The following is a 55,267-nucleotide window of genomic DNA, read 5'->3' as shown; positions in this document are numbered from 1 at the left end:
AGCGGCCGTTGCGGTCGAACTCGTCCTTGATCACGTCAAGCAGGCGGCGGTGCAGCCGCTCTACAAGCTGCAGCGATTCCATGTACAGCGAGCGGATAGCCTCGCGGCGGTCGTCGGATACGTTGGCGGTCTTCGCCGCCGGACGCGAATTGATCATTGTCTTTGCCTCTCGTTTGTCGCCCTGGTGATTTTTTGTTTTTCACCTTGATCGCGACACTATCGAATACTCATAAAATTCGACTTAAACGCTAGGGCTAACAAGAGCTTACCGGTAAGAGGTTTCGAAAGAGGCTTAACGAACGGTCTCCCGAGCAAGGATAATTAACCTAAAGATTTAGCCAACAATTGCGGGGCTGAATTGAGGCAGCCGCCAGGGCGCCAATGGGCTCAAGGGGTTAGTGCCGCACCGGTCGTTTCTGCAGCCAGATGATCACGCGAAAAGCGATATAAAGCAGCGCCACGACCGCATGCGAGACGACGATGAGCATGCGGTGGCCGAAAAGCTCGGGAAATCCGGCATACATGACAGTCTCGGTCACCGCGCAGATGAACCAGATCACCGGCCCCCAGGACGCCAGCATCCACAGGCCGGCGGCGGCGAAGGGGAAAAACACGGCGAGCACCACCGCCGCCACCTGCCAGTGCACCGGCATCAGGTCGAAGCGCCACAACGAGCCCGGATAGAAGCCGATCAGCTTGATCCAGTAGAGAATGCCGAACAGCAGGCAGTAGCCGGCGACGACGCGCTGGAACCAAGCGAAGATCAGCTCCACACCCGAGGGCTGCAGCACGACGCGTCTGGAGGTCACCTCGCTCACAGGTCGAGCTCCCGGTCGCCGAGCGAGGTGAAATAGGCGTCGACATCCGCCTCGCTGACCGCACCAAGGTTCGCCGGCCGCCATTGCGGCTTCGAGCCCTTGTCGATGATGGCGGCGCGGATCCCTTCGTAGAAATCGTGGCCGGCCAGCATCCGGTTGAGGATGCGGAACTCCATCTTCATGCAGGCGTCCATGGACATGGTCAGCCCGGCGCTGATCTGGCGCCAGGCGACGCGCAGGCTGGTCGGAGAACGCGTCCGGATCGTCGCCAGCGTCTTGGCCGCGAATTCGTCGTCGTCTGCCGCCCGTTCCAGGCTGTCGATGACAGCCTTGAGGGATGGTTGCGAAAAATGACGTACGATCGCCTCCAGCGTCGGCCTGTCGGTTTCACGTTTTGCCTGGACGAAGAAACCGCGCAACACCGATTCCGGATCGCCGGTCAGCGTCAGCCGGTCAAGGAAGCCGCCCTGGTCGGCGGCCTTGATGGTGTGGGTGGCGAGCCCTGACCACAGCGCGTCACCATAGCGGATGCGATTGCCGGTCAGCGCCAGATACATGCCGAAGGAGCCGCCGAGATCGGGCAGCAGATGGCTGGCGCCGACATCCGGGAAAAATCCGATGCCGACTTCCGGCATGGCGAACTGGGCATTTTCGGTCATCACCCGGTGCGAGCCGTGGAAGGAGATGCCGACGCCGCCGCCCATGACGATGCCGTCGATCAGCGCGACGTAAGGTTTCTTGAAGCTGTTGATGCGGGCGTTGAGCCGGTATTCGTCGGCGAAGAACTCGACCGGCGGCTTTCCGGCCCGGCCAGCCTCGTAGATATGCAGGATGTCGCCGCCCGCCGAAAACGCCCTGCCCTCGGCCTTGACGATAACGACATCGACGCCCTGGTCGGTCTCCCAGGCGCAAAGAGCAGCGTCGAGCGCCCGGATCATGCGGTGCGTGACGGCATTGAGCGCCTGCGGTCGCGTCAACGTGACGACGCCGGCCCGGCCCAGATGTTCGAAGCGGATCTCGTCGCCTCCGCCAAAATCCATCGTGAAAGAATCCCTCCCCCGCGCCGCCGGGATTGAAGTGCTAAAGCGTGGTGCATGGGTGCGTCAATGCCAAGCCCGGTCGATGTCGGGTCAGTTTGCATTTCAAGAGAGGCAAGGCGCCATCCTTTGCGTCGCGGCCAAATGGGTGCAACCATCCGTCTGTGAGCCTATTGGGAGATTATTTGGCGATGCCGCGAGAGTTCGACCCGGACGATGTTCTCAGTCGCCCGCTGATGGCGAATTTGGCGACCGTCAGCGCGGACGGCGCGCCGCGCAACGCGCCAGTGTGGTTCATCTGGGAGGACGGTGCGATCTGGCTTCTCGGGTCATCGGATGGAAGTGCGGTAAGGCATCTTGAAAGAGACCCGCGCTGCGCGGTGGAAATTGTTCACTTCGACAACAATGGCGGCATCTTACTGCACCTCGGACTGCGCGGCACCGCAACCATCGAACCGATGTCGCCAGACCGCTTCAAACGGCTCCTTCACAAATATCTCGGCCCCGAAGCAAGCTGGAACGAGTGGTTCATCGACAACGTGGCCCAGATCGAACATCCAGACGGGCGCATGATCAGGCTTGCCCCAGCCAGCATTTTCACCAACAACGTATCGTTCTTCAGAACCGGCCCTGACCTTGCATGGCCGCCATATATCGACGACGGGTCTAGAAGCGAACGGTGAGCCATGCCGCAGTTTTTGCGCCTCGCACTTGTTCTGGGTGGCCTGCTGACCTTCTGGGCCATCAATGGCCTGGCCAGGGCGGCCGATCTCAAGGATCTCTATCAGTCGCAGACCATCGTCAACGGTAAGTATGAAAAGCATCGCGAGGTCGGCTTCAAGTTCTGCCTCGACGCGGTGCTGGTCCGGGTTTCCGGCGATCAGCGCCTGCCGGCGAAACCGGAGATGACGGCAGTGCGCGACAAGGCCGGCAGCTTCGTCGCCAGCTTCCGCTACCGCGACCGCATGGAAGGCATCCCCAACCATGACGATCAGGGCACGTATGACCGGCCTCACAATCTCTATTGCCAGTACAGGCCGGAGGTGATCGATCCGGTGCTGGCCTCGCTCGGCAGCAGGCCGTGGCTGACCGAGCGGCCACGGCTGGCGGTGTTTTTGGCGGCCGAGCGCGACATCAGGCATTTCGCGCTCGATGCCGATGACGAGCGAGGCGTGCTGATGCGCGAATCGTTCAGCAATGCCGCTGCGCCGCTCGCCATGCGGGTGACTTTTCCCACGGCAGCGCTGCTGTCGCAGGCTGGACTGGACGACAGGACACTGCGCGACGCGGACATGGCAATGCTGGACATGGTTGCGAAAAAGGCCGGCGCCGATCAAGCACTTTCCGGCAGCATCGTGTGGAGCGACAAGGAGTTCGGCTGGATTGCCGACTGGCGGCTGGCCATGGCCGGCAAGACCTACACTTGGCAGGTGCGCGGCGTTTCCTTCGACGAAGCTTTCCGCGTTGCAATGAAGGGCGCGGCGCAGATCCTGTCGGGCAATGGGCAACCGGAATAGACCTCGACCTGATCGCTGGCACAAACGTGTCGCATTGGTCAGCGGCAAGGGCTCGTGGTAAAAGCCCCCGAACGAGAGTTTTGGCGATGAACAAATTCACCCCGACGCCGATGAACAAATTCACACCGGCAAAGCCAGCCGGCGCGCGTAGCGTCGACGACATCACCGGCAGCCGCCGCTTGCGCCGTATGCGCAAGGCCGACTGGTCGCGCCGCCTCGTGCAGGAGAACCGGCTCACGGTCGACGACCTGATCTGGCCGATCTTCGTCGTCGACGGCAGACAAGTGCGCGAGCCGATCGCCGCCATGCCGGGCGTCTTCCGCCTGTCGATCGATCTCGCCGTCAAGGAGGCCGAACGCGCGGCAAAGCTCGGCATTCCCGCACTCGCCACCTTCCCCAATGTCGATATCTCCCTGCGCGACCAGACCGGCTCGCACATTCTCGACCCCGACAACGTGATCAACCGCGCCACCCGGGCGATAAAGGACGCGGTGCCTGAGATCGGCATCATAACCGATGCCGCGCTCGATCCGTTCACCAGCCATGGCCATGACGGCATCCTGCGCGACGGCATCGTCGTCAACGACGAGACGGTGGAACAGGTCACCGCCGCGGCCGTCATCCAGGCGGCAGCCGGCGCCGACATCATCGCGCCGTCCGACATGATGGACGGCCGCATCGGCGCCATCCGCGACGCACTCGACGCCAACGGTTTCCAGGACGTGGCGATCATGTCCTATGCGACCAAGTTCGCCTCGGCCTTCTATGGTCCCTATCGTGAGGCGGTCGGCACCGCCGGCCTGCTCAAGGGCGACAAGAAGACCTATTATATCGACCACGCCAATTCCGACGAGGCGGTGCGCGAGGCCGAACAGGACATCGCCGAGGGCGCCGACATGCTGATGGTCAAGCCCGGCCTGCCCTATCTCGACATCATCCGGCGGCTGAAGGATGAATTTCAGATGCCGACCTTCGCCTACCAGGTGTCAGGCGAATATTCTATGATCAAGGCCGCCGGCGCCAATGGCTGGATCGATGGCGAGAAGGCGATGCTGGAATCCCTGTTGGCCTTCAAGCGCGCCGGCTGCGACGGCATTTTGACCTATTTCGCGCCCGAAGTGGCAACGATGCTGAAGGGATAGTTTTCTCTTCCCACCGATGGCCGGTCGCGGCAATGCCCGGCGGCCTCTCGATATCAATGACAATTTCCAGCTTCCGGTCGGGAGCCCCAGCGAAGGTCGTTGGACCAATCGCCGGGGTTTGCTGCATCCATATAAACCGCTTGCATTTCGCAACCAGTTTGCTACTCCTTTGCACGACTGGTTATGGAGGAGGCTTTCATGTCCAAACTTCGCGTCAATGCTTTCACACTGTCGCTCGACGGCTACGGCGCCGGTCCGGATCAGGATCTGCAAAATCCGCTCGGTGTCGGCGGGGGAGCCCTGCACAAATGGGCCTGGAGCACCCGCACCTTCCGCACGATGTTCGGCGAAGAGGGTGGCGCGACCGGCACTGACGAGGACTTTGCAGCGCGCAGCTTCGAGAATGTCGGCGCCTGGATCCTCGGCCGCAATATGTTCGGACCGATCCGGGGCGAATGGCCTGACGATAGCTGGAAGGGCTGGTGGGGTGATAACCCACCCTACCATGTGCCGGTTTTCGTGCTGACCCACCACAAGCGGGCATCCCTGCCCATGGAAGGCGGCACGACATTCCATTTCGTCACAGACGGCATCCATTCGGCGCTTGAACAGGCGAAAGCGGCGGCGGATGGCAAGGACGTGCGGGTTGGCGGTGGCGTCGCCACCATCTGGCAATATCTGCAGGAGAAACTGATCGACGAGATGCATCTGGCGATCTCGCCGCTGCTGCTTGGTGCGGGCGAGAATCTCTTTGCCGGCCTGGACATGCCCAAGCTTGGCTATCAGTGCAGCGAGCAGGTGGCGACAGCGCTCGCCACGCATGTGATCGTCAAGCGGGCTTAGGTTTCAGACGCGTAGCCTACGCCGCGATCCTTCGCGTGCCCCTCGTCCTGCCGGACATCTCCCCCACGAGAGGGGGGAGATTTAGCAACCCCAGACAGTCAATACTTCTCAGGCACGTAGAGTTCGCGCGGCAGCGTCTGGCGTTCGTATTCAGGATTGAAGACGCGCTCGGGCAGCGTGATCTCCTCGTGCGGCACCTCTTCATACGGCAACTGCTTGAGCAGATGGTCGATGCAGTTCAGCCGCGCCCGCTTCTTGTCGTTGCCCTCGACGATGAACCAGGGCGCCTCGGGAATGTTGGTGCGGGCGAAGGTCTCTTCCTTGGCCTTGGTGTACTGCTCCCAGCGCACGCGCGACTGCAGGTCCATCGGCGACAGCTTCCACTGCTTCATTGGATCGTGGATGCGCATCAGGAACCGCATCTGCTGCTCCTCGTCTGTGATCGAAAACCAGTATTTGACCACGGTGACGCCCGAGCGGACCAGCATGCGCTCGAACTCCGGCACGTCGCGGAAGAATTCTTCGACCTGATCGGGCTCTGCAAAACCCATCACCCGTTCGACACCGGAGCGGTTGTACCAGGAGCGGTCGAACAGCACGATTTCGCCGCCGGCCGGCAGATGCGGCACATAACGCTGGAAATACCATTGCGACTTCTCGCGCTCGGTCGGTGCCGGGAGTGCGACGACGCGGCAGATGCGCGGATTGAGCCGCTGCGTGATGCGCTTGATGACGCCACCCTTGCCGGCGGAGTCGCGGCCCTCGAAGATCACCACCAGCTTCTTCTTGTGATAGGCGACCCAGGACTGCAGTTTGATCAGCTCGGATTGCAAGGTGATCAGGTCGCGAAAATACTGCATGCGATCGATTGATGGCGGATGCGAGTTCTTGTAGATCTTGGCGATCTCCATCGACAGCGCCGGCTCCGACATTTCGAGCTCATAGTCCTCGTCGAGCGTGTCGGCGAGCTCGGCCTCAAGCCAGTCCCTGGCAGGAGAATTCTGTTTTAGCTCGGTCATATCAGCTGCTCCGCTTGCAAGCCCTGTCGATCCACGTCCGGCGCCCCAACCCCTGGCCTGCGTCCCGGAGTGGCAACACCTGAGCCGACTTCAATATAGGCCGGCAATGACGGTTTTATTGCAGCCTGGGGCGAGACTACCACCACTGCAAATTCCGCGAGGCATGATCGATCCATCGTCGTGGCATGGCGACAAGCGGCTCGAATTGTCCTACAAATGTGGCAGGCCCGCCCGGGCACTGCCTTTCAACAACAAATCGCGAGGACTGACATGGAATACCGCACCCTCGGCCGTTCCGGCTTGAAAGTTTCGACCCTGACCATGGGCACCATGACCTTCGGCGGTGCCGGCGCATTTTCGGCAGTCGGCAAGACCGACCTCGACGAGGCGCGCCGGATGATCGATCTCTGCATCGATGCAGGCATCAATGTCATCGACACCGCCAATGTCTATTCGAACGGCATCTCGGAAGAGATCATCGGCGAGGCGCTCGGCGGCAAGCGCAAGGGCGACGTGCTGATCGCCTCCAAGGCGCGGATGCGGATCGGCAGCGGTCCCAACGATGAAGGCCTGTCGCGCTATCACCTGATCCGCGAATGCGAGAAGAGCCTGAAGCGGTTGAAGACCGATGTCATCGACATCTACTTCCTGCACGAATGGGACGGTACGACACCGGTCGAGGAAACCATCGCCGCGCTCGATACGCTGGTTGCCCAGGGCAAGGTCCGCTACGTCGGCTGCTCCAACTATTCCGGTTGGCAGGTGATGAAGGCGCTCGGCATCAGCGACAGCCATCACCAGCCGCGTTTCGTCACCCAGCAGATCCACTACACGCTGGAAGCGCGCGAGGCGGAATATGAATTGCTGCCAATTTCGGTCGACCAGGGGCTGGGTGTGCTGGTCTGGAGCCCGCTTGCCGGCGGATTGCTGTCCGGCAAATACCGCCGCGACAGCCCGACCGCCCGCCAGCTCGCCGGCTGGTCGGAACCGCCGATCCGCGACGAGGACCGGCTCTGGCGGATCGTCGATGTCCTTGTCGAGATCGGCACGCAGCGCGGCGTGTCGGCGGCGCAGGTGGCGCTGGCCTGGCTGCTCGGCCGGCCGGCGGTCAGTTCGTTGGTGATCGGCGGCAGGACCGAAACGCAGTTCCGCGACAACATCGCCGCGGCAAGCCTGGTGCTGACCGGCGAAGAGCGTGACCGCCTAGACACGGTCAGCCGGCCACCCGTGCTCTATCCCTACTGGCACCAGCAACTGACGGCAAAGGACCGTTTTGGTCCCGCCGATCTGGTGATTGACCGCAGCGGCGTGTGACCACGCGAGGTTTGCGGCGGGGCTCGGCGGACGAAGCCCGCCCTTAACCCGTGATATAGCGCCAGACCTCGGCATCAGGCTCGATCTGGCCGCTGAGCACAAAGTATTTGTAGAGCACGAGCAGGGAGATCGCCTGCTCGGCCTTCTCGTTTGCGAATGTGCGGCAATAGGCATTCGCCGCGGCAATGATGCGTTCGGCTGCAGCCGGGTGCTGCTCGAAATAGCGAACCTTTTCGGCAAGATCGGCGAAATCCGGATCGAGCGGTGCGTAGTGGACGTTGGCCTCGAGTTGCCTCTCCGCGAACCATGTCTCGTATGTCGGCGGCGGCATCAGGCAGAGCGAATTCGAATTCATGATCCATTTGAGGTTGGTCGCCACGTCATTGCCTTCGAGTGAGACGATGTAGCGACAACGCTGCTGCTGGCTGATGCTGAGAAATGGCCTGCTGTACTCGGCCGGCGCGTACCACTTGTGTGAGCCGGCGTCGCAGAACGGCAGACCGCGCACGGTATCCAGAAATCTTGTCCGCAGCGGATTGTTGAGGTCGCCGCGCCAGACCACGGCCGGAAGCTTATCGGTGAACGAGGTTGCGTCGGCAGGCATGTAGAAGTGCCGGAACTTGTTGAATTTCAGAATGATCGCATTGCTGTTGTCGGCATGGATCAGCCGATTCTTGACCAGCGACGGCACCTGCGGCACGTCGATAACATCGCCGAATTCCAGATCGATGAGCAATTTGGGGTCGAAATACCGGGCAATCTCCTTGAGATCGTAATAGTACATGCTCGGTATCAGCGGCAGATTGTCGATATGCACCGCAGCCGGGCTGGGCGAAAATGCGTCCTGCAGCTTGTTGTAGTAATTCAGCCGCCGGCGAACCGAACCGTCAGCAAGCCGGGCTTTTTCGAGGCGACCCACAAGCCGCCGGCGGAAAAGCGTCTGCGGCGCGATATCGCGCACGACGTTTCGCGCATAATAAAAAACCCTTGCCGTCGTTCGTTGTATGGTCGCCATGGTTTCACTTGATCAAAACGAACGCGCGGATCGCGATGCGTTGGCGCCCCGGCCCCCTACACCATTGTCCCGTGCATCTTGCAAGCCCGGGCCATCATCGACGCGAACGGCCGGGCACGATCGCTTCAGCTGTTGTGTTTGACGGCTAATGCTCCTAGGCAGGGTCAGAGCCGCAAGGCAGTGAAAAAGGAGCCGATATGGCGCGACCACCAAACTACGATCAGGAACGCAAGGAACGCGACCGCCAGAAGGCGGCCAAGAAGGCTGAAAAGCTGGCGGCCAAGGTTGCCGCGCGCGAGCGTTCGAAGCCCGAAGACGAGACTGAAACCGAAACCGAAACGGCAAAGTGACGGCAAAAGGCCCGCGCATGCGGGCCGTGCCTCATTCCAGATTGTCGCCTTGGATCAGGCCGGCGCCTTGTCGCTAACGAAGACGTCCACTTCGCGCGCCGCCGCAATGAAGGCGCGCCTGGCGTTCATCGCCGGCTTGTCGCCGGCCAGCGCATCGTGACAGGCCTGCAGGGCCGCGCGATGCTTGGGGCTGCGCTTGCCGGGCCAGCTGTTGAGCAGGTAATCGGAAGCCTCACGAGCCGTACGCAAGAGCTGAGTGCTCCCCGCCGTGACTGACTTGACGGTCACGGGTGTTTCAAATCGGTTGTTTTCCATCGCCGCTCTTACGCCATCGGTGTCCGCGAAGCGAGGCCGAAAGTGCAGGGCGCGCCGAGACGCCGCCTTTTGCGCAGCGCGTACCGCATGCCTTAGGCGGCGATGACAGCAAAACCCCTGGCGCGAAGACCGCGCCGGTCGTTGGCGAGCGACGTCACCAGGCGGTCGCGGCTGCCGACGATGTGGGCCGAAAGCAGGCGCGCGGCTTCATCGGCGTCGCCGAGGCGCGCCGCCGCCAGAATGGCGCGATGTTCGGCCCAGGCGCGAGCAAGGGCAGCCTCGTCGCGAACCTCCAGCCAGCGGGCCCGCGACAGGCGCGTCATGGCATCGCGGACCGCCCGGAACAGGAATTCGTTTCCTGACAGGCGCGCCAGCTCGATGTGAAAATCCATGCCGATACGATGCCATTCCTCGCGTGGCGTGTCGGTGTCGCAGGAGTCGAGCATCGCCTCGATCACATCGACTGCGCTGCGGTCCGTCAGCGCACATGTCAGGCGAAGGGCTGCAACCTCAACCGCCTCCCGGTAGACGGCAATCTGCTCGAGCTCAGCCAGGTTGATCGGCGACACCGTCCAGCCACGGCCGTCCCTGCCGACCAGGCCCTCGGTCTCGAGCCGCAGCAGCGCGGCCCTGACCGGAGTTCGCGACGCGCCGAAGCGGCTTTCGATCCAGCGCTCGGTCAGCTTCTCGCCGGGACCGATCTCGAGGCCCAGGATCATCTGGCGAAGCTGTTTTTCGACGCTCTGCATCTGCGACATTGTCGTTCCCGTTTCTGACCGTTGGCTGGCTATCGGTTTGCTGGCCGCGTTTCCCGATCACGTTTGAGAGCGTCGCATTGACAGCACCCACGCTTGCGTTCATGACGGATACCATCTTGGTATCCCAAAATGGTATCCGCAGCAACCACCAACACGGCATTGCTCGGACAGGACGCATGACATGCAGAACACGCCCCCGACGACCGACAGCACCTACAACATCCACTGGCGGCGCAATCTGTTCGTTTGCTTTGCCGGTTCGTTCTCGACGCTTGTCGCCATGACGCTGCTTTTACCGTTCCTGCCGCTCTATATCGAGCAGCTCGGCGCTGAAGGCCACGCGGCGATCGTGCAATGGTCGGGGATCGCCTATGGCGCGACCTTTTTCGCGGCGGCACTTGTGGCGCCGCTGTGGGGACGTCTCGGCGACCGCTACGGCCGCAAGGTGATGCTGGTTCGCGCCAGCTTTGGCATGGCCATATGCATGTCGCTGACCGGCATGGTCCAGACCGTCTGGCAGTTGGTGCTGCTGCGGCTGCTGATCGGCTTTGCCGGCGGCTATTCCTCGGGATCGACCATCCTGGTTGCCATGCAGACGCCCAAGGAGCGTTCCGGCTGGGCATTGGGCCTGCTGTCGGCCGGTATCACCGGTGGGGCACTGGTCGGCCCGCTGGTTGGTGGCGCCTTGCCGCCGCTGATCGGCATCCGAGCCACCTTCCTGCTGTCCGGCGGCGTCATCTTCCTGGCATTCCTGGCGACCACGTTTCTGATCAAGGAGACCCCCCGGCCGAAAGCGACGGCCGGCGCATCGAAGGGCAAGCCGAAAGGCGGCTGGGCACAAATCCCCGACAAACGGCCTATCATCGCCATGCTGGCGACCGGCATGCTTTTGAGTTTCGCCACCATGTCGATCGAGCCGATCATCACCGTCTATGTGCAGCAATTGATCGAAGACCAGAGCCGCGTCACGCTGATCTCTGGCGTCGTCATGTCGGCGGCGGCGCTTGGCGCCATCCTGTCGGCTTCACGCCTCGGCAAGCTCGCCGACCGCATCGGCCATTGGAACGTCATCATCGGCGCGCTTGCCGTCTCGGCGCTGCTGCTGATTCCGCAGGCCTTCGTCACGCAGAGCTGGCAACTCATCGGCCTGCGCTTCCTGATGGGCCTGGCGCTGGGCGGGCTCCTGCCCTGCATCACCAGCGTCATCCGCCACAATGTTCCCGATGGCGTCGGCGGCAATGTGCTGGGGCTCTCGATCTCCGCCCAGTATGTCGGACAGGTCGCCGGCCCCTTGCTTGGCGGATTTGCCGGCGGCCATTTCGGCATGCGCTCGGTGTTTCTGGGCACATCCATCTTGATGGCCGGCGGCGCGGTCTATAACTGGCTGGCGCAATCGCGCCGCGAGCAGGACATGCTCGCCAATGCCGGCAAGCCCTGACTAGTTGGGTCGTATGCCTTGAACGTCACGGAGCCCCAGACATGAGCACGGCCGAGCAATCTTCCGTCAACAGCGGCCGGATCCTCGTCCTGGCCGGCGGCCTCTGTGGCGCCGCCGGCGTGGCGCTGTCGGCTGCTGCGGCGCATCTGGGCGGTGCCTTTGTCGGCACTGCCGCATCCTTCCTGCTCATGCACGCGCCGGTCTTCCTCGCGACCGGACTGCTTGGCGCGAACCGGACGCTGCGCATCGGCAGCCTGATCCTGCTGGTTGGGCTGCTGTTGTTCTGCGGCGACCTGCTGGCCCGCGATTTCCTCGGTTCGCGGCTGTTCCCGCTGTCGGCGCCGATCGGCGGCACCTTGCTCATCGCCGGCTGGCTGGTGATCGCTGGCTCGGCGCTGGTGCGCACACGTTCCTGACCAGGCTGGACCGGTAGCCTTTATCGATGTCTCTGGGGGTCGATGTCCCCGGGCGCACTGCCCGGGACGGTTCCATTCGCGAAAACCGACGCGATCCTGTCACACGGCGTTTGTCGATCGATCAATCCTGCCGGCGCTCGGGCTTATCGAGCACTTCGCGACCGTGCCGCCGCAGCTTCGCCAGTAGATGCGTCTCCGGCCGTTTGGACGCCGGCACGATGCCCCAGTAGTTGCGGTAGATGTCTTCGAACAGATAGCTCACGGGATGCATGATGCACTCCTTTCAAGATTTGAATCGATCCAATCGGCACGCACAAAAAAGCTATCCCGATCAGCTCCGTCTGCGCTCCACGAAGAACCGTAGTTCGCGTACCCATGGGCTGGCACTCTCGTGGCGCCTCTGTTTCGTGGCGGTCGAACCGATGCTCCAGTCGTTGCGGTAGATGTCTTGGAAGAGATAGTTGACGGAATGCATGACACATCTCCCTTTGCTGATATTGAATCGATCCAATCATATGAACCTTTGTTCTTTTGGATCGATTCAAAGATACACCTCGCCGGGTCGTTGTTCAAGGCAGAATTTGAACCGATCCAACGAAAGTGTTAGATGGGATGAATTCAGGAGACGAAGATGGCCCCATTGAGCTCTGGAAAGACAAGACCGGTCCGGCTGGCAGACATTGCCAAAGCGGCCGGCGTGTCGCACGGCACCGCGTCCAACGTGTTCGCCCGCCCGGAGATCGTGCGCGAGGAGGTCCGCGAACGGGTCAAGGCGGCAGCCGAGGCAATGGGATATGGCGGACCCGACCCCAAGGGTCGGCTGCTGCGCGCCGGCAAGGTCAATGCCATCGGTGTCGCGACCGCGGAACCGTTGTCCTATTTCTTCAACGACCCTTTCGCCCGGGTCATGATGGCAAGCATCTCGCAGGCTTGCGACGCGACTGGTGCGGGGATCTCGCTGGTCTCCGCCGCCAACAACGAACAGCTCGCCTGGAACATCCAGAGCGCGCTGGTCGACGGCTTCATCGTCTTCTGCATCGAAGGCGGCTCAAGGCTGGTCGAACTGGCGCGCGAACGCAAACTCCCGTTTGTCGCACTCGATCTTGATTCGGACGACGACGGGGCGGTCGCGGCGATCGGTGTCGACAACATCGCCGGCGCCGGTCTCGCGGCGCGCCATCTGACCGAGCTCGGGCATCGTCGCTTTGCCGTGCTTGCCCTGCCCTGTGCCGACGCCGGCTTCGGCCCAACCACGCAGGCGCAGGTGGAGAAGGCCCTCTATTCCGGGACGCGCGACCGCCTGCGCGGCTACTTCGCCGAACTCTCCCGCGTCGACATCGACGTCTCGAAGGTGCCGATCTACGAAACCGTCAATGACGAGGAGAGCGTCTGGGCGGGCCTCGATCATATTTTCGCCGGCGCCGAGACACCGACCGCCATCCTGGCAATGTCGGACAGGATCGCCTTGCATGCGCTGGACTGGCTGCGCCAGCACGACATCACTATTCCGGGCGACGTTTCGATCGTCGGTTTCGACGGCGTCCCGGAAGGAGCGGTTTCCAAGCCGCCGCTGACCACGATCGTTCAGCCGATCGCCGAGATGGGCCGCCTTGCCGTCAAGGCGATCCTCGAAAACGACGGCACGTTCAGTCGGCAATCGCTGCCGGTCGACCTCGTGGTGCGGGCCTCATCCGGCCCCTCGTCCGCCTGACGCCTCAACGCCCCATTCTTGTTGCCATCGACGACATGACGAAGGACGCCTGGACCGGCAGTGCGGCGTTTTGAGCCGGTCTGCTTTTCCCGGACCTGCCAAGGCTCGAAAGCCATTCGAGATAGTAGGCAAGCGCAAACTGCATGGCGATGCCGGCGGCAATCAACAGGCTGTCGTAGACCAGCCCGCCCGGGTTGATCAGCTTCAGCACCTGCGCCGTCAGGGCGAGCACCGTGCCGGCAATGAAAACCGGCAGCGATCGCTTGCCCAATATGGCTAACGGATGATCGCGCCCGGTGCGGAACAGGTTCGAGACGGCGGGGAATGCCACGATCAGGTAGCTCACCGCCAGGATATGCAGAAGCCTCGGCAGTGCCAGGAACGTCTTGTCGAAGCCGGTCAGCACCGGAGGCAGGCCCAACCAGGAGATCTGCCCCCAGAGCGGGCTATGCACCCAGACCAGCGCCGTGGCGGTGTAGGCCAAAGCCAGGCCAACCAGCCAGCGATTGACCGGGATGGTGCCACCGCGACGCACATACAGCGTGCCTGCCAGGCCGATGTTGAACAGGAACTGCCACGACAGCGGGTTGAGAAACCAGAAGCCAGGCTCGGGATAGTTCGGCGGCGCGATCTGGTAGATCCCGGCGACCAGCCACAGCGCGCCGGATGCGACCAGCGCCGGCAATGGCCGGTAGCTGACGAAGAGCAGGAAGACCGGCGCCAGCAAGAGCAGCACTGCATAGACTGGCAGGATGTTGTTGTAGCCGAGCTGGTGGCCGAGGGTCACGATGCCGATCAGCACTTGTGGCGTATTCTTGATCAACGGCTCGATGTTGATCATCGTCAACAGCTCCGGTCGCCCGGCGAACACCGCCGCCGCGCAGAAGATCGCCATTACCACCATGGTGGTCACGATGTGGGCGGCATAGAGCACGCCAGCGCGGCGCCACATCTTCAACGTTGCCAGCAGCCGATTTCCAGGCTGGAATTTCTTGCCATAGGCGAGCGCGACCGCGATTCCGGAGATCAGCACGAAGACTTCTGCCGCGTCTGAAAAGCCGAAATTCTTGTAGGTCAGATACTCGAAGGCGGTACCCGGCACGTGGTCGACAAAGATGGTCAGCAAGGCGAGAGCGCGAAGCACGTCTATGCGCGTGTCACGCTCCGAGATGCGCGTGTCACGCTCCGACACGTGCGTATCGCGATCCGGGACACGCGCATCGCGGTCTGGGACACGCGTGCCGCGGTCCGGGGAAAGTTGGGTGGTCATCGACAAAAGGCCTCAAAGCTGGTTGTTCATGCCGGCAATGCGACCCCCGGCGCACCGCTTCGATTCCTCCCGCAGGAATATATCGGCGAAGAAACGGACAGTAATGCGCCCGGTTCAATCAACTTTCGCGGAGCTTGAAAATATTGCGTTTTGAAGCCGGCAAACTGACCGGAATCGTCATGAAATCAAAAGGATGAGGCCATGACCGAAGAGACCTCACAAGATGGTGCGTTTCGGCGTGATCTCGCTTTCTGCTACCGCCTCTACAGGCCGGTGGTTTCAACTGGCGAATGCTTCTTCCTGCTGCATGGGTCGGGTGTCGACGAGACGACATTGGTGCCGCTGGCGCGAGAGATCGCGCCGCACGCCACGCTGATCGCCGTGCGCGGCCGCATCGTCCAGGAGGATGGTTTCCGCTGGTTCGCGCGCATCACGCCGACGCGCTTCGAACAGCACAGCATCCGCACCGAAACCAACGCTTTTGCAGGCTTCGTCACCGATGCAGCCACACGCCACGATCTCGACCTCTCCCGCACGATCTTTCTCGGCTATTCGAACGGTGCCAATCTGGTTTCGAGCCTAATGCTGCTGCATCCGGGCCTTGTCGAACGCGCCGCGCTGCTGCGGCCGATGCCGGTGCTCGACGACGTGCCGGCGACGGATCTGGCAAGCGTGGGGGTGCTGATCGTCGCCGGCGCTGCCGATCTTACCTATGCGCCTTTCGCGCCGGCTCTGGTGACATTGCTCAGCCAACATGGCGCCGACCTCGACGCCCGGATTGTTCCATCGGGTCATGAATTCGGCAGCGCAGACGCGGCAATCGTAATGCAATGGCTGAACGCGCCCGTCGCCGAATAAACTTGTCACCGCGTCGATTGCCAACCAATCTTGTCATCGATCCGACGGTCGACAGGATGCTGGAGGCACTGACCAGCCCGAAGCTGCAGGAGTTGGCCTGGTCGAAGCACGGTTTTCGCGGCCCGCTCGGCACCGTCACCGGCGGCGCCGATGCCGCGATCGCCGGGGTTCGGCCAGCCGAAATCGAAGCCGTGCTGCCGATGCCTTCCGCCGATGTGATGCTGGCGCTGCTCGCCCAGATGGAAGGCTGACGCAATTCCAGGAAAAGTGTGAAGTTCCCGGGAAAAGCGCGTAGCGCTTTCCCTAAGGGAATTGCGTCGAAACAAACAACCCGCCTACCCTCGCCCCATCCGGTTCCAGGCATCCAGCCCGGCGATCTTGTAAGCTTCGGCGAGCGTCGGATAGTTGAAGGTGTTGTTGACGAAGAAGTCGACGGTGCCGCCGAGATTGATCACCGCCTGGCCAATGTGAATGAGTTCGGTGGCGCCCTCGCCGACGATATGCGCGCCGAGCAGCCGACGCGTCTCGATCGAGAACAACAGCTTCAGGAAACCGGAGTTGACGCCCATGATGTGGCCGCGCGAGGTCTCGCGAAAACGCGCCACGCCGACCTCATAGGCGGCCCCACTTTCACGCACCTGTTCCTCCGACTGGCCGACCGTCGAGATTTCCGGCACTGCATAGATGCCATAGGGAAAGGTTTCGGGAGGCGGCGGCAAGGGCACGCCGAAAGCATGACAGGCCGCTACTCTGCCCTGCTCCATCGAGGTCGAGGCCAGGCTCGGAAAGCCGATGACGTCGCCGGCGGCGTAGATGTTGGGCGCGCTGGTCTGGAAGGTCTGCGGATCGACCTTGATCCGCCCCCTTGAGTCGGCTTCGATGCCGACGATATCCAACCCCAGGCTGCCGACATTGCCGGTGCGGCCGGCTGCGTACAGCACCACCTCGGAGCGAATGGTGCGGCCGTCGGCCAGCTCAACCTCGGCGGTTTCAGGCTTGGACCGGATTTCCTTCACCGCGCTGCCCAGCCGGATCGTCATGCCGCGATCGCGCATCTGGTGGATGAAATCGTCGACGATCTCGCGGTCGACGAAATCGAGGATGGAGTTGCGCGGCTCGACCAATGTCACCGGCACGTCGAGCGCAGAAAAGATCGTCGCATATTCGACCCCGATGACGCCGGCGCCGATCACGGTCAGCGTGCGCGGCAAACGGTCGAGCTCCAGCATCTCGTCGCTGTCGAAGATTCGGGTCTTGTCGAAAGGCACGTCGCGCGGCCGGTGCGGCCTTGTGCCGACCGCGATCAGCGCATTGGCAAAACCAACCTCGCTGTAGTCGCCGGTGTCGGTGGTCAGGCTGACCTTGTTGGGGTCAAGAAACTTCACCTCCGCGCGAGCGCTCTTGACCGTGTTGCGCATGAACTGGTGCTGCAGCACCTCGACCTCATGGTCGAGCGTCTTGTGCAGGCGCTCGACCAGATCGCCGACCGAGATGTCCTGCTTGACCCGGTAGCCGCGGCCGTAAAAGCCGCGCTCGCGCCAACCCGAGAGGTTGAGCACGGTTTCGCGCAGCGTTTTCGACGGAATGGTGCCTGTATGCACCGAGACACCGCCCAGACGCCGGCCTCGATCGACCACCAACACCGATTTGCCGAGCTTGGCCGACTGCACCGCGGCGCGGCGGCCGGAGGGGCCACTGCCGATCACCAGCATGTCGTAGTCCATATTGCCCCGTCCCTTGCCCTGACGCTTTGTTGCGCCGCAGCAAGCTAATGCCATTCGCGCCGCAAATTCAACCGATTCAGATTGCGCCTCACGCCGCTCGCGCCCTGCGCGCCACAAAACGCCCGATCTTGATTCCGCCGCAGGTCCACACCATTTCACTTCTGAGCGGTCCGCACCCTATGTCGGGCCCTGTTACGAGGAAATGACATGAACGCGCGCGTTCTCGACGGCGAAATCATCACGACCCATGTCAGGGCCTATGACGGCGTGCGCACAAGGCGCATCCTGGCCGTCGTGATCGACTATTTCATCGTCGCGCTGCTCACCATTCCTTTCGCCATACTGGTGTTCTTTCTCGGCCTTTTGACCCTCGGCCTTGGCTGGATGCTGTTCGGCGTGCTGGTGCCGGCCGTCGCCATCCTCTACATCTGGAACACGCTGGGCAGCGCCGACCAGGCCACCACGGGCATGAAGATGATGGGCATCCGGCTCGACCGGCTCGACGGCAGCCCGATCGACGGCCTCACCGCGGTCGTCCATTCGGTGCTGTTCTGGGCCGGCAACGTCATCCTGTCGCCACTGGTCCTGCTGGTAACGCTGTTTTCCGACCGCAAGCGCACGCTGCACGACCTTTTGCTCGGCACCGTGGTCAGCCGCACCGACCGCTGAAACGGTGCTCTCAAGGGCAGTCATGGGCGATTGAGTGTAAATGTGAAGGCGTCTAGTCAACCACGCCCTCACAATCCTGTTGAATTTTTCGCCGTCCGCGCCAAAGGTAGAGCGATTCGAAGGAGTGTTTCCAAGGCTCGATGACGCAGCATCCGACCCAGTCGCCGCAGTTCTTCCTGACCGCGCCGTCGCCGTGCCCGTATCTCGACGGCCAGTTCGAGCGCAAGGTGTTCACGCATCTGGTAGGCGATAAGGCGGCGGAGATGAACGACCTGTTGACGCAAGGCGGCTTCCGGCGCTCGCAGAACATCGCCTACAGGCCGGCATGCGAGACCTGCCGCGCCTGCGTTTCGGTGCGCATCCTCGCCCAGGAATTTAGCGCCAGCCGCAATATGAAGCGGGTGCTACAGCACAATTCCGACCTCGTCGGCCACATGCACAATGCCGAGCCCTCGACCGAACAATATTCGCTGTTTCGCAGCTACCTCGACGCCCGCCACCGCCGTGGCGGCATGTCCGACATGACAGTGCTCGACTACGCCATGATGGTCGAGGATACCCATGTCGACACCAAGGTGATCGAGTACCGGCGGCGCGGGCCCGACACCTTCATCACCGGCAAGGGGCAGGGCGAACTGATCGCGGTGGCGCTCACCGACAAGATGGCCGACGGCCTGTCGATGGTCTATTCCTATTTCAATCCCGATTTCGAGGAGCGTTCGCTCGGCACGTTCATGATCCTCGATCACATCGCCCGCGCCCGGGCGATGGGCCTGCCCCATGTCTACCTCGGCTACTGGGTCAACGGCTCGCGCAAGATGAATTATAAGATGCGCTTCATGCCGCAGGAGCATCTCGGCCCGAAAGGCTGGGAGCGCTACACCAACGAAGCGGTTTCACGCTGAGTTTTTCCACGATCCACCCTTAAACTGTTTCAAGGCAGGGGATGCTGGTCTTTCAGCCGCTTGGCTGGAGAGTGCGCCATTGCGCCTGGCCACCTGCATTTCATTGCGAAAGTTGCTGCATGTCCACTCACCACGACCACCAGAAGGGCCTTCTGATAACCGCGATCGGCGGCCTGACGCTGACCGTCGACATTCCGCTGATCCGGCTCGCCGACGGCGGCGCTTGGACGATCCTGTTGCTGCGCACCGGCACCACCTTTGTCGCGGCCATGATCATCTGGTCGATCTGGCGCGCGCTCAGCCGGAACGCCCCGCAACTCATCCCCGGCTGGTCCGGCCTTGTCGTGGCGATTTGCTACGGGCTGACCTCGATCACCTTCGTCACCGCCGTCTTCCACACCTCGACCGCCGACCTGGTGTTCATCCTGGCCTTCAACCCCGTTTTCGCCGCGTTGCTGTCCTGGATATTCCTGAAGGAGAAGCCACGGCTGGTGACGATCGTGGCGATGCTGGTGATGATCCTCGGCGTGCTGGTCATCGTCGGCGGCTCGGTCGGCACCGGGCACCTGTTCGGCGATTTCATGGCGCTGTGCTCGGCATTCTTCATCGCGGTCGCCATCACCATCTCGCACGCCAGCGGCAAGGATATGGGATTCACGGCCCTTGTCGGCGTCCTTCTGCCACTGGCGCTGGCGGCTTTCATGGTCACTGGCGAAGGTTTTCAGGTCAATGCGCCATGGTGGATCATCTTCAACGGCGCCGTGATCATGCCGATCTCGTTCTTTTGCCTTGCCAACGGTCCGAAATACATTTCAGGTCCCGAAGTGGCGATGTTCTACCTGCTCGAAACCGTGCTGGCGCCGGTCTGGGTGTGGATGATCTTTGCCGAGACACCAACCCGCAACAGCCTGATCGGCGGCGTGATCCTGATCGTCACGCTGATCGCCCATTCGCTGTGGCAGTTGCACGACGGACGCAAGCGCCGTGGCGACCTTGCGGTGCATCACCCGGCCTAACCGAACCGGATCGCAGAATTAGGCGCTGGCTTTCTTCACCACGCTGGGTACAGGCAGAACCTCGATCTGTGGGCCAACTTCGAGTTCAGCCGGCGAACCCGGCATGATTTCGTCGGTCAGTTCCACCTCGCGCAGCCACTCGCGCCAGATCGCGACCAGCAAGGCCATCAGCACCGGGCCGATGAACAGGCCGAGGAACCCCATGGTCTTGACGCCACCGATCAGGCCGAAAAAAGTCGGCAGGAAAGGCAGTTTTATCGGTCCGCCGACGAGCTTGGGGCGCAGCGTCTTGTCGACGATGAACAACTCGACCGCACCCCAGAGGAATAGCGCCAATCCGGCCATCGGCGACCCGCTGGCGGCGAGGTAGATCGAGACCAGGGTGAAGGACAATGGTGCGCCGCCGGGGATCAGCGCCATGACGCCGGTCAGGGCGCCGAGCGTCACCGGCGACGGCACACCGGCCAGCCAGTAGGCAATGCCCAGCACCAGTCCCTCGCCGATGGCGATGACGGTCATGCCGGTCACGGTCGAAGAGATCGTGGCCGGCACGACGCGCGAGATCCGCTCCCATCGCGCCGGCAGGATGCGCTCGCCGAGACGGTCGACCTGGCCGGCGAAGTGCTCGCCGTCGCGATAGGCGAAGAACAGCGCGATCATCATGAACAGCAGCGTCAGGAGCAGGCCGAAGGCGCTGCCGCCGGCCGCCAGCACGCCGCGATAGATGCTGCCGATGTTGGCACCGCTGACCAACTGGATCAGTTCGCCAATGCCGCCAGGATGGCCAAAATTGGTCGTCCATTGCTCGTTTAGCCACTCGCCCACGACAGGCATGGTGGCGATCCAGTGCGGCGTCACGGCGCCGTGCCGGTTGGTCTCGATCGCCCAGCCGACCCACTCGCGCACCTCGTTGATGGCGTAGGTGCCGGCAAGCGCGATCGGCACCACCAGGAAGGCGAGGATGAACAGGATGGCAAAGGTCGCGGCGATGGTGCGGTTGCCGCCAACCGCGACAAGCAGGCGCCGGTAGAGCGGCCAGCTGGCAAAAGCGATGACCAGCGCCGCCAGCACCGGAAACAGGAAGCCATGGAAGAAATAGACACCGGCGGCGACGATCAGCACCAGCAGCCAGCGCGCCGCCGACAGCGGCGGAATGACGGCCGATCGCAGCGGCGTCGACAGGCCGAACAGGCGCTGCTGCCGTTCCGGTTTCTGGATTTTTGCTTCCTTCAAACGCCGCTTCTCCCGAACACCTTCCCTGCTTATGCACTGGTATAGTGCAGCAATCGTGACGATAGTCCAAATGATGATGAAGCTGCTGATCTCCCCCTTGTGGGGGAGATGGCCGGCAGGCCAGAGGAGGGCGCGAAGGAATTCCGTCCTTGGGGCGTTGACTGTGACCAGCCGAGGACTGAGACGAATACTTAGTTGTGATTGATTGAGGGACAGCACCCCCCCTCTGCCCTGCCCGGCATCTCCCCCACAAGGGGGGAGATCCGCAGCTTCACCCAAACTTCCCCGTCCTCGGGAAGCCCTTCGGCACCATGCGGCCGGCCGAGGCACGGGCGCCGATCCATTCGGCCAGTTCCTCACGCGACCGGATAAAGGTGCGGTCAGCCGAATCCTGCCAGGACAGGCCGCTCTCCAGCGTGAACGGCTTGAGATCCAGAAGACCGCCGTCCTTGTATTTCTGCAGGCGAACGCCCTTGCCGCGGCCCATCTCCGGGATGTCGGAGAGTGCGAACACCAGCATCTTGCGATTCTCGCCGACGATGGCGAGATGGTCGCCAGTGAGCGGGATGCAGCGCTTGGCCTCGTCGGGCGCCTTGACGTTCATCACCTGCTTGCCCTTGCGGGTGTTGGCGACGACTTCCTCCTCCGGCACGATGAAGCCATTGGCGTCGTACGAAGCCAGCAAAAGCTTGCGCTTCGGATCGTGGACGAAGGCGGTGACGATGTCCTGGTCATTGTCCATGTCGACGATGATGCGGATCGGCTCGCCATGGCCGCGGCCACCGGGCAACCGGTCGGCGCCGACGGTGTAGAACTTGCCGCCCGTGGTGAAGACCAGCACCTTGTCGGTGGTCTGGGCATGGAAGGCCAGCTTGAGGCTGTCACCCTCCTTGAAGGTCAGGGTCGAAAGATCGGCCAGATGCCCCTTCATCGCCCGCAGCCAACCCTTTTCCGAGACGACCACGGTGACCGGCTCGCGCTCAATCATGGCGTGCGCGATGTCGGTCAGGTCATGCTCGGGCGCATCGGCGAACTGGGTGCGGCGCTTGCCGAGCTCGGTCTCCGGGCCGAACTTGTCGCGGATATTGGTGACTTCCCACTTGATCGTCGCCCATTGCTTTTCGTTTGAAGCAAGCAGCGCTTCGATCTGCTTCTTCTCGGCGCTCAGACCGTCGAATTCCTTTCGGATTTCGAATTCTTCCAGCTTGCGCAGAGCGCGCAGCCGCATGTTGAGGATGGCTTCCGCCTGGGTGTCGGTGAGCGACCAGCGGGCCATCATCACCTGCTTGGGCTCATCCTCCTCGCGAATGATCCTGATCACCTCGTCGATGTTCAGATAGGCGATCAGGTAGCCGGCGAGGATCTCCAGCCGCCTTTCGATCTCGCCAAGGCGATGTTTCGAGCGGCGAACAAGCACGTCACGGCGGTGTTCGAGCCATTCCTGCAGCACGCCTTTCAGCGACAGGACGTTGGGCACCTTGCCGCGCGACAGGACGTTCATGTTGAGCGGGAAGCGGCTTTCGAGCTCGGTCAGCTTGAAAAGCGATTCCATCAGGATGCCCGGGTCGACCGAGCGGCTCTTCGGCACCAGCACGACGCGGATGTCTTCGGCACTTTCGTCGCGGATATCCTCGAGCAGCGGCAGCTTTCGCGCCATCAAGAGCTCGGCGATCTTCTCGATCAGCCGCGCCTTCTGCACGCCGTACGGGATTTCGGTGACGACGATGCTCCAGGTGCCCCTGCCCTGATCCTCCTGGATCCACTTCGACCGGACGCGAAAGCCGCCGCGCCCGGTTTCATAGGCTTCGAGGATGGCGGCGCGGCTGTCGACGATGATGCCACCGGTCGGGAAGTCCGGACCCTGGACAAAGTCCATCAGCTTCGCCACCGGCGCATCGCGATGTTCGATCAGGTGAAGTGCCGCATCGCAAAGCTCGGCCGCATTGTGAGGCGGGATCGATGTTGCCATGCCCACGGCAATGCCAGACGAGCCGTTGGCGAGCAGGTTCGGAAAGGCGCCGGGCAAAACCACCGGCTCCTCGTCCTCTTCATTGTAGGTCGGCCGGTAGTCGACGGCATCCTCGGTGATGCCGGACAACAGCTCGGTCGCCACATCGGTCATGCGCGCTTCGGTGTAGCGCATGGCAGCGGCGTTATCGCCGTCGATGTTGCCGAAATTGCCCTGCCCGTCGACCAGGGGGTAGCGCATCGAAAAATCCTGCGCCAGCCGCACCAGCGCGTCATAGATCGATTGATCGCCATGCGGGTGGAACTTGCCCATCACCTCGCCGACGATGCGGGCGCATTTGGCAAAGCCCTGGTCGGGGTTCAGCCGCAGCAGACGCATGGCGTGCATGATGCGGCGATGGACCGGTTTCAGTCCGTCGCGCACGTCCGGCAGCGCCCGGTGCATGATGGTCGACAGCGCATAGGCCAGATAACGCTCTTCCAGCGCCTTCTTCAGATCGACCGGTTCGACATGATCGCCACCGCCATTTTCAGGCGGCAAAAGCCTTTTTCCCATGGGCTGGACCTAGCCGAGCGGGTGATTCGCGGCAAGGGGCCGACAGATGTACCGGCGCTTCTGCAACATGAAACCGCAGGCCAACGGATGTCGACCAACATCAGCCTGTTACATCAGGCCAAGCGTGATGATATCAGGCAACCGGCTCTTCATTACAAATTCACCGGTTTGCGCAAAGACGGTGGGATCGAGTTTGCCTTTCACCGTGATTTTCGACCATTGTGCCGGGACACGCCTTTTTCCCGTCCAGTTCGTCACGGAATGGTGATGGCGCAAAGAATTGAAAAATAATTTCAGGACACTCTCAGGGACCTTGCGATGACAATCAACCGCTCAACTCTCCAGAAGTTCGCCTTTTCGACCTTTTTGCTCACGCTGCCGCTGAACGCGGCCCTCGCCCAGGACGCAGCGGTCGCCGACCGGCTGAAGGCGGCACTTTCCGCCCAGGGCGTCGACATCTCCTGGACCGGCGTGACCGGCGACAACACCAGCATGGTGCTGCAGGGCGTTGCCATCAAGCCGGCGGCGGAAAAGGAAGCGCTCCCCATCGGCGACGTCAAGCTCGAGGGCGTGACCGAGGCAAACGGCGGCTATGATATCGCCACCGTGTCGACATCGGCGTTCGAACACTCAAAGGACGGCGTAACGCTCAACCTCAGCCCCTTCGTCATCCACGACATGACGGTTCCGGCCGACGGCTCCACCGGTCCACTGGGCTCACTGATGATGTACAAGTCGGCCGAACTCTCAAACATGACCGTCAAAGTCGCCGACAAGACCGCCTTCTCGATGGACGGGCTTGCCGTCGAGATCACGCCGCCGGCGGACGGTAAGGCGATGGAATTCACCGCAACCACGGAAAAGTTCAATGCCGACCTGACGCTGGTCGACGACCCCAAGTCCAAGGAAGTCATCGACGCGCTCGGCTACCAGAGCATCGCGGGCAATCTCGAGATGGCCGGCACCTGGCAGCCCACGGACGGCAAGATGGAACTGTCGAAATACGACATTTCCGTCGAGAACGCCGGCACGCTCGGCATGACCTTCGACCTCGGCGGCTACACGATGGACTTCATCAAGTCGCTGCAGGAAATGCAGAAGAAGATGGCGGCACAGCCCGAAGGTGCCGACAATTCGGCGCAAGGCATGGCCATGCTCGGCCTGTTGCAGCAGCTTTCGTTCAACAGCGCCTCGATCCGTTTCGACGACGATTCGCTGACCAACAAGGTGCTGGAATATGTCGGCAAGCAGCAAGGCATGTCGGCCAAGGACATCGCCAACCAGGCCAAGGCGATCGTGCCGTTCGGCATGGCGCAGCTCAACAATCCGGAACTGACGGCGCAGGTGACCGCCGCCGTCGGCAAGTATCTCGACGATCCGAAGAGCCTCGAAATCTCGGCCGAACCGCCGGCATCTGTGCCGTTCGCCCTGATCATGGCGGGCGCCATGTCCAACCCGCTCGAATTGCCGAAGACGCTCGGCGTCGCCGTCAAGGCGAACGAAGACTGATCGAGGCGACCTCAATGCGCGAAAAAGCCCGGCAGCGATGCCGGGCTTTTTTGTGGGATTAGCGAATCGAAAGAATCGGTTCGGGCGGTTCTTTAAAGCATCACCCGAAGCGCGATCAGGCGTCCTTCTTGGGTGCGGCGACGCGCAGCGCCAGTTCGCGAAGCTGCTGCGGGCTTGCTTCCGAAGGCGCGTTCATCAACAAATCGTACGCCTGCTGGTTCATCGGGAACATGGTGATCTCACGCAGGTTCTTCGCGCCGACCAGCAGCATGACAACGCGGTCGACGCCGGCGGCCATGCCGCCATGCGGCGGCGCGCCGTACTGGAAGGCGCGGTAGAGGCCGCCGAAGCGCTCCTCGACCGTGGCGCGATCCAGCCCGACCGTCTCGAACGCCTTGACCATGGTCTCGGGCAAATGGTTGCGGATACCGCCAGAGGCGATTTCGAAGCCATTGCAGACCATGTCGTACTGGAACGCCTTGATGCCGAGCAGATCCTCGCCATTCAGCGCATCAATGCCGCCCTGCGGCATCGAGAAGGGGTTGTGAGCGAAGTCGATCTTCTTCTCTTCCTCGTTCCATTCGAAGAACGGGAAGTCGACGATCCAGCACAGTTCGAAACGCTCGCGGTCGACAAGGTTCAGTTCCTCGCCGGCGCGGGTGCGCGCGGCACCGGCGAAAGACACGAACTTCTTCGGGTCGCCGGCGACAAAGAAAGCGGCGTCGCCGTCGGCAAGGCCGAGCTGTTGGCGGATCGCTTCGGTGCGCTCCTCGCCGATGTTCTTGGCGAGCGGACCGGCGCCTTCGATCTTGTCGCCCTCCTTGCGCCAGAAGATGTAGCCCAGCCCGGGCTGGCCCTCGCCTTGCGCCCAGGAGTTCATGCGGTCGCAGAAGGCACGGCTGCCGCCGGTCTTGGCCGGAATGCCCCACACCTCGGCCTTCGGGTCGTTGGCCAGGATGTTGGCGAACACCTTGAAGCCGGAATCGCGGAAGTGATCGGAGACGGCCTGCATCTCGATCGGGTTGCGCAGGTCAGGCTTGTCGGAACCGTATTTGCGCATGGCGACATCATAGGGGATGCGCTGGAATTTCTGCGTCACCGGCTTGCCGTTGGCGAAGGTCTCGAAGACCCCGCGCATGACCGGTTCCATGGTCGACAGCACGTCGTCCTGCTCGACGAAGCTCATTTCGAGGTCGAGCTGGTAGAACTCGCCCGGCAGCCGGTCGGCGCGCGGGTCCTCGTCGCGGAAGCATGGCGCGATCTGGAAGTAACGGTCGAAGCCCGACACCATGATCAGCTGCTTATACTGTTGCGGCGCCTGCGGCAGCGCATAGAAGGTGCCGGGATGGATGCGCGACGGCACCAGGAAGTCGCGCGCGCCTTCCGGCGACGAAGCGGTCAGGATCGGCGTCGAGAATTCGGTGAAGCCGACCTCGCCCATACGCCTGCGCATTTCGGCGATGATTTTTGTCCGCGCGATGATGTTCCTGTGCAGCGTCTCACGGCGCAGGTCGAGGAAGCGATATTTCAGCCTTATATCCTCGGGATAGTCAGGCTCGCCGAACACCGGCAGCGGCAATTCCTTGGCCGCCGACAGCACCTCGATCTCGCGCGCGAAAATCTCGATCTCGCCGGTCGGCAGGTTGGCGTTCGTGGTCTCGGGCAAGCGCGCCTTGACCTCGCCGTCGACGCGGATGACCCACTCGCCACGCACGGTCTCGGCGACCTTGAAGGCCGGAGAATCCGGATCGGCGACGATCTGGGTCAGGCCATAATTGTCGCGCAGGTCAATGAACAGTAGGCCGCCATGATCGCGCACACGATGCACCCAGCCAGACAAGCGAACGGTCGAGCCGACGTCGCTCTTCCTCAACTGGGCACAGGTATGGCTGCGGTAACGGTGCATTGTCATTGGTAAGGTCCGGGGTGCTGCGTTGCCGGCCGAAGCATCACAGCCCGGCCTCAAAATTTTCGCGAAAAGCGCATGGGAGGCCGGATTTGTCAAGGCAAGCGGCGCCGGGCGCCGCCCGACAGGCGCAGCAAGCCCCTTGGCTAGCGACAGCGCAACGGATTCAGGCGGCGTCCCCACGGCAAGCCGCATCGTAATCGGCCAGCACCTGGCCGATCGCTGCATGAAGAATGGCCTCGGGATTCCCTGCAGGCCCGAGTTCGGCCGGCACCATCGGCAGGAATTGCCGCATCAGCGTTTCGGGAATAGCGACGCCGTTGAGCACCTCGCGCAGGCGGCCAACGGCAACGCCGGCAGTGGGGTTGCTCCAGTAGTAGCGGATGCGGTCACTGTAGCTGTAGTGCCGCTGCAAATAGAGGCTCGCGTCACTGCCGTGATAGTGACTGTGCCAATGGCCCGGTGCTGCGAGCATCACGCGCTCCATCGTGCGGGCAAGCGATCTATTGCCGTAATCCGCGACCATTTCGGACGCGATCAGGTCAAGCCCGTAAAGCGCTTCGCGCAAGGCAAATGTCAGGCCCGGGCCGACCTTGAGGATGGGAAAGCCGTTGCCGACAAGTGCGGTCAGCGCCGCGCCGCTCTGATAGTCGGTGGAATGCGCCTCGTAAACGAGCGACAGTTCCTCATCAAGCAGTCCGGTCAGCGCATTCGACGCCTCCGGCCTGTAGGCGACGACGTTCTGGCTGCCGAATTCAACGCCCGGCTGCACGACCACGGCGATGACGCGGCCAAACGCTTCGGCCAGGCCTTCCCGGGCAAAGATCTCGCGATGCACGTCGATCGTGCGGCGCGCCGCTGCCGCTTCGGTGGGCCTCAGGTCGCTGATCGTGTGATCGACGCCGCCCGGGGCGGGAACCTCGGTGCCGATGATGTAGACCGGCAATGCACCACCACTGGCGTGGGCCGCCTTTTCAGCCGCCCTGGCCAGCCGCACCGCTCGCATGGCGATCGTCTCGTCGTCCAGGGCAGCCGGCTCGCCGGCGCATCCCATCGACGCGTCGAGGTGGATCTTGCTGAAGCCGGCCCAGACATAGGCGATGACCATGGCTTCGGCTTTGCTCATCGCTTGCGCGGCCGGCTCCGCGCGCCACGGGTTCGGTCCAAGATGGTCGCCGCCGAAGATGATGCGTGAGGCCTCCAGACCTTCCCTGCTGGTGATCTCCTGCACGAAGGCGATGAACAGGTCAGGGGTCATCCCGGTGTAGCCGCCGAATTGGTTGACCTGGTTGCAGGTCGCCTCGATCAGCAGCGTGGTTTCCTTGTCCTGGACGGCGCGCCTTATGGCCGTCTGGATCACCAGCGGATGGGCCGAGCAGATCGAGGTGATGCCGTAAGGCGATCCGTTTCTGCGGGCGGCGGCGAGGCCTGCAAGGGGGTTGGCCATCATGTCGCCCTCTGTGTCCCGGCGATGAAACCGTCAAGCACATCGAAGCCGGTGACCCCCTCCATGGGTCCGCGTCGCGTGACGTTGCGGGCGCCGGCGGCATTGGCATAGAACAGCGCCTTGCCGGGCTCCATCCCCTGTCGCCGGCAAGTCAGGTAGGTTGCGCCGAAACAGTCGCCAGCTCCGGTCGGGTCCACTTCCTCCACCAGGAAGCCGGCGCAGTCGATCCTGCTGCCATCGGCGGCGAACCGGGACGACCCGGCCGCCCCTCGCTTCAGCACGATTTCGCCGACGCCCCTGGCGATCAACGCCTTCACCGCCTGGCATTCATCGTCGACCCCTGCCGCGGTGAGCAACTCTTCGCCGGAGGGAAGCAGCAGATCGGCATCGTCGACCAGGGCTGAAAATTGCCTGCCGTCGGCGCCGTCGATCAGCTCCTTGCGCACATTCGGATCGAAGGAGGTCGAGCCGCCGCGGGCGCGCACCGCCTTCGTGGCATAGCCAACGATGTCCCTCAGCCCGGCTACGGACAAAGTGGATCCCATGACATGCAGGTGGCCGGCCCTGTCCGCCAGTTGACTCGCCTCTGGCGTGAGGCGGATTTGGCCGGCGGCGGATTCGGCGATGTTGTAGACGAAGTCGCGACCGCCGTCGGGCCTGTAGCGAACGAAGGCGCTTCCCGTCGGGTAGCGGTCGCTGACCGCGACGGCGGACACGTCGACACCGTCGCGCTGGAGCCTTTCCAAATTGATCGTGCCAAAATCGTCGCGGCCGACGCAGCCGACGAGCCCGGCGCCACCGCCCAGCCTTGCGACCTGATCGATGAAGATGGCAGGAGCACCGCTCGGGTAAGGGCCGACCAGCGTCAGCGGTTCGAGGAACCCCAGACCCCGGTCCGTCGCCATGATCTCAACCAAGATTTCGCCGGCGGCAATCGTCGGACCCACGGATTCGGACGCGATCTCCCTTCGGCGGGAAAGGCTCATTCCTGTAATTCCTTCTCTCCCCAGCCGGAGCGGACGCGGATCGCGTCGGCGTGCGGATTGCACGAACGCTCCTGACTGTAGCCGAGGTAATTCGCATCGAGAGCGAAGTCAACACAAACTGCACGTACGTTCACTTTATTTGCTACGCACGCGCCTTTCCTGATGAGCCAAACGGCAGGATGCGATGCGTCGGGCTCGGTCCAGTCGGCAAATATCAGGTTCTATGCAGCTTGACTTGAGTGTTCTCAAGCGCAATAAAATATACACGCATGTTCACTTACACATGCGCATTCGTAAAGGAGGAGACGAAATGCCAATTGGTAAGCGTATTGGAATTCTCGCCGCGTCGGTCGCCGCTTCCGCACTGATGGCGACTGCCGCGCTGGCCGCGGAAATCACGGTCGCGACGGTCAACAATGGCGACATGATCATCATGCAAAAGCTGTCGCCGGAATGGGAGAAGGCGACGGGAAACAAGGTCAACTGGGTGGTGCTGGAGGAGAACGTCCTGCGCGAACGGGTCACCACCGACATCGCCACCAAGGGTGGCCAGTTCGACGTGTTGACGATCGGCGGCTATGAAACGCCGATCTGGGGCAAGAGCGGCTGGCTGACATCGCTCAACGATCTTGGCGACGATTATGACTATGACGATCTCATCGCGCCGGTGCGCAGCGGCCTGACGGTCGACGGCAAGCTGTATGCCGTGCCCTTCTACGCCGAAAGCTCATTCACGCTCTACCGCAAGGATCTGTTCGACGCCGCCGGCCTGAAGATGCCGGAGCAGCCCACCTATGACCAGATCACCGAATTCGCCGACAAACTCACCGACAAATCGAAGGAGCAATACGGCCTGTGCCTGCGCGGCAAGCCGGGCTGGGGCGAAAACATGGCCTTTGTCGGCACGCTGGTGAACACGTTCGGCGGCCGCTGGTTCGACATGGACTGGAAGCCGCAGATCAATTCGGATGCGTGGAAGAAGGCGATCGGCTGGTATGTCGACACGATGAAGAAGGATGGACCTCCGGGAATAAGCTCCAACGGTTTCAACGAGAACCAGACCTTGTTCGCCTCCGGCCACTGCGCCATGTGGATCGACGCCACGTCGGCGGCAGGGCGTGTCTATGATCCGAAGCAGAGCAAGGTTGCCGACAAGGTCGCCTTCGCCAAGGCGCCGGTAGCGGTCACTCCCAACGGTTCGGCCTGGGGCTGGGCATGGAGTCTCGCCATCCCGGCGACCTCGACCAAAGCGGACGCCGCGAAGTCGTTCGTGAAATGGGCGACCTCGAAAGCCTACGTCCAGCGCGTCGGCGAGACCGAAGGCTGGGTCGCGGCACCTCCGGGAACGCGCAAATCCACCTATGCCAGCCCCGACTACCAGAAGGCGGCGCCTTTTGCCGCGACAGTGCTTTCGGCGATCGAATCCGCCGATCCGACCAAGCAGACCAAGGATCCGGTTCCCTATACCGGCATCCAGTTCGTCGCCATCCCCGAATTCCAGGGCATCGGAACCGAGGTCGGCCAGGCGGTCGCCGCCGCGGTAACCGGCCAGCAGTCGGTCGACGACGTGCTCAACGGCGCCCAGGCGACGGTGGAACGGACGATGACGGAGGCCGGCTACATCAAATAGCTGCGTTCAAGCCAGGGATGGTGCGTGTGCGGTCCCTGGCAATCCGGGCCTGAAAAGACCTCCCGTTGCAGCAGGCCTGGAGGATGCACGGATCCGCCGCAGCGGGTCCGTGCATTTTCTCGGGAAGTCAGCGTCCGATGGGCCACGTCTCTCCATGACGTCGCGCCGGTCGCCGACTGGCCGCTCTGATGCCGTTTCAAAAAATTCACGGAATTGGAATTGAACATGAAACTGAACAACAAGATTGCCCTCATAACAGGCGGTGCGCGCGGCATTGGCCTGGGTTTCGCGCAAGCCTATGTGCGCGAAGGCGCCAAGGTGGTGATTGCCGATATCGACATCGAGCGGGCCACGCGGGCAGCCGCCGCGATCGGTGCGGCGGCCAGAGCCATCCAGCTTGACGTCACCGACCTCGGTGCGATCGACAGGGTCGTGGCGGAGGTCGACCGCGATTTCGGCGGCATCGATATCCTCGTCAACAATGCAGCCATCTTCGACATGGCGCCGATAACCGACATCACCGAAGCGAGCTATGACAGGGTGTTCGCCATCAATCTCAAGGCGCCGCTGTTCATGATGAAGGCCGTGGCCAATGTGATGATCGCGCGCGGCCGCGGCGGCAAGATCATCAACATGGCGAGCCAGGCCGGTCGCCGCGGCGAGGCGCTGGTGACGCTTTACTGCGCCTCCAAGGCAGCCATCATTTCGGCCACGCAGTCCGCCGCGCTGGCGCTGGTCAAACACGGCATCAACGTCAACGCGATCGCGCCCGGCGTCGTCGACGGCGAGCATTGGGATGTTGTCGATGCGCACTTCGCCCGCTGGGAAGGCCTGAAGCCGGGCGAGAAGAAGGCGGCCGTGGCCAGATCGGTTCCGATCGGCCGCTTCGCGCAGCCCGAGGATATTGCGGGGCTCGCCGTGTTCCTGGCATCGCCCGACAGCGACTATATCCTGGCGCAGACCTACAATGTCGACGGCGGCAACTGGATGAGTTGACGCGCCCGAGCCGCGCCATCCGGGACAAGGTCGTCCAAGCAGGAGAGACTGAAATGAAGGCCATCCGATTTACCGCGGCGGGCGTAGCCGGCATGGCAGATATTGACCTGCCAAAGGTCAAACCGGGGCATGCCCTGGTACGGGTCCGTGCGGCCGGGCTTTGCCACACCGACATCGAGGTGCTGCATGGCCGATACGGCGAAGGCGCGTTTCCGCTGGTCCCCGGCCACGAATATGCGGGCACCGTCGAGGCGGTCGCCAGCGATGTCACCACCGTCAAGCCGGGCGACCGGGTCGCTGTCGATCCCAACATCCCGTGCGGGCATTGCCCCGCCTGCAGGAAGGGGCTGACCAATCTGTGCGGCAGCCTGAAGGCCTACGGCGTGACCGAGAACGGTGGCTTCGCCGAGTTCAGCATGGTTGCCGTCGACCATCTGCATGGGATCGGCGATCTCGGTTTCGCCACGGCAGCACTCGCCGAGCCGCTCGCCTGTGTCCTCAATGGTCTCGGCGCCGCCGGCCTCGCGACCGGCAACAGCACGCCCGGCACCGCGCTGGTCTTCGGCGCCGGGCCGATCGGCCTGCTGCTTGCCCTCTCGCTCCGGGCCAAGGGCGTCAGCAGCGTGGCGGTCGCCGATATCAGCGAACAGCGCCTCGCCTTCGCCGAGGCGCTCGGTCTGGAGCCACTGGTGTCCGGATCGCAGGCGCTGTCGGCGCGGGCGCGGGGCTTCGATTTCGTCGCCGACGCCACCGGCGTCGCCAAGGTGGTCGATGGCATGATCGGTTTCACCGCCGATGGCGGCACGGCGCTCATTTTCGGTGTCTGCGCACCCGATGCCAGGATCTCGGTCGCCCCGTTCGAGATTTTCCGCCGGCAGATCAGATTGGCGGGGTCGCACTCATTGAACCGCAACATCCCGCAGGCGCTCGACATTCTCAGCCAAGACGACGGCACGATGGCGCGGCTTGTCAGCCATCGGCTGCCGCTTTCCGAACTGCTGCCGTTCTTCGCTAAAGCCGGCGGCGACCCAACGACGATGAAAGTACAGTTTTCCTCGGAGCCGTAATTTCAAATAGGACAGCCGCGCCCATGGACCACAGGTGGTCTCCTGCGCTCGGAAAGAACATCCCACCTCCTTTCCGCGAAGAGGTGACTCAAGTAGACAGTGGCGACGGCAGTTCGAGCAGGGAGCCCGTGAATGGCAAAGACAATCAGGACGATGGAGGACTTCTCGGCCTTCGTCGGCTTGTCCCGCACGACGGTTTCCAAATATTTCAACGACCCCAGCTCGGTACGGAAAAACACTCGAAACGTGATCGAGGCCGCGCAAAGGAAGTCCGGCTTTCGGCCGAGCATGTTCGCCGTCAATCTCAATCGCCGCCGCAGCAACATTCTCGGCGTCATCATTCCGAATTCGACTGATCCGTTCTACATGGCGCTGACGCGCCGTATTGAAACGATTGCCAATGAAGCCGGTTTCCTGGCTTTTGTGCTGTCTTCCGACGGACGCGCCGAAATGGAAGACCAGGCGATCCAGACATTCAAGTCGATGAACATTGCCGGCGCCATCATAGCGCCGCTCGGCGTGCAGTCCCATCACCGGACCCTGGCCGAACTCGGATCGAGCATCCCGCTGATCTACGTCGACTCGCCACTAGACGAGACCTCGTCGTTCGTCGGCACCGACAACAGGCAGAGCTTCAGGCTCATCGTCGACTACCTCTGCAGGTCAGGCGAGCCGCCATGTTATTTTGCCATGCCGCTGGTCAACAACAACGCCCAGGCCAGACAGGACGCCTATGTCGAGGCCATGAAGCAGTTCAAGATGACGCCTGAAATCGTGCCCGTCGTCGACGTGCGGTCATGGGATTTCGAGAAATTCGGCTTTGATGAAGCGCTTCGTATCCTGAAGGAGCGGGGGTTTCCGACCAGGACCGTGCTTTGCGCCAACGACCGTGTTGCCTTCGGCGTGATCGCGGCCGCGTATCAGCTGGGCCTGAAAGTAGGCCACGGGGCCGACTGCGACATGCGGGTCGCGGGACACGACGATCATCCCCTGTCGCGCTACGCCTGCCCGCCGATCACGACAGTTGCGCAGAACTACAACGAGATCGGCCGCCTGGCCATCGAACTTCTGCTGGAAAGGCTGGATGAGAAATCCTCGACCAAACCAGACGGCGGACGCATCCTGCTCAACGCGGAACTGATGCTGCGAAGTTCGGCTTGAGCCGACACAGGCGGGCTGAACGCCACACCAAGAGCCGGCGATCTCCTTTCTTTCGCAGCGCGGTTATCCGAGCGGCCGAGTTCCGTTGGAATTGCCGCTGGCGTTGGCGGAAGCGATGGTTCAAGAAGGATCAACGACAAGCGGTTGTTTTCCTTCATGTCCTCCATCCGCCCGCTGATCCCGCTCCTGCTCGCCGCCGGCATCCTGCTTGGCGGCAATGGGCTGCAGAGCACGCTGATCGCGCTGCGCGGCGCGCAGGAAGGGTTTACCGCCTCCGACATCGGTCTGATGGGCACCTTCTATTTCGCCGGCTTCCTGCTCGGCTGCCTGGCCATCACCCGCATCATGAAGGCGGTCGGCCATATCAGGGCCTTTTCGGCGCTGGCGGCAATCGCCTCGGTCGGCACCCTGTTGTTGGTGCTGGTTCTCGATCCGGTGATGTGGTGCGCGGTGCGTTTTGCCGGCGGCTTCTGCTTTGCCGGGCTGTTCACTATCGTCGAAAGCTGGCTGAATTCCGGCGTCAGCAATCGCGACCGGGCCCGCGTGCTGGCGATCTACAGGATGGTCGACACCGGTTCGGTGACCGGCGCCCAGTTCCTGATCCCTATCTTCGGTGCCGGCGGCTTCACCATCTTCGCCATCATGTCGATCATGATCACGCTCTCGCTGGTTCCGGTCTCGCTCGGCGATCGCTCGAACCCGACGCCGCCCGAGGACGTCAAGCTCGACCTGGCGCGCGTCTGGCGGATTTCGCCGCTGGGCTGCTTCGGCTGCATGGCCGTCGGTGTCACCAACAGCGCCTTTCGCACACTGTCCCCGGTCTATGCCGAACAGATCGGCATGTCGGTTGCCGATGTCGTCACCTTCGTCAGCGTTGGCATCTTCGGCGGCGCCATCATCCAGTATCCGCTCGGCTACCTCTCCGACCGCTGGGACCGACGCCGGGTGCTGTTGATGACGACCTGCTGCGCGATGGTTTCAGCATTGGCGCTGGTGTTCATCGCCGGCAGCAATCCGCTGCTCAACTTCGTCATCATCTTTATCTTCGGCTGTTTCGCCATGCCGCTCTATTCGCTGTCGGCGGCGCATTCCAACGACCGCGCCGACACCGGCGAGTTCGTGCTGATCAACGCAGCCTTGATGTTGTTCTATTCCTTTGGTGCCATTGGCGGGCCGTTCGCCGCCTCGACGGCGATGCAGTATTTCGGACCGAGCGCGCTGTTCATGTTCAGCGCCGTCGTCTATGCGATCTTCATCGCCGTCATCCTCTACCGGATGCAGGCCCGGTCCAGCGTGCCAGCAGGCAAGCGCAGCCGCATCACCGCGCTCCTGCGCACATCGACGATTTTCGCACGGCTGGCCAAAAGAAACGGCGATTCCGATGGGCCGGGAACCTCATGACGATGGCGCCACAGCTTGACGAAAGCGCTTCCGGCTGAAATCTAGGAAGACCTTACTCCTGTCAAAAGCGATTTGATGCACGTCATCACCACCCAGAAAGAACTCGAGACCGTTCTCGCCGCTTTCGAAAAGTCGGATTTCGTCACCGTCGATACCGAATTCATTCGAGAGACGACCTTTTGGCCGATCCTGTGCCTGATCCAGATGGCCGCACCCGGCGTGACGGCGCTGATCGATCCGCTGTCGCCCGACATCAACCTGGCGCCATTCTTCAAGCTGATGGCCAACGAGGCGGTGGTCAAAGTCTTCCACGCCGCAAGGCAGGACATCGAAATCATCGTCCATCTCGGCGATCTCGTTCCGCATCCGGTGTTCGACACACAAGTGGCGGCGATGGTCTGCGGCTTCGGCGACAGCGTTTCCTACGATCAGCTCGTGCAACGGATCACCGGCGCGCGGCTCGACAAGTCATCGCGCTTCACCGACTGGCGCCACCGGCCGCTTTCCGACAAGCAGCTCGACTATGCGCTGGCCGACGTCACCCATCTGATCGAGGTCTACCAGCACCTCAGCGCCGAGCTGGTGCGGGAAAACCGCGCTCACTGGCTGAACGAGGAGATGGATGTCCTGACCTCGCGCGAGACCTACGATCCGCATCCCGAGGACGCCTGGAAGCGGCTGAAGATGCGGCTGCGCAAACCGCAGGAGCTGGCGATCGTGCAGGCCGTGGCCGCATGGCGCGAACGCGAGGCGCGCGAACGCGACGTACCGCGCGGCCGCGTGCTCAAGGACGACGCGATCTACGAGGTCGCGCAGCAGGCGCCGCGCGACGCGGCGGCCCTTGGCAAGCTGCGCACGACGCCGAAAGGCTGGGAGCGCTCCTCGACGGCGACGGCCCTGCTTAGCGCTGTCAACGCCGCGCTTGCCTTGCCCAAGGAGCAGATGCCGAAGTTGCCGAAGAACTTCCAGCCGCCCGAAGGCTCGAGCGCGGCGTCGGAACTGTTGAAAGTGCTGCTCAGGATCGTCGCCGAAAAGGAAGGCGTCGCCTCGAAAGTGCTGGCCTCCAGCGATGACATCGACCGCATCGCGGCCGAGGGCGAGGAGGCCGACGTGCCCGCCCTGCAAGGCTGGCGGCGCGCGGTGTTCGGCGAGGCCGCGCTGAAGCTGGTGCGCGGCGAGATCGGCTTCAAGTTCGACAAGCGCAAGATCGCGGTTTTCGACCTCTAGGCGCTTTACCCGCTTCGCTTTGCGGCGACCCTCCCTCACAGGGGGTAAGCATATGCTTACACGGCTCCGAGCAGATGCAGTGCAAACCAGATCCAGGCGAGCGCCATCACGGTAGCACCTAGGAAGAAAGAGCGGCTGCGCAGCCGCAGATTGTTGCTGGTCAGGTGGACCCAGGCGTGGAAATAGCGCGACGCGACAAAAATCCACATCAGCGCCAGGGTCAGGAAGTTGACGCCGTTGGTCACGTGCAGCGTCAGGCACAGCACGTAGAACAGCACCGGCAATTCGAACTGGTTGATGAGATTGCTGGCAACGGTGATGCTGGAGGCCGGCTCGGTCGAGCGTAGCTTGTACTGACCGGCCTTGGCTTCACCTGACCTGACCGCCCCGTATCTGCGGTGACCCAGGACGATATAGACGATGTAGATCAGCAGCACCTGCGCCAGCAACGGCCAGAAGATCGTGGTCTGGTTCATGAACTGCCCTGCCCCGTTTTGGCGTCAAGCCTGGTGTTTCTGGCCCGCCAGCCAGAAAGCGGCGATGACGGTCAGCGGGACGGCGAGAAGCGCGAATTTGGTGACGATCAGCGCTGACGCGAGAGACAACGAATCCGGATTGGCCGACAGGAAATCGGACAGCAGGCTCGCCACCGCGATGTTCTGGGCATAATCGGCCAGCGTGTAGGGCAGCACGAGAATCAGCGCGAAGATCGACTGCAACTGACCCGGCAACACGCGGAAATTCTTCAATCGCCGGCCGGTGGCCAGGATCAGGCTGACCAGTGTCACCGACAACAGCGCCGGGAACAGCAAATCGAAGGTCAGATAGTGCCAGACGAGAATGATCTCGCCGCCGCGCCGGCCGAGCGCCGTCAGCCAGGCCATGCCTTCGTCCGGCGTGAAGCCGAGAAAGCGCATATCAAGTGACGCCAGGCCGCCGCTCAACTGGCGGAAATAGAAGAATTCCAGCACCGTCATGACGATGAAAACCGCCGCCGACAGGAAACAGAGCGCGGCCGCGTGGCGCGACAGCCGCAGGATCGTTGCGGTCAGGTTGCGCCAGAGCCCGTACGGATCAGGCTCCGCCGGGATAATTCGGGCTTTCGCGGGTAATCGTGACGTCATGGGCGTGGCTTTCACGAAGTCCGGCGTTGGATATGCGTACAAAAGTGGCGCGTTCGCGGAAATCGGCAAGATCGCGACCGCCGACATAACCCATAGCGGCTTTCAGCCCGCCTGCAAGCTGGTGCAGCACGCCAGACACAGGTCCTTTATAGGGAACTTGCCCCTCGATGCCTTCCGGGACCAGTTTCAGCGTGTCGCGCACCTCGGCCTGGAAGTACCGATCGGCCGAGCCGCGCGCCATGGCGCCGACCGAGCCCATGCCGCGATAGGCCTTGAAGGAGCGGCCCTGATGCAGATAGACCTCGCCCGGGCTTTCATCGGTGCCGGCCAGCAGCGAGCCGATCATGGCTGCACTGGCGCCGGCGGCGAGCGCCTTGGCCAGATCGCCGGAATATTTGATGCCGCCGTCAGCGATCACCGAGACGCCTGATTTGTGCGCCGTCTCGACCGCCGACATGATGGCCGAAAGCTGCGGCACACCGACGCCGGCAACGATGCGGGTGGTGCAGATCGAGCCCGGGCCGATGCCGACCTTGACGGCATCCGCGCCGGCGTCGATCAGCGCCTGCGTGCCTTCGGCGGTGGCGACGTTGCCGGCCAGGATACGAACCGAGTTGGAAAGCTTCTTGGCGCGCGCCACCGCGTCCAGCACGCGCTGCGAATGGCCGTGCGCGGTGTCGATGACCAGAAGGTCGACGCCGGCATCGATGAGACGTTCGGCGCGCTCGAAACCGTCATCGCCGACGCTGGTGGCGGCGGCGGCGCGCAAGCGGCCCTGCGCATCCTTGGTGGCGTGCGGGTTGAGCTGCGACTTCTCGATGTCCTTGACGGTGATCAGCCCGACGCAATTGCCTCGGCTGTCGACGACGACCAGTTTTTCGATGCGGTGCTGATGCAGGAGGCGCTTGGCCTCGTCCTGGTCGACATTCTCCTTGACCGTGATCAGGTTCTCACGCGTCATCAGTTCGTAGACCTTCTGCGCCGGATCGGACGCGAAGCGCACGTCGCGGTTGGTCAGGATGCCGACCAGCCGACCGATCTTCTGGCCGCCGGTGCCGCCATTCTCGACCACCGGAATGCCCGAAATCGAATAGGTCCGCATCAGCGAAAGCGCGTCGGCAAGGGTGGCGTCGGGGCCGATGGTGACGGGATTGATCACCATGCCGGATTCGAACTTCTTGACCTGCCGCACCTGCTCCGCCTGCTCGGCCGGCGAGAAATTGCGGTGGATGACGCCAATGCCACCGGCCTGGGCCATGGCGATGGCAAGCCGCGCTTCGGTGACGGTGTCCATCGCCGCCGACAGGATCGGCACATTGAGGTCGATGTCGCCGGCAATGCGCGTGCGGACATCGGTCTCGCCAGGCATGACCTCGGAATGGCCGGGCTGCAGCAGCACGTCGTCAAAAGTAAGCGCCAGTGCGCCGGTGGACGTTTCGATGATTTTTGCCATGGCCAGTCCTCGGAATACAGAAAAAGCGCTTGACCAGAATGGACAGCGCCGACTCGTCTTCTTCCCTTTCAGGATTGGCGCTGGCTCGTAACACGTCCCGCCGCCGATGAAAAGCCGATGATTTCACGCTCCCGTAAAGGTGACGTGACGCCGAACGGACGTCATCTGTGGTTGCGGTCGCACAAAAGTGACAGCAAATTAATGCGACATCCGCCCCAAGCCGTGATAACCGCCCTTCGTGTCGGCTCGCCCCCAAGGTCGGCAAGCAATTGACGACGAAACATTCAGTTCGGACGCGTTCCTTGAACCGCACCATTCCGCTCATCCTGGCGGTCGCACTTTTCATGGAGAACATGGATTCGACCGTCATCGCGACATCGCTGCCGGCGATCGCCATTGACATCCATACCAGCCCGATCGCGCTCAAGCTGGCGCTGACCGCCTATCTGGTGTCGCTGGCGATCTTCATTCCGATCAGTGGCTGGATGGCCGACCGCTTCGGCGCCAAGAATGTCTTTCGTGCCGCAATCGCGGTCTTCATCGTCGGCTCGATCGCCTGCGCCCTTTCCGGTTCGCTGCCGGCTTTCGTGGTGTCACGTTTCCTGCAAGGCATTGGCGGCGCCATGATGACACCGGTCGGGCGACTGGTGCTGGTGCGCGCGACACCGAAAAGTGAACTGGTCGCGGCTATGTCCTGGCTGACCGTTCCGGCGCTGGTCGGGCCGCTGGTCGGACCGCCGATCGGCGGCTTCATCACCACCTATTTCACCTGGCACTGGATCTTCCTGATCAATGTGCCGATAGGCCTGATCGGCATCTGGCTGGCGACGCGTTTCCTTCCGCGGACCGAACCGACGCAGAACCCGCCGCTTGATTTCATCGGTTTCGTGCTGAGCGGGCTGGCGGCATCCGGCGTGGTGTTCGGCCTGTCGGTGGTCAGCCTTCCGTACTTGCCGCCGCTCGTCGGCATCATCACGGTAGGGGTCGGCCTGGCGTCGGGGGCGCTCTATTTGCTGCATGCGCGCCGCGCCAAAAACCCGCTGCTGGCGCTAGAACTGTTCCGCAACCAGGTGTTCCGTTCCTCTGTGCTTGGCGGCTCGTTGTTCCGCATCGGCATCGGCGCCGTGCCGTTCCTGCTGCCGTTGATGTTCCAGATCGGCTTCGGACTGACGCCCTTTCAGTCGGGCATGATCACCTTCGTCTCGGCGATCGGCGCCATCGGAATGAAATTCGTCACCGCGCTGATCTTCCGCGTCGCCGGCTTCCGCCGCGTGCTGGTGGTGGGCTCACTGGTCGCAGCAGCGTCGATTGCCATCAACGGGCTGTTCACACCCGACACGTCCTATCTGCTGATGCTGGCCATGCTTTTGGTCGGCGGCTTCATCCGCTCGATGTTCTTCACTGGCGTCAATGCGCTTGCCTATGCCGAGGTTTCAGCTGAAGACACCAGCAAGGCGACGCCGATTACCGCTGTCTTCCAGCAGCTTTCGATCGCGCTCGGCGTGGCGCTGGCCGGCGGCATCCTGGAAGTTTCGACGTCAATCCATGGCGGTCCGCTGTCGCTGGACGACTTCCACAGCGCCTTCTTCATCGTCGCGGCTGTATCGGCCGCGGCAGCGCTGTCGTTCGTGCGGCTGGCGCCCGATGCCGGCAACGCCATCTCCGGCCATGGCCGGCTGAGCACGCCCAAGACGCTGGAACCGGTGAGCCCGCCTGGCAATTGATGCCGGCCCGGAAGGCAGCCGTCAGCCTTCGGACTGCTCCTGCTCAGCGCTTTCAACCTGGGCACCATCCGGCGCCGTGCGTCCCTTGAAATCCTTGGCCAACAGATAAAGCTCGACCGATTCGTCGCGCGACGCCGGCGGCTTGACGTGATGGACCGAGCGGAAATTACGCTTGAGCATGGAGAGCAGTTCGTTTTCGGCGCCGCCCTGGAAGGTCTTGGCGAGGAAATGCCCGCCCGGCTTCAGGACCGACAGCGCGAAATCGGCCGCCACCTCGCACAGATGCATGGTGCGGATATGGTCGGTCCTCTTGTGGCCGGTGGTGGGTGCCGCCATGTCGGACAGCACGACATCCGGGTCGCCGCCCAGCGCCTCGGCCAGCTTCTGCGGTGCCAGCGGATCGAGGAAATCCATCAACAGCACCGGCGCACCGGGCACGGCATCCATTTCCAGATAGTCGATGCCGACGACATGCGGCTTGTCGGCCGTCGATTTCGTGCGCGCCGCGGCAACCTGGCACCAGCCGCCGGGGGCAGCACCCAGATCGATCACCTTCATACCGGGTTTCAGCAGATGATGCTTGTCGTCGATCTCGATCAGCTTGTAGGCCGCGCGCGAGCGGTAGCCATCCGCCTTGGAGCGCTGGACATAGGGATCGTTGATGTGGCGCTGCAGCCAGCGACGCGACGATTCCTTCAGGCCGCTCTTCTTCTTGATCCGCGTCTTCAGCACGCGAATGCTCGCAGACCCTGGTTTTTCCGGTTTCTTGGTCATTGCCTAATTTCTTGCCTGAGCATGGCCTTTTCCGAAAACCGGGCGCCACTTTTCGCTGACGCGGTCCTTCGGTTCGGGATCATGCTCGCCTTCTTGCCTGAGCATGATCTGTTCCGAAAACCGGTCGCCACTTTTCGGGATCATGCTCTGCCACGTCCATCGTTGCGCCAGACGCCGTCATCGGCCATCAACTCGCTCAATATGCCCTCGCGCAGGCCACGGTCGGCGACGCGCAGCCGATCCGACGGCCATACCGCGCGGATCGCTTCGAGGATAGCACAGCCGGCCAGCACCAAATCGGCGCGATCAGCCCCGATGCAAGGGTTGGCGCAGCGCTGCTGGAAATCCCAGCCGACCAGCTTTTCGACCATGCGGTCGACGCTGTCGCGGTCCATCCACAGCCCGTCGACCCGTCGGCGGTCGTAGCGTTCGAGGTCAAGGTGGACGCCGGCCAGAGTCGTCACAGTGCCCGACGTGCCGAGCAGATGGAAATTCGGGCTGGCCTTGAGATGGCTTAAGCGGTCGCGGCCGTCGAAGCTGGCCAACCGGTTGGCGACGTCGTCGACCATGGCGGCAAAGATCTCGCGTGTCACTGTGCGGCCGCCGAAACGCTCGGCCAGCGACACGACGCCGACCGGCAGCGACGTCCACGACACGATATGGTGAGCGAGCCGCGGCGAACGGCGGCCGCTGAGGTCGATCAGCGCGATTTCGGACGAACCACCGCCAATGTCGAACAGGACGACGCCTTGCGTGTCGCGCTCGACCAGCGAACCGCAGCCGGAAACCGCGAGCCGCGCTTCGGTCTGGCGATCGATGATCTCGAGCTTCAGGCCGGCCTCGCGCTCGACGCGGTCGAGGAATTCGACGCCGTTTTCAGCCGAGCGGCAGGCTTCGGTAGCGATCAGCCGGGCTTTTCTGATCTTGCGGTTGCGCAATTTGTCGCCGCAGATCTTCAGCGCCTCGACTGCGCGGTCCATCGCCGGCTGGCCGAGCCGGCCGTTGGCTGTGAGCCCCTCGCCCAGCCTGACGATGCGCGAAAAGGCATCGATGACCCGGAACTGGCCATGCCGCGTCGGCACGGCAACCAGCAACCGGCAATTGTTGGTGCCGAGGTCGAGAGCCGCAAACACCGGAAGCTCCTGCAGCGGCGACCGGTGGGCGCCCGGTTCGTGCCGTGCTGGCGCAACGGCGGGCAAGACCACCGAATTGGGAAGTTTTGTCGCTTCGGCTGCAGAAGGGGCGTGGCCGGGCACAGGCGATCGATTCGTTGTGGAATGCGCCTCGTCGCGCGCGAAAACCTTGCGCCCGCGCCTTCGCTTGCGCCGCTTCTTGGGCTTGCCCTTCTGGTTATGGGTTGCGTTGCCCGCCTGCCCGTCGGCGGAGCGGGACTCCGTCGGGCGGCTTTGCCGCCATGAGCCTGCTGGCCCTGGGGAAGCGCTGGACGCACCCACCTCCGGCGCGCCGGCGCCGGTGTCGCGGTCTTCCACTGTCGTTCCTTCCGGCGCCGCGCGAACCGATGACGGACGCAGCAGGCGCTTTGACGTGTTTTAAGTTGCCGCCAGACTAACAGTGCCGCGCCCGATCACCAAGAGCCGCGCGCTCAATTTTGCCGGCTCGGCGCGTGAACCGCCATTGAGGCCGTGCCACGCAATGTACCCGTAAGCCTCGATTGGTAGGCGCAATGCCGGCTGGCGTCCCGTTGGGCCGCCCTCGACGCAGACAATTCCTGCCGGCTGCCGCAACGCAAAGCGTTCGCGGTTGAATAGCCGGCTTCAATGAGGCATTTCTGAAATGAGCGTAGGAATCCGGCGCAACCGGCCTCTCGACAGCAAAGGAAGCGGACCCGCAACGCATGGCAATCAGGCAATGAACTGGAGACGCTATTTCTGGCCGGTCGTCGGCATTGCGGCGGTGATTTTCTCGCTGCTCCTGCTCTGGCACGAACTGCGCGGCATCTCGCTCGACGATGTCTGGGGCGGCATATCGGCGATTCCGGCTCGCCGCTGGATTCTCGCAGCGCTGTGTTCGGTCGTCGCCTATGCCTCGCTCGCCGGCTACGACCACATCGCGCTCTTGCATATCGGCAAGAAAGTGTCGTGGCTGTTCGTCACGCTCTGTTCCTTCACCACCTATGCGCTGTCGCACAACATCGGCGGGTCGGTGTTCTCCGGCGCCGTCATCCGCTACCGCGCCTATGGCACCAGGGGCCTCACCGGCCAGGATGTCGGCGTGCTGGTGGCGATCTGCTGGATCACCTTCGTGCTGTCGACGATTCTCGCCTCCGGCCTCGTATTGGTCTTCGAGCCTGAGATTCTCGACCGGTTTTCCGGCATCGCCCATCACGGTCTGTCGGAAGCGGCGGGGATCGTGATGCTGCTGCTCGTTGCCGCCTACATATTCGGCAGCTGGCTGCATCTGCGCCCACTGAAGATCGCCAGCTTCCAGTTGCACTATCCGGCGCTGCCGATCGTCGCGCGACAATTGCTGATCGGCCCGGTCGAACTGCTGGCGGCGACCGCAATCATCTTCTTTGCCCTGCCATCTATCCACAATCCCGGCTATTTTGTCGTCCTCGGGGTTTTCCTGGTCTCGTTCTCGATCGCGCAGATCTCGCATGCGCCGGGCGGGCTCGGCGTGTTCGAAGTCGTGTTCCTGGCGGGGCTGTCCGACATGGATCCGGTCGGCGTGCTGGCAGCACTGCTGGTGTTCAGACTGTTCTACCTGATCATCCCGCTGATTCTGGGCCTTGGTATCGTGCTGTTCTTCGAACGGTCGCAGTTCAGCCGCAGCGAGAGCTGAGGCGCAGGGTTGGACTCCGGGCCGGCGCGAAGCCTGAACATGACATCTGAAACCACCTGACGAAACCTGCCATTGAACCGCTCAGCAGGCTTGACTATTTTCCGCTGGCGGCTACAAGGCAGCGCTCAAGCGGCTTGGCCGCTCGGCCCGCACGGTTCATGACCGCGCTTGCTGGGGAATAGGTTAACGGTAGACCCACGGACTCTGACTCCGTTAGTCCTGGTTCGAATCCAGGTTCCCCAGCCAACCAATTTCAAACACTTAGCTGCCAAACGCCCCAAAAATCATGTTGCTAGGCCCGTGTAGCGTTAGCAACCTAAGCCATTGATTTGTAACGATTGGTAATGGTTGCGGGAATCGCGATAGCAACATGGATAGCAACATGGCGGCATGAAACCCCATCGAAGCGGGGGCTAAACCTAAACCTTCGTTTAGGCAGCAAGACCTTCGCACAATTGCGGCGACGTACTGCAGCCGGTACTTTACTAGCTATCGGCCATCTACTCCTCCCAAGATGCGATGCCGGTACCCAGCTAACTCCTCCCCCGAGGTTAGCTCAAATAAACCCGCTGCCATTCCCCCCTTCGGCAGCGGGTTTTTCGTCTGCGACCACCACAACAAAAAGCCCGCCGAAGCGGGCCTTCTGTCGGTAGCAGTTTTGCGACCTCGGTCCAAATTGGCAGCAACGCCCTGGCTCTCACCATCAGCCTTGGCGGCAGGTTCGCCGCGGGCATCGTGTTCGGCCTGGGTGTCGCCGTCGGCTTGGCGCTGGCGGGCTGACGTGACGTCCTGCTGAAATCCGTCCGAGGTTTAGGCTTGTCAGCAGCTTGTGACGAGCAGCCTGGCGCGGCTCATCAGTCTGGAACTATTTCGCAACGACGACGTTTGGTGGATAGCCAGAAATAGTGCCCAATCAGCGAGGACTTGATCATGAAGTTCCTGACCGGCATGGCCGCCGCCTTGATATCAGCGTTAGCGCTAACGAGCGCTGTTCCAGTTGATGCCGCACCAATTTTCGTTCCTCAGGCGCAAAGCGCGCAGCCCCACGTTTTCCAAGTTCGGGGCGCCAGATGGCGCAACAATCATTGGGGAGGCGGCAATTATGGGCGATACAGAGGTGGCTACTATGGCCACCGCTACTATCGGCGTGGATATGACGGCTACAATGACTTCTTTCCGGGAGGACTTGTCGCAGGAGCCCTGATCGGAAGCATGTTCAACAACGGCTACTACGGTGGCGGCTACTACGATGGCGGGTATTATCCCGACCCGTATTACGGCGGTGGCTATTACCGCCCGGTGTATTATCACAGGCACTACTACCATAGGCATTATTACCACCGCAGGTACCATCACTACAGGTACTATCATCACAGGTACTACTATAACTATAGGCACTACTACCACCACAGGTATTACCATCGTAGGCACTACTACCGCTACTGAAATAGCGCACGCTGCCCGCATCTAGCCCGCTGCCTCACGGGGGGGTGGCGGGCTTTTCGGTTCGCCTGTTGAGATACGGGAGTTCTTACGCTCCGCTTGGCACGATGTTCTCAGTCGAGCGCGCCCTGGCAGGCTGATGCTGAGGAAATCAGTGCCCCTAGCGTAGCGCCTCAGATGTTCCTCTCGATATGAGCCTCGATCGGATTTGGCGTCGATAGCTCAAATCTTTTAGCTGCCATGAATGTCAGCACGATAGCGGCAGCTATCGATGCAATCACGGTGGCGGTGCGGGCTAGGCTTCTCACCATCTTCACTCAACAAAGCCTACCGCCTCTTCACCTTCGGCGTGATCTCTTCTACCCGCACTTTGTCGCCAATCTCTTTGGCTAAAGCGAACGCCTTTTCCTTGTCCTGGTCGTCAACACCGTGCGCCAATGCGGCTTTTCGAAAACGCTCACGATATAGGTGGTGACGGGTTTATCTGTCATGCGGCTAATATAACTGACCAGGCTAAAAGCGGCTAGCTATCCTCCCGACATCGGTGCCGCGTGCGGTCTTTCGTATTCCGCTGGTCGATCGTTGAGCAGGTTGAGCGCCCTACGCATATCGCGATGCGACTGGTCGATCGAATCCCAATGCGGCCGGAACGGCTTGAGTGAGAGTTGAGCCGCCCGCAGTTCGACCTCTAGTCGGAAAGCTTGCCGCTCAATGAGATCGTGGTAGTAGTGCCGGTGATAATACCTGTGGTGATATCGGTAGTGCGGGCGATATTGAGCCTCGTAATATGTATCTCCGTAGTAATCTCTGCTGTAATAGTGGCGATAGGGGGAGGGAAATCCTTCGAAGCCACCAAAGTAGCCACCGTTGTAGCCCCCGAAGGGCGAGAAGAGAAATTGCGCCTGCGTCGGTGAAGTGACGGCGGCTGTGGTGGCGAATGCGAGCACGGATGCGAGTATCAGCTTCCTCGCGGTTACCTCCATCGGTTCGATCGTGAATAACGCAAACGCCGGCCGACTCGTTCCTTTGCGCTTTATGCAAAAATCCCGCCACAAGAGGCAGCGGGCCGATATCGTTTCGTGTGTGGAATGATTACAGCCCTTGCCTGCCGGATATGAAGCCGGGGAGGTCATAGTCGGTCGAGTCACGCTCCCGCTCGTCATTGCCTTCGCGATCATCCACGGGCTCGTTCGGGCCGCACCCTCGCCCATGGCCTGTCCAGCCTGGATCGGGCTCGCCTTCGGGGTGGTTCCATGTGTTCGTCTCGACCTTGCCGGCGAGACGCTGGTCGACATGTTCAGGCCAGCCCAATTCATACTCGTCATCCTCTCGGCCGTCATGGGGCTCGTCGAGCACGTCGCCGCCATGCTCATTTTCGACTTCGCAATCGTCACGGCCTGGGGATGTCGCCCGATCGCCTGCCCGGTGCGCTTGGGAGTTGTTTCCGTAGCGCTGGACCGTGAGTTCTCCCGATCGTCCCCATGGGCTTTCCCGCGACGATGGGTGACGTTCTGCTGCCCCAAGCATGGGCTCCCTCGCTGTCCGGCTCATGGTCGCTGTTGTCCTGGTCCAGATGATCGAGGCAGCCGAGCGACGGCTCGTCGTCTGCCGTTTCCTCCAGATCGCAATCGGACTCCATGAGATCCAGCGCGGTGATCAGCGACATTGCGCGGTCCAGGTGGTCATTGAGACGCTTCTGGACAGACTGTTGGCGCGCTGCGGCGAGCTGTGGCCTCCGATCGAGCGCATCCGCGCCCTTGCCGGTCTCGATCTCGGCGAACTCGCCGACGATCGCGATGCCCTCGGCTTCGGCAAAGCGGGCTTCTCCAAGCCTCGCTGTCAGGCGGCTTTAATGCCCCTCGTCAATCCCGCGACCTTCTTGATGTGCGTTACCGCCGCGTCGCCGCCAGCGGTCTTTGTGAAAAGATCAAGTGTCTCGTCGCCGTCATCACCGACCGGCATGAGCGCCTGATCCATGTAATCCTTTGATGCAGAATTTCGCGAGATCGCACGTGCCGCTACCATAAGACGCACAATTGTGTTGGCGAGGACGGCGTGTTTCCGAAGAGTTTCCCATACGAATCGAGGCCAGAAGTACCAAGGGTTTTCGCGGGGCATGCCGGGGCGCCGCTCCGACGGCCGCTTGAGGCGCAGAAGACCAGTCTGCAACGGATGCACCTTCTCAAGAGGCACTACGGTTGAGAACGTCACGAGGAGCTTGACCAGACTGCCGAGTGGAACGCCAGTCGCGACCGCACGGCGCAACAGCGTACGCATATGCTTGGGCGTGTAGTAGAGCGACCATGCTTCCTGGTAGATGCTCTCCCATTCCTGGCTGGTCATTCTCGGATGTGCTGTGCAGACATGCTCAAGGTCGTAGACGTTGAGATCGGAGTCCATCTCGACCCGCTTCCTCCAAAGGCCCTGGTGGTCCTCCGACCCCGGCAGCGGCGTCAGGTTAAAAAACTCTATTATGTCGAGAGGGAGCTCTTCCTGTATGATCGCGATATCGCGTCTGATCGTCTCGGGCGTGTCCGACGGAAAGCCGAGAATATAGCCCGCCAAAGTCATGATGCCCTGTGCCTTCCAGGCGAGTAGCATCTTACGGTATTCGGTAATCTTGTTCTGCCGCTTTTTGGCCGCAGCGAGATTGTCCGGATTGACGTTCTCCAAGCCAATGAAGACGCGCGTAACACCAGCTCGTTTCGCCTTCTCCACGAAGTTCTCGATCTTGTGGCACAGCGTGTCCACCTGGATCATGAGGCCGAGAGGGATGCCGTCCTTCTCACGCAACGAGATAAGGCGGTCGAAAATCGCTTCCCATTCCCTGTTGCGCGCGAAATTGTCGTCAGTGATGAAGAACTTGTGGACCCCGTGCGTCCAGTTCATCCGCACCAGCTTCTCCACGTCATCTGCGGAGCGGAAGCGTGATTTTCGACCTTGCACATTGATGATGGTGCAGAACGAGCATTGATAGGGGCAGCCGCGACCCGCATCGAAACTCGTGCTGAGGCCCATAGTGTGTTCGACGTACTGTTTAGGAAGGAACGGTACCGGCGAGCCCTCAATGCCGGGCATGTCCTTCAGGAAATCGTATAGCGGCGCGAGCTGGCCTGATGCAGCGTCGCGCAGTACCGCTTCGAATCTGCCTTCGGCCTCGCCTGCAAACATGGAAATGCCCATTTCTCGACAAGCGTCGAGTTCGACCGCGCTCCCGTCCAGCATGGCCAGGCATCCAGAGACATGGAAGCCACCCATCGCGACGGCCATTTTTGCGTCGCGGAAGGGTCGAGCAATATCGAGCGCGCGGGGATACTGATTGGACTGGACGCCAATCAGAGCGATCATTCCGAAATTGTCGTGCTGCCGGAGCTTCGCCAACAGCGCTGGAATATCGACCCGCGTGTTGGTCTCGTCGATCGCCATGATGTCGATGGCTACGTCTGAACCGAGGATTTCGCGATCCGCACAATCGGTAGCGATGCCATAGACAGCGGCGAGCGAATTCGACGGGATCATCGCTCGCCACCAGCGAATAACGTATCCGTCGTCGTCGTAGTGCGATGGCTTTATCAGGATGAGCTGGAAGCGTCGGCCCCCAGCTTTTGGAGAAGCGGACAAAACACGCACCCCTCGTATCAAAAGCCAAAGATAGCACGCAGGACTACGCCTGTCGCCCTGCGGGGTCATAATTAAAGTGACGGGCGAAGGTTGAGGAAGGGCCGGTAGGCCCTTCCTCAATGGCTCGAAGGTCGGTCGTTACTTTCATAATCCGCTGACGATTACCGACTTCGCCAGCCGTTATCCGATCGCCTGCGAGGCGCTCTTGACCACCAAGGAAGCCTATGCCTTCACCGTATTCCGATCTCGAGCATGTGCTGTCGCTGCATTCGAAACTGCACATCAGCAAGATGGCCGCTGTGCGCCGTTATGTCGGAGATGGTCGAGGCGGATGCCGACGACTGGCCAGGCTTGCAACGGTTCCTGCTTCACCTTTCGACTGAAAGCGACGCAGCCTGGGCGCATTCCAGCACTGCCCAGCGGCCGCCTGTTCATGTCGGCCAGAATGCCTGATCTGGGATCGCCTTTGCCTGATTGCTTCTTCTAAATTCCCTGTTTCCGAGAGCAGGGAATTTCTTCGCAACCCATTGCTCTCGCGCCGGAATTTGGCGTGACGATCGGTCTGCGAGGGCCAGAAGAAACCAAAATCCCTGTTTTTTTCCTGTACTTCAGGGAACCGAGACCAGAGACGGGTTCGCTTGAGACTGCCAACACAGCCAAACAATTTGCCAAGTTAAATTGGCTCGTTACCCAGGCCCGAGGCGATCGGCGCTCGCCTCCTCGGTCACCGGCCTTGGGGTAGGTGGACGCTCAAGCGGGGTTAGCTCTTGCTAATCGCGTCGCTTTGGCCGCAATCTCGGCTCGAAGAGCCGCTCATCGGATGTCGGCGTGATGGGGATTTTGCCATGACCCGAGATCAGATGCTCGCCCACCTCCGATCCGCAGACGCGGTCGCGCGCGAGGCGGCGGTGCATGGGCATCATCCGTTCGGTTGCGTGCTGGTCGGGCCGGACGATCACGTGCTGATGCGGCAGGGCAATCTCGACACGGTGCGCCATGCCGAGACCGAGCTCGCCCGGCGCGCCGCGGCGACCTACGAGCCGGAGTTCCTGTGGCAATGCACGCTGGTCTCGACCGGTGAGCCCTGCGCGATGTGCACCGGAACGCTCTACTGGGCGAATATCGGCCGGCTGGTCTACGGCTTCGAGGAGAGTAAGCTTCTGGCGCTCACCGGGAATCATGCGGACAACCCGACTATGAGCCTCTCATCGCGCACCGTACTCGACTCCGGCCAGAAAAAGATCGAGGTCTTTGGCCCCTTCCCCGAGATCGCGGACGAGCTGATCGCACCACACCGCGATTTCTGGAAGCGCTGACGCGGTGTCCAGCCCTCCGCCGGGGCGCTCTGTAAGCGCGCTCTGACCAAAGCGCTCGGAGAACTCGGGGGCTTAATGGATCGCTTTAACCTCGGCAGCTACCGCCGCCCCATCTCCACCCACTCGGCGGAAACCCAGCGCTGGTCCGATATCGGCCTGAACTGGTGCTACGGCTTCCCATGAGGAAGGCATCAAGTGTTTTGAGAAGGCACTCGCAACGGACCCTGATTGCCCGATGGTGCATTGGGGCATCGCCTATGCCGCCGGACCTTTCTACAATCTGACCTGGAAGGAGCATGGCGAGGCCGAGGCGAACAGCGCGACGAAGCGCTGCTTCGAACATGTTCAACTCGCACGCGCCAATGTGGCTTCCGCCAGCGAGGTCGAAAGGCGACTGATCGAGGCGCTGGCCTGCCGATTCCAAAAACCGCATCGGGTGACGCCCCCGGAATTCGAGCAGTGGGATGACACCTACGCCGCCGCGATGCGGCTGGTGTATCAAAGCTTTCTCGACGACTATGACGTGATGGCGCTGCTGGTCGAGGCGCTGATGATGCGCACGGTGCGGCGGTTGTGGAACCTCAAGACCGGTGCGCCCGCGCCGAACTCGGACGTGATCGAGGCGCTCGCGGTTTGCGAGCGGTCGATCCGGCTTGCCGACGAGGCCGGCATTTCACAGCATCCGGCGATCGTCCATCTGCACATCCATCTCCTGGAAATGTCCACCATGCCGGAACGCGGCATGCGATCGGCTGACCTGCTCGGCGAAATGTGCCCCGATGCCGGGCACATGAACCACATGCCGGGGCACATCTATGTGCTTTGCGGTGCGTACGAGAGGGCCAAGCTTGCAAGCGAGAAGGCGGTTCGCGCCAACGACCTCTATCTCGCCTATGCGGACGAGCCGACGTACTACCTGCTCGGCTGCTGCCACGACCTGCATCTGATGATGTTCACCTGCATGTTCCTCGGCCAGTCCAGACCGGCCCTGTGGGCCGCCGACAGAGTGCGCAGCCTGGTGACGCGCGACGTGGTCAGCCTTCCCGACCGGCCCAAGCTCACCCAGACGGTGGAAGGCTACCACGCGATGAAATCGCATGTTGAGGTGCGCTTCGGCCGCTGGCGGGAGATCATCGGCGAGCCGGTGACCCGGGAGCCCGGCCTCTATGTGCTGACGGCGGCCATGCAGCACTATGCCAAGGGTGTGGCGCACGCGACGCTGAAGAACTTCGCCGAGGCCGAGCGCGAGCGCGAAAAATTCCACCGGCATCTGGAAGGCATCCCTGCCGAACGGCGCTTCCTCAGCAACCCGACCCGCGCCTCGCTGGCTGTCGGCGCGGCTCTCCTCGATGGTGAGCTTGCCTATCACCAGGGCCGGCATGAGGTGGCGTATGGCCATCTGCGGCAAGCGGTCGAGCTTGACGACAATCTGTCCTACACCGAGCCGTGGGCGTGGATGCACCCGCCGCGCCATGCGCTGGCGGCGCTGCTTCTCGACCAGGGTCACGCCGAGGAAGCCGAGCAGGTCTATCGCGACGATCTGGGTCTGAGCGGCAAGGTGCAGCGCTGCGCCCAGCACCCGAACAATGTCTGGGCACTGCACGGGCTGGTGGAATGCCTGAAGCGGCGCGACGAGACCGAAGAACTGCCGGCGCTGCAGGCAAGCCTTGCCACGGCGCTGGCCAAGGCAGACGTGCCGATCAGTTCGTCCTGCCTGTGCAGGACGAGCGTGCAGTCAGCGCCCCGCTGCTGTCACTGAGCCCCGAAGCTACCCCAGCCACTTCTCATAGTCGGACACCAGCAGGTGCACCGGGGCGACGTCCTCGTCGATGTTGGAGAAACGGCCGATCTGCTCGCGGAACACATTGTCGGTGAGATCGTCATTGACGGTCGACACCTCGCCGATCAGCACATCCTTGCCCTCGGCCCAGAAGGCGTGCCAGACGCCGGGCAGCAGCGTGACGCTCTGGCCCGGGTCGAGCTTCAGGAACCCGCCCGCCGGCAGCCTGTGGATGGTTCCATCGACAGGCACCGACACCTCGGCCTTGGGATCGATACCACCGTCGCGATCGTGCATGAACAGTTCCAGCACCAGCTTGCCGCCGCCGCGGTTGATGATGTCCTCGGCCTTGATGTTGTGGCGGTGCATCGGCGACAGCTGGTCCTTGCGCGAGATCATGATCTTCTCGGCATAGAGCATGCCCATGCCCTTCTTCATGTCTTCGTAGCGGCCGTTGCGAACCGTGAACAGGAACAGGCCGAGTTCATCGAACTTCTCCTGCCCATAGTCGGTGATGTCCCAGCCAAGCCGTGAGGTGAAAACGGCCGAGGAATCGACCTGGCGCGCCTTTGCCTCCTGCGGCGACCAATAGGCGAAGGGCGGCATGATGTAGCCGAACGAGCGGATGAAAGCGTCGGCGTCGCGGATGATGTCGTTGATGGCGGAGCGTTTCATGATCATGGTCCTTCGTGTCGATTTTTCCGACAAATCGCATAGCGGAACGCCGATCCGGTGTCGATCCATCTTGCCGCCCTGCCCGTCCTTGCGACGTAAGCGCATGGACCACAGATCAGCTGCGCTGGCCGCGTGACATCACGGGCTTTCAGGATCATAAACCCTGCGGATTTCCATGGGATGACAGACGATGCCGACCATCCACGACCTCGATACGCCATCGATCCTGATCGACGCCGCGCGCGCCGAAGCCAACATTGCCCGCGCCCAGGCCCATGCCGACAAGAACGGGCTGAAGCTGCGGCCGCATATCAAGACGCACAAATTGCCCTATTGGGCGAAGAAGCAGGTCGCGGCCGGCGCCGTCGGCATCACCTGCCAGAAGATCGGCGAGGCCGAGGTGATGGCCGACGCTGGCCTGACCGATATTTTTCTCCCTTACAACATCCTCGGGCGGGCCAAGCTGGAACGGCTTCTGGCGCTGCATGGCCGGGTCACGCTGTCGGTGACGGCTGACAGCGTCGAGACGCTCGAGGGGCTGGCGGCCACCTTCACCGATGCCGGCCATCCTCTGCCGGTGCTGGTCGAGTTCGACACCGGCATGAGCCGCTGCGGCGTGCAGACGGCGGATGAAGCCGTTGCGCTGGCAAGGCAGATCGACAAGGCCGGCGGCCTTGCCTTCGGCGGGCTGATGACCTACCCGGCCGCCGGCCGCGCGGCGGAGGCCGAAGCGTGGCTTGCCGACGTCAGGCAGGCCTTGGCCGCTTCGGGCCTCGCCTGTGACCGCATCTCCAGCGGCGGCACGCCGGATATGTGGCGCTCCAACGAGGCATCGGTCGTCACCGAGTATCGCCCCGGCACCTACATCTATCTCGACCGCTACCAGGTCGCCAAAGGCGTCGGCACTCTCGACGATTGCGCGCTGACGGTGCTGTCGACGGTGGTCAGCCATCCGACAGCAACGCGCGCTATCCTCGATGCCGGCAGCAAGGCACTGTCCAGCGACACGCTGGGGCTCGCCGATTTCGGCGAACTGCTCGGCGTTTCGGGAGCGCGGGTGACCGGCTTGAGCGAGGAGCACGGCACGGTCACGCTTTCAGACCATGCCAAGCTGCGCATTGGCGAACGCGTCCGCGTCGTGCCCGACCATTGCTGCGTCGTCACCAACCTGTTCAACGAGGTCAATCTGATCGACGGCGACAAGGTGCTGGAGACACTGCCGGTGGCAGCGCGCGGACGAATGGGGTGACGAAGCGCCTTCCGTTCTCCCCTTGTGAGGGCGTTGCGCAGACGCTGGTGGAAGGCCTTGATGACAGGGTTGGAGCGACTGGCT

At 62.3% G+C, this 55,267-nt stretch carries 52 protein-coding genes, 1 tRNA gene and 2 pseudogenes (1 of these 55 cut by a window edge); 29 read left to right on the top strand and 26 right to left on the bottom strand.

Annotation, left to right across the window (positions count from 1 at the left end; translation table 11 throughout):
- The 3 genes from ldtR to AC07FD_RS31920 form a co-directional block, all read right to left on the bottom strand.
- On the bottom strand, positions 1-157 hold the 5' portion of the coding sequence (ldtR, locus tag AC07FD_RS31930) for a transcriptional regulator LdtR (protein ID WP_013896002.1). The gene continues 359 nt to the left of window position 1, outside the view; only the first 157 of its 516 coding nucleotides appear in the window; the start codon lies at positions 155-157; the stop codon falls past the left edge of the window.
- Positions 158-395: 238 nt separating this feature from the next.
- Positions 396-818: a DUF6163 family protein gene (locus AC07FD_RS31925; RefSeq protein ID WP_477286325.1), complete on the bottom strand. Its 423-nt coding sequence runs from the start codon at positions 816-818 to the stop codon at positions 396-398.
- A complete protein-coding gene (locus AC07FD_RS31920; protein ID WP_478353077.1) occupies positions 815-1,858 on the bottom strand; it encodes an enoyl-CoA hydratase/isomerase family protein in 1,044 nt (347 codons plus the stop codon). Before AC07FD_RS31920 ends, AC07FD_RS31925 begins: the two co-directional genes overlap by 4 nt.
- A 188-nt stretch (positions 1,859-2,046) precedes the next feature.
- On the opposite strand from AC07FD_RS31920, the gene AC07FD_RS31915 reads away from it, so the two are divergent.
- The 4 genes from AC07FD_RS31915 (at position 2,047) to AC07FD_RS31900 (ending at position 5,357) form a co-directional block, all read left to right on the top strand.
- On the top strand, positions 2,047-2,538 hold the full coding sequence (locus AC07FD_RS31915; protein ID WP_478353104.1) for a pyridoxamine 5'-phosphate oxidase family protein: 492 nt from the start codon (positions 2,047-2,049) through the stop codon (positions 2,536-2,538).
- 3 nt (positions 2,539-2,541) lie between these two features.
- Positions 2,542-3,372, top strand: a complete 831-nt coding sequence (locus AC07FD_RS31910) for a DUF2066 domain-containing protein (RefSeq protein WP_478353076.1) — start codon at positions 2,542-2,544, stop codon at positions 3,370-3,372.
- Between the two features lie 110 nt (positions 3,373-3,482).
- Positions 3,483-4,514 (top strand): porphobilinogen synthase, encoded by a 1,032-nt coding sequence (hemB, locus tag AC07FD_RS31905; protein ID WP_478353103.1) that lies wholly within the window; start codon positions 3,483-3,485, stop codon positions 4,512-4,514.
- A 198-nt stretch (positions 4,515-4,712) separates the two neighbouring features.
- On the top strand, positions 4,713-5,357 hold the full coding sequence (locus AC07FD_RS31900) for a dihydrofolate reductase family protein (RefSeq protein ID WP_478353075.1): 645 nt from the start codon (positions 4,713-4,715) through the stop codon (positions 5,355-5,357).
- A gap of 98 nt (positions 5,358-5,455) precedes the next feature.
- Here AC07FD_RS31900 and ppk2 read toward each other — a convergent pair whose 3' ends face one another.
- Positions 5,456-6,376 (bottom strand): polyphosphate kinase 2, encoded by a 921-nt coding sequence (gene ppk2 / locus AC07FD_RS31895; protein WP_095085714.1) that lies wholly within the window; start codon positions 6,374-6,376, stop codon positions 5,456-5,458.
- Positions 6,377-6,646: 270 nt separating this feature from the next.
- On the opposite strand from ppk2, the gene AC07FD_RS31890 reads away from it, so the two are divergent.
- Positions 6,647-7,690 (top strand): aldo/keto reductase, encoded by a 1,044-nt coding sequence (locus tag AC07FD_RS31890; RefSeq protein WP_478353074.1) that lies wholly within the window; start codon positions 6,647-6,649, stop codon positions 7,688-7,690.
- A 43-nt stretch (positions 7,691-7,733) separates the two neighbouring features.
- Here AC07FD_RS31890 and AC07FD_RS31885 read toward each other — a convergent pair whose 3' ends face one another.
- Positions 7,734-8,705, bottom strand: coding sequence for a glycosyl transferase family 90 (locus AC07FD_RS31885; RefSeq protein ID WP_478353073.1), 972 nt, complete (start codon positions 8,703-8,705; stop codon positions 7,734-7,736).
- Between the two features lie 197 nt (positions 8,706-8,902).
- On the opposite strand from AC07FD_RS31885, the gene AC07FD_RS31880 reads away from it, so the two are divergent.
- Positions 8,903-9,055 carry a hypothetical protein gene (locus AC07FD_RS31880; protein WP_095085720.1) on the top strand — a complete coding sequence of 51 codons (153 nt, stop codon included), beginning with the start codon at positions 8,903-8,905 and terminating at the stop codon, positions 9,053-9,055.
- Positions 9,056-9,109: 54 nt separating this feature from the next.
- Here the strand turns inward: AC07FD_RS31880 and AC07FD_RS31875 are convergent, their stop codons facing one another.
- Positions 9,110-9,343, bottom strand: a complete 234-nt coding sequence (locus AC07FD_RS31875; protein ID WP_244730396.1) for a DUF982 domain-containing protein — start codon at positions 9,341-9,343, stop codon at positions 9,110-9,112.
- Between the two features lie 119 nt (positions 9,344-9,462).
- The gene (locus AC07FD_RS31870) at positions 9,463-10,128 is read right to left on the bottom strand and encodes a GntR family transcriptional regulator (RefSeq protein ID WP_478353072.1); all 666 of its coding nucleotides are present in this window, start codon (positions 10,126-10,128) and stop codon (positions 9,463-9,465) included.
- A 181-nt stretch (positions 10,129-10,309) separates the two neighbouring features.
- On the opposite strand from AC07FD_RS31870, the gene AC07FD_RS31865 reads away from it, so the two are divergent.
- Both AC07FD_RS31865 and AC07FD_RS31860 read left to right on the top strand, forming a co-directional pair.
- The gene (locus tag AC07FD_RS31865; RefSeq protein ID WP_478353071.1) at positions 10,310-11,566 is read left to right on the top strand and encodes a multidrug efflux MFS transporter; all 1,257 of its coding nucleotides are present in this window, start codon (positions 10,310-10,312) and stop codon (positions 11,564-11,566) included.
- Positions 11,567-11,607: 41 nt separating this feature from the next.
- Positions 11,608-11,982: a DUF423 domain-containing protein gene (locus AC07FD_RS31860; protein WP_477399058.1), complete on the top strand. Its 375-nt coding sequence runs from the start codon at positions 11,608-11,610 to the stop codon at positions 11,980-11,982.
- 121 nt (positions 11,983-12,103) lie between these two features.
- Here AC07FD_RS31860 and AC07FD_RS31855 read toward each other — a convergent pair whose 3' ends face one another.
- Positions 12,104-12,253, bottom strand: coding sequence for a hypothetical protein (locus tag AC07FD_RS31855; RefSeq protein ID WP_478353070.1), 150 nt, complete (start codon positions 12,251-12,253; stop codon positions 12,104-12,106).
- A gap of 60 nt (positions 12,254-12,313) precedes the next feature.
- Positions 12,314-12,457 (bottom strand): hypothetical protein, encoded by a 144-nt coding sequence (locus AC07FD_RS31850; protein WP_478353069.1) that lies wholly within the window; start codon positions 12,455-12,457, stop codon positions 12,314-12,316.
- A gap of 156 nt (positions 12,458-12,613) precedes the next feature.
- On the opposite strand from AC07FD_RS31850, the gene AC07FD_RS31845 reads away from it, so the two are divergent.
- Positions 12,614-13,693 carry a LacI family DNA-binding transcriptional regulator gene (locus AC07FD_RS31845; RefSeq protein ID WP_478353068.1) on the top strand — a complete coding sequence of 360 codons (1,080 nt, stop codon included), beginning with the start codon at positions 12,614-12,616 and terminating at the stop codon, positions 13,691-13,693.
- A gap of 4 nt (positions 13,694-13,697) precedes the next feature.
- On the opposite strand, the gene AC07FD_RS31840 is transcribed toward AC07FD_RS31845, so the two are convergent.
- Complete coding sequence (locus tag AC07FD_RS31840) at positions 13,698-14,963, bottom strand: OpgC family protein (RefSeq protein ID WP_478353067.1); 1,266 nt, start codon at positions 14,961-14,963, stop codon at positions 13,698-13,700.
- 201 nt (positions 14,964-15,164) lie between these two features.
- On the opposite strand from AC07FD_RS31840, the gene AC07FD_RS31835 reads away from it, so the two are divergent.
- Positions 15,165-15,821, top strand: a complete 657-nt coding sequence (locus AC07FD_RS31835; RefSeq protein WP_478353066.1) for an alpha/beta hydrolase — start codon at positions 15,165-15,167, stop codon at positions 15,819-15,821.
- A gap of 29 nt (positions 15,822-15,850) precedes the next feature.
- Positions 15,851-16,072: pseudogene (locus AC07FD_RS31830) on the top strand (hypothetical protein); the annotation flags it as partial.
- A gap of 84 nt (positions 16,073-16,156) precedes the next feature.
- Here the strand turns inward: AC07FD_RS31830 and sthA are convergent.
- Positions 16,157-17,545 (bottom strand): Si-specific NAD(P)(+) transhydrogenase, encoded by a 1,389-nt coding sequence (gene sthA / locus AC07FD_RS31825; RefSeq protein ID WP_478353065.1) that lies wholly within the window; start codon positions 17,543-17,545, stop codon positions 16,157-16,159.
- A gap of 207 nt (positions 17,546-17,752) precedes the next feature.
- Between sthA and AC07FD_RS31820 the strand changes: the two genes are divergently transcribed.
- The 3 genes from AC07FD_RS31820 (at position 17,753) to AC07FD_RS31810 (ending at position 20,135) form a co-directional block, all read left to right on the top strand.
- Entirely contained in the window at positions 17,753-18,214 is a 462-nt protein-coding gene (locus AC07FD_RS31820; RefSeq protein WP_478353064.1) for an RDD family protein, read from the top strand.
- Between the two features lie 140 nt (positions 18,215-18,354).
- A complete protein-coding gene (locus tag AC07FD_RS31815; protein WP_095085760.1) occupies positions 18,355-19,119 on the top strand; it encodes an arginyltransferase in 765 nt (254 codons plus the stop codon).
- Between the two features lie 119 nt (positions 19,120-19,238).
- On the top strand, positions 19,239-20,135 hold the full coding sequence (locus AC07FD_RS31810; protein WP_478353063.1) for a DMT family transporter: 897 nt from the start codon (positions 19,239-19,241) through the stop codon (positions 20,133-20,135).
- Between the two features lie 18 nt (positions 20,136-20,153).
- On the opposite strand, the gene AC07FD_RS31805 is transcribed toward AC07FD_RS31810, so the two are convergent.
- Positions 20,154-21,368 (bottom strand): AI-2E family transporter, encoded by a 1,215-nt coding sequence (locus AC07FD_RS31805; RefSeq protein ID WP_478353062.1) that lies wholly within the window; start codon positions 21,366-21,368, stop codon positions 20,154-20,156.
- Positions 21,369-21,639: 271 nt separating this feature from the next.
- Positions 21,640-23,892: a DNA topoisomerase IV subunit A gene (gene parC, locus AC07FD_RS31800; RefSeq protein WP_478353061.1), complete on the bottom strand. Its 2,253-nt coding sequence runs from the start codon at positions 23,890-23,892 to the stop codon at positions 21,640-21,642.
- On the opposite strand from parC, the gene AC07FD_RS31795 reads away from it, so the two are divergent.
- The gene (locus AC07FD_RS31795; protein WP_478353060.1) at positions 23,848-24,183 is read left to right on the top strand and encodes a hypothetical protein; all 336 of its coding nucleotides are present in this window, start codon (positions 23,848-23,850) and stop codon (positions 24,181-24,183) included. The two genes, parC and AC07FD_RS31795, sit on opposite strands and share 45 nt — an antisense overlap.
- Before the next feature lie 27 nt (positions 24,184-24,210).
- Positions 24,211-25,401 carry a hypothetical protein gene (locus AC07FD_RS31790; protein WP_478353059.1) on the top strand — a complete coding sequence of 397 codons (1,191 nt, stop codon included), beginning with the start codon at positions 24,211-24,213 and terminating at the stop codon, positions 25,399-25,401.
- A gap of 115 nt (positions 25,402-25,516) precedes the next feature.
- Here the strand turns inward: AC07FD_RS31790 and aspS are convergent, their stop codons facing one another.
- The 3 genes from aspS to AC07FD_RS31775 all read right to left on the bottom strand — a co-directional run bounded on the left by aspS (position 25,517) and on the right by AC07FD_RS31775 (position 29,740).
- The gene (gene aspS, locus AC07FD_RS31785) at positions 25,517-27,307 is read right to left on the bottom strand and encodes an aspartate--tRNA ligase (protein ID WP_478353102.1); all 1,791 of its coding nucleotides are present in this window, start codon (positions 27,305-27,307) and stop codon (positions 25,517-25,519) included.
- Between the two features lie 166 nt (positions 27,308-27,473).
- Positions 27,474-28,757 (bottom strand): D-tagatose-bisphosphate aldolase, class II, non-catalytic subunit, encoded by a 1,284-nt coding sequence (locus AC07FD_RS31780; RefSeq protein WP_478353058.1) that lies wholly within the window; start codon positions 28,755-28,757, stop codon positions 27,474-27,476.
- Positions 28,754-29,740, bottom strand: a complete 987-nt coding sequence (locus AC07FD_RS31775; protein ID WP_478353057.1) for a tagatose kinase — start codon at positions 29,738-29,740, stop codon at positions 28,754-28,756. Before AC07FD_RS31775 ends, AC07FD_RS31780 begins: the two co-directional genes overlap by 4 nt.
- Positions 29,741-30,050: 310 nt before the next feature.
- Between AC07FD_RS31775 and AC07FD_RS31770 the strand changes: the two genes are divergently transcribed.
- The 6 genes from AC07FD_RS31770 to rnd all read left to right on the top strand — a co-directional run bounded on the left by AC07FD_RS31770 (position 30,051) and on the right by rnd (position 37,222).
- Positions 30,051-31,370, top strand: a complete 1,320-nt coding sequence (locus AC07FD_RS31770; protein WP_478353056.1) for an ABC transporter substrate-binding protein — start codon at positions 30,051-30,053, stop codon at positions 31,368-31,370.
- A 225-nt stretch (positions 31,371-31,595) separates the two neighbouring features.
- On the top strand, positions 31,596-32,366 hold the full coding sequence (locus tag AC07FD_RS31765; protein WP_477418458.1) for an L-iditol 2-dehydrogenase: 771 nt from the start codon (positions 31,596-31,598) through the stop codon (positions 32,364-32,366).
- Between the two features lie 53 nt (positions 32,367-32,419).
- Positions 32,420-33,433 carry a zinc-dependent alcohol dehydrogenase family protein gene (locus AC07FD_RS31760; protein ID WP_478353055.1) on the top strand — a complete coding sequence of 338 codons (1,014 nt, stop codon included), beginning with the start codon at positions 32,420-32,422 and terminating at the stop codon, positions 33,431-33,433.
- A gap of 153 nt (positions 33,434-33,586) precedes the next feature.
- Positions 33,587-34,594 (top strand): LacI family DNA-binding transcriptional regulator, encoded by a 1,008-nt coding sequence (locus tag AC07FD_RS31755; protein WP_478353101.1) that lies wholly within the window; start codon positions 33,587-33,589, stop codon positions 34,592-34,594.
- A 156-nt stretch (positions 34,595-34,750) separates the two neighbouring features.
- Positions 34,751-35,995: an MFS transporter gene (locus AC07FD_RS31750; protein ID WP_478353054.1), complete on the top strand. Its 1,245-nt coding sequence runs from the start codon at positions 34,751-34,753 to the stop codon at positions 35,993-35,995.
- Between the two features lie 75 nt (positions 35,996-36,070).
- Entirely contained in the window at positions 36,071-37,222 is a 1,152-nt protein-coding gene (gene rnd / locus AC07FD_RS31745; protein ID WP_478353053.1) for a ribonuclease D, read from the top strand.
- A 56-nt stretch (positions 37,223-37,278) separates the two neighbouring features.
- Here rnd and AC07FD_RS31740 read toward each other — a convergent pair whose 3' ends face one another.
- Genes AC07FD_RS31740 through guaB form a run of 3 tightly spaced genes read right to left on the bottom strand, consistent with a single transcriptional unit; the run spans position 37,279 to position 39,799 of the window.
- Entirely contained in the window at positions 37,279-37,698 is a 420-nt protein-coding gene (locus AC07FD_RS31740; protein WP_478353052.1) for an MAPEG family protein, read from the bottom strand.
- 24 nt (positions 37,699-37,722) lie between these two features.
- Positions 37,723-38,346 carry a hypothetical protein gene (locus tag AC07FD_RS31735; RefSeq protein ID WP_478353051.1) on the bottom strand — a complete coding sequence of 208 codons (624 nt, stop codon included), beginning with the start codon at positions 38,344-38,346 and terminating at the stop codon, positions 37,723-37,725.
- On the bottom strand, positions 38,297-39,799 hold the full coding sequence (gene guaB, locus AC07FD_RS31730; RefSeq protein WP_477228904.1) for an IMP dehydrogenase: 1,503 nt from the start codon (positions 39,797-39,799) through the stop codon (positions 38,297-38,299). Before guaB ends, AC07FD_RS31735 begins: the two co-directional genes overlap by 50 nt.
- Before the next feature lie 302 nt (positions 39,800-40,101).
- On the opposite strand from guaB, the gene AC07FD_RS31725 reads away from it, so the two are divergent.
- Positions 40,102-41,523, top strand: coding sequence for an MFS transporter (locus tag AC07FD_RS31725; RefSeq protein WP_478353050.1), 1,422 nt, complete (start codon positions 40,102-40,104; stop codon positions 41,521-41,523).
- Between the two features lie 21 nt (positions 41,524-41,544).
- Here the strand turns inward: AC07FD_RS31725 and AC07FD_RS31720 are convergent, their stop codons facing one another.
- Positions 41,545-42,297 carry an RlmE family RNA methyltransferase gene (locus AC07FD_RS31720; RefSeq protein WP_478353049.1) on the bottom strand — a complete coding sequence of 251 codons (753 nt, stop codon included), beginning with the start codon at positions 42,295-42,297 and terminating at the stop codon, positions 41,545-41,547.
- 140 nt (positions 42,298-42,437) lie between these two features.
- A complete protein-coding gene (locus tag AC07FD_RS31715; protein ID WP_478353048.1) occupies positions 42,438-43,787 on the bottom strand; it encodes a Ppx/GppA phosphatase family protein in 1,350 nt (449 codons plus the stop codon).
- 379 nt (positions 43,788-44,166) lie between these two features.
- Here AC07FD_RS31715 and AC07FD_RS31710 point away from each other — a divergent pair, with 379 nt between their 5' ends.
- The 3 genes from AC07FD_RS31710 to AC07FD_RS31700 all read left to right on the top strand — a co-directional run bounded on the left by AC07FD_RS31710 (position 44,167) and on the right by AC07FD_RS31700 (position 46,545).
- Positions 44,167-45,099 carry a lysylphosphatidylglycerol synthase domain-containing protein gene (locus tag AC07FD_RS31710; RefSeq protein ID WP_478353047.1) on the top strand — a complete coding sequence of 311 codons (933 nt, stop codon included), beginning with the start codon at positions 44,167-44,169 and terminating at the stop codon, positions 45,097-45,099.
- Between the two features lie 172 nt (positions 45,100-45,271).
- Positions 45,272-45,345: transfer RNA gene (locus AC07FD_RS31705), tRNA-Gln, on the top strand.
- Between the two features lie 684 nt (positions 45,346-46,029).
- Positions 46,030-46,545 (top strand): BA14K family protein, encoded by a 516-nt coding sequence (locus tag AC07FD_RS31700; protein ID WP_478353046.1) that lies wholly within the window; start codon positions 46,030-46,032, stop codon positions 46,543-46,545.
- Between the two features lie 524 nt (positions 46,546-47,069).
- On the opposite strand, the gene AC07FD_RS31695 is transcribed toward AC07FD_RS31700, so the two are convergent.
- The 4 genes from AC07FD_RS31695 to AC07FD_RS31680 form a co-directional block, all read right to left on the bottom strand.
- Entirely contained in the window at positions 47,070-47,525 is a 456-nt protein-coding gene (locus AC07FD_RS31695; RefSeq protein ID WP_478353045.1) for a hypothetical protein, read from the bottom strand.
- Between the two features lie 109 nt (positions 47,526-47,634).
- Positions 47,635-47,898, bottom strand: a complete 264-nt coding sequence (locus AC07FD_RS31690) for a hypothetical protein (protein ID WP_478353044.1) — start codon at positions 47,896-47,898, stop codon at positions 47,635-47,637.
- A 34-nt stretch (positions 47,899-47,932) separates the two neighbouring features.
- Positions 47,933-48,208 carry a hypothetical protein gene (locus AC07FD_RS31685; protein WP_478353043.1) on the bottom strand — a complete coding sequence of 92 codons (276 nt, stop codon included), beginning with the start codon at positions 48,206-48,208 and terminating at the stop codon, positions 47,933-47,935.
- Positions 48,209-48,381: 173 nt separating this feature from the next.
- Positions 48,382-50,163 (bottom strand): B12-binding domain-containing radical SAM protein, encoded by a 1,782-nt coding sequence (locus AC07FD_RS31680; RefSeq protein ID WP_245331134.1) that lies wholly within the window; start codon positions 50,161-50,163, stop codon positions 48,382-48,384.
- A gap of 845 nt (positions 50,164-51,008) precedes the next feature.
- On the opposite strand from AC07FD_RS31680, the gene AC07FD_RS31675 reads away from it, so the two are divergent.
- Both AC07FD_RS31675 and AC07FD_RS31670 read left to right on the top strand, forming a co-directional pair.
- Complete coding sequence (locus AC07FD_RS31675) at positions 51,009-51,479, top strand: nucleoside deaminase (RefSeq protein ID WP_095085817.1); 471 nt, start codon at positions 51,009-51,011, stop codon at positions 51,477-51,479.
- Between the two features lie 75 nt (positions 51,480-51,554).
- Positions 51,555-53,238: pseudogene (locus AC07FD_RS31670) on the top strand (hypothetical protein).
- Positions 53,239-53,247: 9 nt separating this feature from the next.
- Here the strand turns inward: AC07FD_RS31670 and AC07FD_RS31665 are convergent.
- Positions 53,248-53,934, bottom strand: coding sequence for a D-lyxose/D-mannose family sugar isomerase (locus tag AC07FD_RS31665; RefSeq protein WP_478353042.1), 687 nt, complete (start codon positions 53,932-53,934; stop codon positions 53,248-53,250).
- A gap of 190 nt (positions 53,935-54,124) precedes the next feature.
- Here AC07FD_RS31665 and AC07FD_RS31660 point away from each other — a divergent pair, with 190 nt between their 5' ends.
- On the top strand, positions 54,125-55,183 hold the full coding sequence (locus tag AC07FD_RS31660; protein WP_478353041.1) for a D-TA family PLP-dependent enzyme: 1,059 nt from the start codon (positions 54,125-54,127) through the stop codon (positions 55,181-55,183).
- The last annotated feature ends 84 nt before the right edge of the window (positions 55,184-55,267 follow it).

Source organism: Mesorhizobium waitakense (genome assembly GCF_056431085.1).
This window is presented reverse-complemented; position numbering and strand designations above follow the sequence as displayed.

What these genes read in the sequence shown, in the direction of transcription:
- AC07FD_RS31665 (WP_478353042.1), bottom strand. Translation starts at nt 53,934, where the DNA reads ATGAAACGCTCCGCCATCAACGACATCATCCGCGACGCCGACGCTTTC.
- hemB (WP_478353103.1), top strand. Translation starts at nt 3,483, where the DNA reads ATGAACAAATTCACACCGGCAAAGCCAGCCGGCGCGCGTAGCGTCGAC.
- rnd (WP_478353053.1), top strand. Translation starts at nt 36,071, where the DNA reads ATGCACGTCATCACCACCCAGAAAGAACTCGAGACCGTTCTCGCCGCT.
- AC07FD_RS31920 (WP_478353077.1), bottom strand. Translation starts at nt 1,858, where the DNA reads ATGGATTTTGGCGGAGGCGACGAGATCCGCTTCGAACATCTGGGCCGG.
- AC07FD_RS31900 (WP_478353075.1), top strand. Translation starts at nt 4,713, where the DNA reads ATGTCCAAACTTCGCGTCAATGCTTTCACACTGTCGCTCGACGGCTAC.
- AC07FD_RS31790 (WP_478353059.1), top strand. Translation starts at nt 24,211, where the DNA reads ATGACAATCAACCGCTCAACTCTCCAGAAGTTCGCCTTTTCGACCTTT.
- AC07FD_RS31840 (WP_478353067.1), bottom strand. Translation starts at nt 14,963, where the DNA reads ATGACCACCCAACTTTCCCCGGACCGCGGCACGCGTGTCCCAGACCGC.
- AC07FD_RS31845 (WP_478353068.1), top strand. Translation starts at nt 12,614, where the DNA reads ATGGCCCCATTGAGCTCTGGAAAGACAAGACCGGTCCGGCTGGCAGAC.
- AC07FD_RS31915 (WP_478353104.1), top strand. Translation starts at nt 2,047, where the DNA reads ATGCCGCGAGAGTTCGACCCGGACGATGTTCTCAGTCGCCCGCTGATG.
- AC07FD_RS31710 (WP_478353047.1), top strand. Translation starts at nt 44,167, where the DNA reads ATGAACTGGAGACGCTATTTCTGGCCGGTCGTCGGCATTGCGGCGGTG.
- AC07FD_RS31750 (WP_478353054.1), top strand. Translation starts at nt 34,751, where the DNA reads ATGTCCTCCATCCGCCCGCTGATCCCGCTCCTGCTCGCCGCCGGCATC.
- AC07FD_RS31760 (WP_478353055.1), top strand. Translation starts at nt 32,420, where the DNA reads ATGAAGGCCATCCGATTTACCGCGGCGGGCGTAGCCGGCATGGCAGAT.
- AC07FD_RS31695 (WP_478353045.1), bottom strand. Translation starts at nt 47,525, where the DNA reads ATGGAGGTAACCGCGAGGAAGCTGATACTCGCATCCGTGCTCGCATTC.
- aspS (WP_478353102.1), bottom strand. Translation starts at nt 27,307, where the DNA reads ATGCACCGTTACCGCAGCCATACCTGTGCCCAGTTGAGGAAGAGCGAC.
- AC07FD_RS31755 (WP_478353101.1), top strand. Translation starts at nt 33,587, where the DNA reads ATGGAGGACTTCTCGGCCTTCGTCGGCTTGTCCCGCACGACGGTTTCC.
- AC07FD_RS31880 (WP_095085720.1), top strand. Translation starts at nt 8,903, where the DNA reads ATGGCGCGACCACCAAACTACGATCAGGAACGCAAGGAACGCGACCGC.
- AC07FD_RS31720 (WP_478353049.1), bottom strand. Translation starts at nt 42,297, where the DNA reads ATGACCAAGAAACCGGAAAAACCAGGGTCTGCGAGCATTCGCGTGCTG.
- AC07FD_RS31740 (WP_478353052.1), bottom strand. Translation starts at nt 37,698, where the DNA reads ATGAACCAGACCACGATCTTCTGGCCGTTGCTGGCGCAGGTGCTGCTG.
- AC07FD_RS31890 (WP_478353074.1), top strand. Translation starts at nt 6,647, where the DNA reads ATGGAATACCGCACCCTCGGCCGTTCCGGCTTGAAAGTTTCGACCCTG.
- AC07FD_RS31660 (WP_478353041.1), top strand. Translation starts at nt 54,125, where the DNA reads ATGCCGACCATCCACGACCTCGATACGCCATCGATCCTGATCGACGCC.
- parC (WP_478353061.1), bottom strand. Translation starts at nt 23,892, where the DNA reads ATGGGAAAAAGGCTTTTGCCGCCTGAAAATGGCGGTGGCGATCATGTC.
- AC07FD_RS31795 (WP_478353060.1), top strand. Translation starts at nt 23,848, where the DNA reads ATGATCGCCACCGCCATTTTCAGGCGGCAAAAGCCTTTTTCCCATGGG.
- ppk2 (WP_095085714.1), bottom strand. Translation starts at nt 6,376, where the DNA reads ATGACCGAGCTAAAACAGAATTCTCCTGCCAGGGACTGGCTTGAGGCC.
- AC07FD_RS31770 (WP_478353056.1), top strand. Translation starts at nt 30,051, where the DNA reads ATGCCAATTGGTAAGCGTATTGGAATTCTCGCCGCGTCGGTCGCCGCT.
- AC07FD_RS31780 (WP_478353058.1), bottom strand. Translation starts at nt 28,757, where the DNA reads ATGATGGCCAACCCCCTTGCAGGCCTCGCCGCCGCCCGCAGAAACGGA.
- AC07FD_RS31775 (WP_478353057.1), bottom strand. Translation starts at nt 29,740, where the DNA reads ATGAGCCTTTCCCGCCGAAGGGAGATCGCGTCCGAATCCGTGGGTCCG.
- AC07FD_RS31870 (WP_478353072.1), bottom strand. Translation starts at nt 10,128, where the DNA reads ATGTCGCAGATGCAGAGCGTCGAAAAACAGCTTCGCCAGATGATCCTG.
- AC07FD_RS31765 (WP_477418458.1), top strand. Translation starts at nt 31,596, where the DNA reads ATGAAACTGAACAACAAGATTGCCCTCATAACAGGCGGTGCGCGCGGC.
- AC07FD_RS31685 (WP_478353043.1), bottom strand. Translation starts at nt 48,208, where the DNA reads ATGTCGCTGATCACCGCGCTGGATCTCATGGAGTCCGATTGCGATCTG.
- AC07FD_RS31865 (WP_478353071.1), top strand. Translation starts at nt 10,310, where the DNA reads ATGCAGAACACGCCCCCGACGACCGACAGCACCTACAACATCCACTGG.
- sthA (WP_478353065.1), bottom strand. Translation starts at nt 17,545, where the DNA reads ATGGACTACGACATGCTGGTGATCGGCAGTGGCCCCTCCGGCCGCCGC.
- AC07FD_RS31820 (WP_478353064.1), top strand. Translation starts at nt 17,753, where the DNA reads ATGAACGCGCGCGTTCTCGACGGCGAAATCATCACGACCCATGTCAGG.
- AC07FD_RS31735 (WP_478353051.1), bottom strand. Translation starts at nt 38,346, where the DNA reads ATGACGTCACGATTACCCGCGAAAGCCCGAATTATCCCGGCGGAGCCT.
- AC07FD_RS31835 (WP_478353066.1), top strand. Translation starts at nt 15,165, where the DNA reads ATGACCGAAGAGACCTCACAAGATGGTGCGTTTCGGCGTGATCTCGCT.
- AC07FD_RS31860 (WP_477399058.1), top strand. Translation starts at nt 11,608, where the DNA reads ATGAGCACGGCCGAGCAATCTTCCGTCAACAGCGGCCGGATCCTCGTC.
- AC07FD_RS31910 (WP_478353076.1), top strand. Translation starts at nt 2,542, where the DNA reads ATGCCGCAGTTTTTGCGCCTCGCACTTGTTCTGGGTGGCCTGCTGACC.
- AC07FD_RS31815 (WP_095085760.1), top strand. Translation starts at nt 18,355, where the DNA reads ATGACGCAGCATCCGACCCAGTCGCCGCAGTTCTTCCTGACCGCGCCG.
- guaB (WP_477228904.1), bottom strand. Translation starts at nt 39,799, where the DNA reads ATGGCAAAAATCATCGAAACGTCCACCGGCGCACTGGCGCTTACTTTT.
- AC07FD_RS31885 (WP_478353073.1), bottom strand. Translation starts at nt 8,705, where the DNA reads ATGGCGACCATACAACGAACGACGGCAAGGGTTTTTTATTATGCGCGA.
- AC07FD_RS31850 (WP_478353069.1), bottom strand. Translation starts at nt 12,457, where the DNA reads ATGCATTCCGTCAACTATCTCTTCCAAGACATCTACCGCAACGACTGG.
- AC07FD_RS31700 (WP_478353046.1), top strand. Translation starts at nt 46,030, where the DNA reads ATGAAGTTCCTGACCGGCATGGCCGCCGCCTTGATATCAGCGTTAGCG.
- AC07FD_RS31675 (WP_095085817.1), top strand. Translation starts at nt 51,009, where the DNA reads ATGACCCGAGATCAGATGCTCGCCCACCTCCGATCCGCAGACGCGGTC.
- AC07FD_RS31810 (WP_478353063.1), top strand. Translation starts at nt 19,239, where the DNA reads ATGTCCACTCACCACGACCACCAGAAGGGCCTTCTGATAACCGCGATC.
- AC07FD_RS31855 (WP_478353070.1), bottom strand. Translation starts at nt 12,253, where the DNA reads ATGCATCCCGTGAGCTATCTGTTCGAAGACATCTACCGCAACTACTGG.